The following is a 54,488-nucleotide window of genomic DNA, read 5'->3' as shown; positions in this document are numbered from 1 at the left end:
GCCGGCGTCATCAACGCGCGCAGTGCCGGTATCTTGTCGGCTGTCATCGCAAAGGTGTTGGTGCCGGTTCCGAGGATCGAGTGCAGCAGCATCACCAGGGGGGACTGCTGGGGGTAGTGCTGCACGCTGTATTCGAAGCAGAAGTACAGGTGGTCCAGGAACGAGCCGTCGGCGTGCTCCACGTCGAAGTCGCACTCGTTCACCAGAAATTCCATCAGCGCCGGGCTCACGGCAGGCAGCGGGTGCGCGGCCCGCGCCGCCGCGTATTCGGCCTGCACTTCCCGGGTGGCGGCGGCGTCCCAGCGGGCCTCCTTGCCCACCCGGGTGGTCATCACGAAGCGGGCGGCCTTGCCCTCGAGGGTCTTGAAGATGGTGCGATCGAGGTCGAAGTTCGGGATCGGCTCGACCCGCACCTTGCCGGTGTGCTCCAGGGCGGCACCACGGGCGATGGCGGCCTTGCGTTGGGTGGTGGGATCCGGGCGTTCGGCGGCGGACTGCTTCATGGACATCCTCGGCGAGTGCCCGGCTTTTATACACGACTGCCATGGGCGCGCGGCCCTCGGCTCGCCACAGGGATGGCGCATGCCGCGGGATGTGTCGCGCGCGCGCGATGCTGGCATCATGGGGCATGCCGCGCTTGACCCAGGCGATCCGCTTTTGCACGACTGCGGCGGGTCTGCGCCTCGCGTACGCCACGATGGGGGAAGGGCCTCCGCTGCTTCGCGCGGCGCACTTCCTCACGCACCTGGAGTTCGACCTTGACAGCCCGGTCTGGGCGCCGTGGCTGGGCGAACTCAGCCGCGCGCACAGGCTGGTGCGCTACGACGGCCGCGGCTGCGGCCTCTCCGACCGGACCGAGTCGGAACTCTCGCTGGAGGCCTGGGTGGCCGATCTCGAAGCAGTCGCCGACGCGGCCGGTCTCGATCGCTTTGCCCTGTTCGGTTGTTCACAGGGCTGCGCGGTGTCGATCGCGTATGCGGCTCGTCACCCGGAGCGGGTTTCCAGCCTCGTGATCCTGGGGGGTTATGCGCGCGGCGTGATGCGCCGCAATCCCAGCCCGGAGCAGGTCAAGGAAGCCCGCATGATGCTCGAGCTCGTCGAGCTTGGCTGGGGCCGCGACAATCCTGCGTTCCGGCAGGTCTACACCTCTCTGTTCATTCCCGAGGGCACGCAGGAACAGGTCCGATGGTTCAATGAACTGGAGCGCCTGTCCACCAGTCCGGAGCACGCCGCCCGGGTGTTCGCCGCGTTTGGGCAGATCGATGCCACGGACCTGGCTTGCAAGGTGCGCTGTCCGACGCTGGTGCTGCATGCCCGGGGCGACGCCCGCGTCCCCTTCGAGGAGGGGCGCTTGATCGCCGGGCTGATCCCCGGCGCCCGCTTCGTGCCCCTGGACAGCCGCAACCACGTGCTGTTGGCGCATGAACCGGCTTTCGCGCATTGCTTCGACGCGATCCGGGCCTTCCTGGGGCAAGAAGAGCCACGAGGCAGCGGCCCGGGTGCTTTCCCGACCCTGACCTTGCGCGAACGCGAAGTGGTGGAACTGCTTGCGCACGGGCTCGACAACCTGCAGATCGCGGCCCATCTTGGCGTGAGCGAGAAGACCGTCCGCAACAAGGTGTCCGCGGTGTTCGACAAGCTGGACACGCCGACGCGGGCGCAGGCGATCGTTCGCGCCCGCGAAGCAGGTTTCGGCCGCACACCGCTGCCGCGCTAGGCGGCGCGCATCGGGACACGGGTCCCGGCCAACAGCGGCGCATTCCAGCCCAGGCGGGACATCTGCCTCCTGCGGCCGCGCGCCCGGCCCGGTTCAATGGACTGCATCGCCACCACGCATCGGGAGCAGTCCACCATGTTGCAAAAGATCCCAGCCGCGTTCTTCTTCCCCGGGGCGTCCCAGCCGCAAGACAGCCGCGGGCGTGTTGCAGGGCGCCTGGCCCGCTGGCTGGTGCGCTGCTGGCAAGCGCAGTGCCGCCGTGCGGAGCGCCCGCGCCGTTTCGTTCCCTACTACTGAAAGCGAGCCGCCGCGGCGGTGCCTCGGGTCGAGGTCATGACAGGCCGTGCGACCTCACGACTCAGCGTCCGGCCGGCACCCGTCCGAACACGGACTCCATCGCCATGCCGATGGAGACCAGTCGACGGTCGCTGCCGGCAGGGCCATCGAGTTCCAGGCCGACGGGCAAGCGGCTCGTCGCGCCGAGTCCCATCGGAATCTGCAGGCCGGGGATCCCTGCATTGCTCCCCGGGTCCGTGTTCTGGATGAACAGCAGGAAGTTCTCGAGGCTGCTCGCCTGCGGATTCGCGGCGGGAGCGATGTGTGGCACGGTCGGAAAGACCAGCGCATCCAGCCGGTTCGCCGCGAACGTGTCGGCGTACAGCTTGGCAAGGGCAGGGCGGTGCGTCTGCAGGGCCGCGCGGTAAACCGGTTCCGCATCCACGACCGTGTTGTTGGGACCGGGCAGCTTGCGCGGGATCACCAGGCCTTCGTAGGTGGCCTTCACGTCGGGGCTCGCGATCTGTCCGGCGAGCTGCTGGATGGTGATCCCCGTGCGGGAGCCGGCGAGGTAGGCGGAGACGTCGTCGAAGGCCTCGTAGAGCGCCAGCGGAAAGCCGACGCTCGCGTTCAATCCGGCGAGGTTCGGCATCTGCACGTCCACGATGGCGACGCCTGAGGCGCGCAGCTTCGCCAGCGCGGCGTCGAAAGCTGCACGCGTGTCCGCATCCAGGTTCGCGAGGAAGGGCTGCGCCACCCCAAGCCGCACGGAACGCAAGTCCGCTGCGCGCACGCTTGTGCCGCCTGCGATCACACGGTCCATCAGTTCGACGTCCGCCATCGCCACGGCCATCGGGCCGGCGGTATCGCGCGTATGCGATATCGGCAGGATGCCCGCGGCGGGATAGCGGCCGACGGTGGGCCGAAGCGAGGCGCAACCGTTGAGGGCGCAGGGAATGCGTACCGAGCCGCCCGTGTCGGTGCCGAGTCCGGCCAGGGCGATGCGCGCTCCAACGGCCGCTGCGGTGCCGGAGGACGACCCGCCCGCCATGCGCGTGGGGTCGTAGGCATTGCGCACGCCGGGTTCGGGCCCCGTGTTGTAGGCCGGGTTGTAGCCGGAGATGCCGAAGGCCAGCTCGTGGAGGTTGGTTTTTCCGAGCACCACCGCACCCGCATCGCGCAGGCGCCGCAGCACCGGCGCGTCCTCGCCCGGCATGAAGCCGCGCAGCGCCGGGGTGCCGCCGGTGGACGGCAGGCCTGCGGCCTGGATGTTGTCCTTCACCACGATCGGCACGCCCTGCAGCGGCAGGCAGGGCGCGCCCGAAGCGCGCCTCGCGTCGGCTTGCCGGGCCGCCGCCAGGGCACCGGTCTCGTCCAGCGTCACGAACGCGTTCAGGTTGGTGCGGGTGCGGGCGCGTTCGAGCGAAGCGCGTACCAGCGCCTCGCTGCTGGTGCGGCCGCTGCAGACGGCGCCTGCGGCTTCGCTGGCCGTCAGCTGCTCGAGAACCGGCGGTACCGACGGCGCCGGCGCTTGCGGCACCACGCCGCAGCCGGACAACAGCAGCGCCGCAACGGCAGCTGGCAGGGCGAGGAGGGTGTGGGACATGGGGCCTCCCTGATGCGGTAGCGAGGCATCATGCGGGCGGCGGTGGGTCGGGTCAAGCGCGCTTCCGGCGCATCACATGTCCGGAAGCGGCGTGCGTCGCAGCCGCGGAGTCCGGCATCATCCAGCCATGACCAACAGGCTGCCCCACGCCTTCCGCCTCCTGGCCGGGGCCAACCTGGGCGCCCAGTCGGCGGAGCAATTGAGCCTGGCCGCCGTGCCGCTGGTGGCCGTCCTCATGCTCGGCGCGGGTGCCGGCGAGATCGGGCTGCTGGGCGCCATGCAGACACTTCCGTTCCTGCTGCTGTCCATTCCGATGGGCTTGCTCACGGACCGCCTGCCGCGGCGCTGGGTGATGCTGGCGTCCGAAGCGGTGCGCGCCCTGTCCCTGCTGCTGCTGCTCGCCATGGTGGCCTCGGGCAGCATCAGTCTCGTCGGCCTGGCCGTGCTCGGATTCTTGGGTGCGCTGGGAACGGTCGGCTTTACCGTGGCGGCGCCCGCACTCGTTCCGGCGCTGGTGCCGCGCGAGCTCCACGCGCGCGCAAACGGGCGGCTGGAGCTCGCCCGCAGCGCCGCCTACGCCGGTGGGCCGGCGCTTGCCGGTGCCCTGGTGGCCTGGACGGGTGCGTCATCGGCTTTCGTGCTGGCGACGATGCTGTCGCTCGCCGCCGTGGCGCTCCTCTGGCGCGTGTCGGAACCGCCGCGCGCGCCCGCGCCTGCACGGGATGCGCTGGTCGAGATCCGCGAAGGCGCGCAGTTCGTATGGCGCCACGCCCTGCTGTGCCCCATCCTGCTTACCGGGATCGCCTGGAACATCTCGTGGTTCGCGCTGCAGGCCGCCTACGTGCCGTATGCCGTGCGCATGCTCGGACTGTCGCCGCAAGGGGTCGGCGCCACCATGGGGTGCTACGGCGCGGGCATGGTGGTGGGCGCCCTGTTCGCGCCGCGCGTGGTGGGTGCCATGCCGTTCGGGCGCGCCATCCAGCTGGGGCCGGCCGTGTCCGTTTTCGCCATCAGTGCGATGGTGGCCACCTTGTTCGTACCCGGCGCCTTCCTCGCCGGCCTGTCCTTCTTCCTCTTCGGCGCCGGCCCCATCATCTGGACCATCACCACGACCACGCTGCGCCAGGCGATCACCCCCGGCGCCATGCTGGGGCGCGTGGGCTCCGTATTCCTCACGGTCAACGCCGGTGCGCGTCCGGTGGGCGCGGGCATCGGTGCCATCGTCGGTGGCCTCTGGGGAGAGCCGGCGTGCCTGTGGCTGGCGCTGGCGGGTTTCGTGCTGCAGGCGGGCATCATCATGGCGTCGACCATGAATGGTCTGCACCGACTGCCGGCGGCTGCCGCGGCGCCGCCGGCTTAGCCCCAGCGCAGCGGTTTCCACGGCTCCGGGCCGCCGCATAACGAGCGTGCCGGTGTGGGCTCTTGCGCCGCTCTCGCATGTTCATCGCCGGCGCATCACAATTTCGCCGGCCACGTCCCGGCCTCCCACTTGGAAAGCTCCCATGTTCAAGCCGCTGCTCGTTGCCTTGGGCGTCCTGGTCACCACCCTGTCGTTGGCGCAGAGCCCGCCGCCCGCCGCGCCCAGCGTGCGCCTGCGCGGCACGATCGAGAAGATCGACACCACGACACTGACGATCAAGGAGCGCGGCGGCGAGGTCATCACCCTGGTCCGTCCGGCGGACATGGGCGTGACCGAGGTCGTGCCGATCACCCTGGCGGACATCAAGACGGGCAGCTATGTCGGCGCCGCGGCCATGCCGCAGCCGGACGGCACGCAGCTCGCGCTGGAGGTGCTGGTGTTTCCGGAGTCGGCGCGCGGCAGCGGCGAGGGGCACTACCCGTGGGACCTCCAGCCGCAAAGCACGATGACGAACGCCACGGTGGCCGACGTCGCTGCCGCGCCCGCCACCGCTCCCGGCGGACAGAAGCTCACGCTGCGCTACAAGGACGGGGAAAAGACCGTCATCGTTCCCGCCGGCGTGCCGGTGGTGACGTTCAAGCCCGGCAAGGAGGACGAGCAGGCGCTGCTCGTGCCCGGCGCGCGCGTCCTGGTGACCGCGCAGGAAAAGGACGCCCGGCCGACGGCCTTGCGCGTGCTCGTCGGCCGCAACGGGTTCGCACCGCCGATGTAAGCGGCCCCGGCCCTAGCGGGGCCGGCCGGTCTCGGCGTCGAGCACCACGAGGCGCAGCTCGCCGGCCGCGGTGAGCATCCTGATGCGCCAGACCAGCTTGTTGTCCACGTGCACGCCATGCTCCACCGCCAGCACGCGACCCGGAGCCGCCCGCTGAGCCAGGGACACTGCTTCGTCGCGGCTGATCTCCGCCCACGCGGAGGGCAGCAGGAATCCCAGCGCGAGAACAAGGGCGGCGCTGGTGCGGACGATGCGTGGCATGAGGGACTCCTTTCCGAGGTCACCTTCAGGATAGCGAGCCCCTCATGAACGATGGATGAACGGCCTTCCCATCGGTTGGCCCGTCATTCGTCGCTGACCTGTGCTGGCGGCGGCGCGTTCCTCGCGAGCACCAGGCATGTCACCCCGAACAGCACGTAGCCCAGCGACACGGTGGGTGACACGGCCCAGCCCAGCTGGGCGCCGTGGATCAGGCCGATGAAGGCGAGCACCGCCCCCGCGAAGGCCCAGGCGGCGGCCGTCTTCAGGCTGTTGTCGATGATGAACACCGCCATCGCGCCCAGCACCATGCCCGCCAGCACCGAGCCGCCGCCCACGGTCTCGAGTCCCTTGTAGAGCACGCCGGTGCCGGCCAGCTTGTCGAGCCCGACCTGCGCAACGGAGGTGCCCGCGGCCGCCAGCGCGCCATCGACCTGCGTCTTGGCCCACTCGGCGATGTTGGGGATCAGGGCCAGCACCACGGCCGGTGCATGGCGGGCGGGCGAGGCCTGGAAGGCCTGCGCGCCGATGACCAGTCCGATGTACAGGAGGATGGGCAGGATCGCCACCAGCGGGATCAGCGCGAGCAGCAGCGCGGTCAGTCCGAGGAAGCAGACCAGCCCCATCGCGATGCCCGTGGCCAGCGAATAGCCGATGCGCCCGCCCACGGCCTTCCAGCCCGGGTGGCCGATGTAGACGGCGGGAGGGAAGGGGCTGCCCAGCATGGAGCCCACCACGGCCCCGACGCCGTCGGCCAGCAGGATTTTGCGCAGGCTGTAGTTGTCGCCGGCCGCCGAAGCGCTCTCGACGTTGTTCATCCCCTCGGTGAAGTTGTAGATGCCCAGCGGGATGGCCGTGACCAGCAGCGGCGCCACCTGCGCCAGCCCCAGCCAGACGTCGTTCGAAAACACCGGCACGCGCAGCCCGAACTGCTGCAGCGACTGGCCCACGGCGGCCGGCTGCACGTAGTTGCTCCAGCCGGCCAGGGAGACGGCCCAGCCGATCGCGGCGCCCACGAGCACCGCGATCAGTCCGCCCGGCAGGCCGCCAGGCATGCGGATGTTGGCGGTCCACGAGACCAGCACGATCGCGAAGCACACGAGGCCGATCCAGGGCGTCTCCCACATCTGGAAGGCCGGGCGCATCGAGATGAAGGCGACCGAAATGCCGGCCAGCGTGCCGAGCATCGCCGCGCGCGGTGTCAGCGCGCGGATGAAGGGCCCGACGAAGGCGCCCAGCAGCACGATTACGCCGATGATGAAGCACCAGGCCAGGCCGGCCTGCCATGCGACGATGGGATTCTTCGTCGCCAGGTAGGTCGGCAGCATGATCAGGAAGACCACGATGAACATGTGCGGAACGCTGGGGCCGTATGGCATCGCCGTGACGTCGCTGCGTCCCTCGGCCTTCCCGAGCTGCCAGGCCAGGTAGGCATAGAAGAGATTGCCCAGCGGCAACGCGATGCCCAGCGCCGGCAGGATGCGTCCGAACACGGTGTCCGCCGGCAGCTGCACCACGCCGAGGCACAGCCCGGTGAGCACGATCACGTTGAGCAGGACATTGGTGAACAGGCCGAAGAAGCCGTTCCAGTCGCCGGCTACCCAGATGGGTGTGCTTCCGGTGGCCGCGGAGCCCGAGGAGGCCCTTGGCGGAAGGATGGGTGTGTCGTCGTGCTGGAGTTCCATGGCTTTTCTCCTGTCAATCCTCGATCCAGGTGCCGGCCCGCCCTTGCACGGCGCGCTCGATGCTTTCCGGGTTGGTGATCACGCCGCGGCTGCCGGGCCTGGCCTTCACGAACTTCAGCAGGGCCTCGATCTTCGGACCCATGCTGCCCGCCGCGAAGTGGCCCTCGGCGGCAAAGGCTTCCGCTTGCGCCACCGTGATCCGGTCCAGCCACTGCTGGTCGGGCTGGCCGAAGCGGATGGCCACGCGCTCGACGCCCGTGGAGATCATCAGCATCTCGGCCTTCATCTGCACCGCGAGCAGCGCCGAGGCGCGGTCCTTGTCGACCACGGCATCGACGCCGTGCAGTTCGCCGTTCGCAAGTTCCTCCACCGCGATGCCGCCGCCGCCGCAAGCGATCACGAGGACGCCTTCGCGGGCGAGCCGTTCGATGATGGCGGCTTCGACCACCTGGACCGGCTGCGGCGACGCGATCACGCGCCGCCAGCCGCGGTTCGAATCCGGCATCACGGTCCAGCCCAGCGTCGCGGCCAGGCGCTGGGCCTCCGCCTCCGTCATGAAGGAGCCGATCGGCTTGTCGGGCCGGGCGAAGGCCGGGTCGGCGCGGTCCACCAGCGTCTGCGTCACCAGGGTGACCACCGGCATGTCGATGCCGCGCCGGCGCAGCTCGTTGCCGAACGCGTTCTGGAACATGAAGCCGATCGCGCCCTGCGTGTCGCCGACGGCGTACTGCACGGCGACGGTCGGCACCTGCCCCTGCGCGATCTCGGAACGGCGCAGGATGAAGCCGACCTGCGGCCCGTTGCCGTGCGTCAGCACGAGGTTCCAGCCCGCTGCAACCAGGCTGCCCACGTGCGCCGCGGTGGTGCAGACGGCGTCGTACTGGTCGGCGAGCGCCGTGTGGTCGCCGTCGCGGACCAGCGCGTTGCCGCCCACCGCGACCACTGCCAGGGGTTTGCGGTTCATGCGGCCCTCGCTTTCTGCTCGATGTAGCGACGCCAGCCGCCGAAGCTGCTGATGTCGCGGCAGCCCTCGACCAGGGCGCTCTCGCCCAGCACCCCGAGCACCGTCGATCCGTCGGCCAGCTTCACCTTGCCGATGGCCAGGCCCGGGGGCTCGGCGAGCAGGATGCCGGCCAGCCCCGCGCGCGGCACCGACCACAACTCCAGTGCCACGGCGACGCCGGAGCCGTCGGTCACGCGGACCATCGCCGGGTGCTCGTCCTTGACCGTGTACAGACGGTAGGTGGGCTCGGTGCTCGCCTCCCGCACGAAGCTCGCACCTGCAGCCACCATGTTCGGGTTCAGCTTCAGCCCGCGCATCAGCGTGCCGTTGACCGCGAGCAGCGTCGGGCCGTCGTCGTTGGCGATGGGGCTCATTGCAGACCTCCGGCGAGCGCGGCGATCGCGTCGTTGAAGCATTCCATCGGGGCGGTCGTGATGCCCGCGCCGATCTGGCCGACGCCGGCCTGCCGGTGGGCGATGCCGGTGTTGATGATCGGCAGCACGCCGGAGTCGACCACCAGCCGCGCGTCGATGCCCGCCGGCGTGCCGCCGAAGTTCAGCGCCGGCAACGTGAACGCCGGGTTGCTGCCGAGGGTGATCGCCAGCATGCGCAGGCTGTTCGCCGTGGCGTCCGCCGGGGTGCCGCCGACGAACTGCACGATTGCCGGCGATGCCGCCATCGCGAAGCCGCCGAGCCCCGCGGTCTCGGTGATCGCCGAATCGCCGAGGTCGGCGGCCGCGTCGGCCACCGAGTAGCCGGGGAAGTAGAGGCCGTCGACCGGGTTGGCCGGCGCCTGGAACCACCGGTCGAAGGTGCCGCTGACGCGGATGCCGAAGTTCACGCCGTTGCGCGCCATCACCGTGACCATGCTGCTGTGCGGCACGCCATGCGCCGCGTCGAGCATCGCCTTGCAGGCGGCCATCGAGATGTTCAGGAAGAAGTGGTCGTTGCCGGCGACGAAGGCGAGGGCGCGCTGCACCGCACCGCGCGCGACGTCCGAGGCGAGCAGGGCGATCGCCAGCCGCTTGAACAGCAGGCTCGACGCCGCGGCGTTGCGGTTGTGGACCTCGTCGCCCATGTGCAGGGCCTGCGCGATCAGCGGCTTGAGGTCGGCGTCGCCGAGGGCGCGCACCGCGACCCGCATGGTCTGGAAGAACTCGCCGCCGAGCCAGCGCAGGCGCTCGATCACGTCCGGCCCGTTCGCGCCGAAGCGCAGCACCTTGCCCAGGCCCTCGTTCAGGTTGGAGTAGCTGCGGTTGCCGCGATCGGTGTTCTCCACGACCCACAGCGGCATCGAGGGGCTGATGATCCCGGCCATGGGCCCGACGGCGCCGTGCGCGTGGCATGGTTCGAGCGCGACCTCGCCGCTGGCGGCGAGCCGCTCGGCGCCCTCCAGCGATGCGGCCCAGCCCTCGTAGAGGATCGCGCCGGCGATCGCGCCCTTCTGGGGGCCGCACATGTCCGCCCAGGCGATCGGCGGGCCGGCGTGCAGGATGCGCCGCTCGCCCCTGGCGAGCGCCGGCAGCGTGTCGCAGGCAAGCGCCAGGTCCACCAGCCGCGGCTGCGCGGCGAGGTAGCGCTCGTAGGCGACCCGGTTGGCCTCCTCGATGCGGGGCTCGCCGACCAGGTTCGCGAGCTGCCAGCCGCGCTGGGCGTCGGCGCCGGCAGGCGGGGCCCACGCGAGCTGCGTGACCTTGCCACCCGCGGCGGCGATGTTGTCGGCAAAGCCCTGCAGGCCGACGTTGGCCACCCGCAGGTCCTCGGCGAAGAGCTTCTTCATCGCGCGGCCTCCCGGCGTTCGGTCAGCAGGATGGCGGACCAGGTGGCCGCTTCGGCGTTGGACGAGGCGACGAGCACGCCGGCGGACTTGAGGGCGGCGACGATGCCCGCGCGGTCCTGCGGGTCGTCGTCGGTGCCGCAGACGTGCGCGATGAAAGCCACGCTGCGTCCTTCGGCGCGGGCCCTGGCCTTGGCGTTGCCGATGGCGGCCAGGAGCCCGGCGGCCGGGTCGGCGGCCGAGCCGTAGCCCAGCACCACGTCGAACAGCACCACCGCGGTCGTCGGGTCGGCCACCTCCTGGCGCACCCGCGCGTCGCGCAGCGACGGGTCGATCATCGGGTGCGGGCGTCCCTGCGTGAACGCGTCGTCGCCCATGTCGATGATGGTGTGGCCCTCGCTGTGACCCGGGGACGCGAGCCTGGCGTAGCCGGCGGTCGGCGTGTTCGAGCAGCCGGTGAGGCCCGCGGCCGCGTGGACCAGCTGGGCCTCGAAGCAGAACGTGCCGCCGGAGTAGACGCCCCGCACGAAGCGCTGGCCGGACGCCATCGCCCGCGCCAGCTCGCGCAGGCGGTGGCGCGTTTCGGCCGGCACGGCGAGTTCCCCGGGTGCCGGCGCGCGGCCTTCGGCCAGTGCCACGGCGAAGCCGGCGGCCTGCGCGAGGTTTGCGGCGCCCCACACGCCCGGGCGGGTGATCGTCGCCGGATCGGCTCCGAGGAAGATGGCGACCACGGGCTTCGCGCTGGCCTGCGCCGCGGCGAGCACGGTCTTGGCCACCGCGGGCGCCGGCGGCTTGGAAACCAGCACGATGACCTTGGTCGCCGGATCCTCGGCCAGCGCCTCCAGCCCGTGCAGCATCGAGATCCCGCCGATGGCGGCGGACAGGTCGTGGCCGCCGGTGCCCAGCGCCTGCGACACGCCGCCGCCCAGGCGGTGGATGCGCACCGTGACCTCCTGCGTGCCGGTGCCCGACGCGCCGACGACGCCGATCGCTCCGCGCCGCACGACGTTGGCGAAACCCAGCGGCACGCCGTTGACGATGGCGGTGCCGCAGTCCGGGCCCATCACCATCAGGTCGTGGTCGCGCGCGTAAAGCTTGAGCGCCAGCTCGGCCTCCACCGGCACGTTGTCGCTGAAGACCATCACGTCCATGCCGAGGCGCAGCGCCTTCATGGCTTCGGCCGCCGCATAGTCCCCGGGCACCGAGACGAGCGCGAAGTTGAGGCGCGGGTCCTTGCTGACCGCCATCTGCAGGCTGGTGACGGGCTGCGGCGCCGGTGCACCGTCTTGCGCCGTGCCGCCGCCGGCCTTGGCCCGCAGCAACGCGTCGGCCTGGGCCAGCGCCTGGGCGCAGGCGGCATCGCTGCCGCGCACGGCGACGAGCAGGTCGTTGGGCCTGACCGCGAAGCTGCCGAGGCCGGCCTCGGCGAGGTTGGCGACGTTGGTGGCAGAGGCCATCACCACGGACGCCGCCTCGACCCCTTCCACGGCGAGGATGCGGGCCGAGACCGTCATCAGCGACACCGAATCCTTGTAGAGGTTGGGGTAGGTGCGCGACTGCAGGCTCATGCGCGGACCCTTTCACGCGCGATCAGGAGATGGCGGCAGCCGGCGACCAGGCCGAGGGCGGCGTCCGCTCCGGACGTCGCGCCGGCGGCCAGCACGCGGTGGGTCGCGCCGGCGAGCTGCGCTCCCGACAGCAGGGCCGCGACGAGTTCGTGCAGGGCGCGCCCCGGCAGGCCGAGCGCCGCCTCCTCGATCAGGTGCCGGCTCAGGCTCGTCGTCGTGGGCAGGGCAGGGGCGAGGGCCCGCGCCAGTCGCTCGCGCAAGGCGGTGCAGCGGATGCCAAGCGCCGTCAGCAAGCCCACGAGCACATCGTCGCCGCTGGGCGTGAGGCCGGGCCCGCGGCCGATGGCCCGTCGCGCGGCCTGGTCCAGCGCATCGTCGTCGGCCAGCGCGTGGCACAACTCCCGTGCCATGCCCGCCGATCCGGCCCAGGCCCGCGGCAGTGCGGCGGCTTCGAGCTGTCGCACCCGGGCCTGGAGACCCGGCGCCGGGGCCGGCCACGCGCCGGGGACCCAGCGCGTCGCGGCACGGCAGTCGACCACCGCGTCGCCGGCGATCAGGTGGCCGGCGCGGACTTCCACCGGATCGCCCGTGCGCACGGCCGGCAGCCCCGGGCTGTCCGCCGCGAGCCGGATGCCCGATGGCTGGTCGGGGCGGTCCTCGGCCAGCAGCGTCCACCAAGCCTCGCCGAGGCGCAGGTTCACCGCGCCGGCGAACACGCCCTGCACGACGCCGCGGCGCGGTGTCCAGACATCGATCCTGCAGCCAAGACAGCAGGCGCGGCGCACGGTCCGGGCCTCAGCGGTTGGTGGCGGCGAGGAAGCGTTCGGCGTCCGAGACCCAGCCGAAGATGGCTCCCTGCGCCTTGATCATGTCCAGCCCCACCCGCTGGAACTCCGGGAAGTACGAGGCGACGCAGTCCGACAGCACGACGCACTCGTAGCCGCGGTCGTTGGCCTCGCGCACCGTCGTGTGCACGCAGACCTCCAGGGTCACGCCGCAGACGATCAGCGTCCGGATGCCGCGGGCGATCAGGATCTGGTGCAGGTCGGTCGCGTGGAACGAGCCCTTGCCGGGCTTGTCGATCACCGGCTCGCCGGCCACCGGGTAGAGCTGGTGGATGATGTCGTGCCCGATCTCGCCGCGCACCAGGATGCGGCCCATCGGCCCCGGCTCGCCGATGAAGGTCTTGCCGCCGCGCGTCAGCTTGGCGGGGGGACAGTCGGACAGGTCGGGCCGGTGGCCCTCGCGCGTGTGGACCACGAACATGCCCATGCGCCGGGCCTGTTCGAGCACGCGGCGCGTGGGTTCGACCGCCGCGAGCAGCAGCGAGGTGTCGTTGCCCAGCTTCTCGCCGAAGCCCCCGGGCAGGACGAAGTCGCGCTGCATGTCGATGATCACGAGGGCCGTGCTGGCCGTGTCGAACGCCAGCTCGAAAGGTTCCGCCTGGATCCTGGTCTTCATCGGACGCTCCTCGGCCCGGGGCAGAGCGGATGAAACGACCGGGCCGGCGCATCCAACCACGCGGGCCCGCTGCATGTTGCGGGCCAGGGAACATGCACCCCCGATGCTCAGGAGGATGGCCCAGCCGCGCCAATGGGACCTTGGGCCAATAGGATCGACGCACCCTCAACCGGCATCTCGCGGCCGAGGGGTGGACTAAGCCGCCTTCCTCAGAGGCCCGGTTTCGCCTCGCTGGCTTTGGGGCACTGCGCCGCATTGCGCGACCTGGCGGTGTCGAGGTCGCCATCGCGGTAGTGGCATTCGTAATCCGTCCCGCCCGGCACGTGGCCGACGAGACGTTGGACGTGCCCGCCCACGAAATAGTAGGTGGCCAGCACCTGCATCGATGCAGGACGGGCCGTGTCGCCGTACCACACACGCTGGCAGCCGGAGCCGCCGGCCGGCGCGCCGGCAGGGAAGGTGGCGATGTTCAGCCCCTGGCGCACGCCGAAGACGGCGCCGGCAGGCACGGTCGCAACTTCACAGCTGGCGGATGCAGATGCAGAGGAGGGTGCAGGAGCGGGCGCGAGCACGCCGGCGCACCCGGCGAGCAGAGCGAGGAGGGTGGCCGGGAGCGCGACGGATACGTTGGGCATGGGTGGCATGGAGGTTGCAGTTCAGGCGGCGGGTGGCCGATGGAATGCAGGCTAGCACTTCCGCGTCCCGCTGGGTGTTCGGCACGCCCATGCACGAGTTCGACCCCGACGGGCTCAACCGCCTCCTGGGCTCACAGGAGCGCGCCCAGCACCCGCGCTCCCCACTCCTTGATGCGTGAACGTGATGGGTACCACCGCCAGCCTGCGAGGGAGATTTCGTCGGACGCGGCGATGTCCCGCGCATACGCCGCTTCCATGCGCGCCGCGAACTCGCGACCGATGACGACCGCATTGACTTCGTCGTTGTCGAGCGCGCTTCGCCAGTCCAGGTTGCTGGAGCCGATGCAGGACCAGACGCTGTCCACGACCGCCGCTTTCGCGTGCAAGGGTGGGCCGCGGCGCTCGTAGATCTTCACGCCGGCTTCCAGCAGTGTCTCGTAATGGGAGCGACCGGCATGGAACGCCGCCGGCGAGTCGGACTGGCTCGGCAGGATGAGCCTCACATCCACGCCACGCGCGGCCGCACCGACCAGCGCACTCACGAGCTGCGGGTCTGGAACGAAGTACGCGTTGGTGATGTACACGCGCCGCTCGGCGTCCGCGATGGCGGAAATCAGGGTGAGGTACATCAGGCTGTAGTCGTCGTCCGGCGTGCTGCCGATGGCACGCACGAGGTCCGCCCCCCGCGACGCGCTGCGCTGCGGCGCACGCACGCCCGATGTCGCCGCGCCAGTCTGCTTGGCCCAGGTTGTTTCGAAGAGAGCCTCGAAATCCGCCACGACCGGGCCTTCGACGCGAACGTCGGTGTCGCGCCAGCCCATGGCCGGCGACGCTGCCGCGGATCGCCCGTGCAGCGACGAGCCGCTCGAATAGACGTTGCTGATGTTGATCCCGCCGAGGAAGGCGACGTCACCGTCGATCAACATCAGCTTGCGGTGGTCGCGGTGGTTCGGCGCCCACGCCTTGTCTCCGGCCAGCGGGTTGACGGGATTGAATTCGACGACCTGCACACCCGCTGCCTTCAGCCTGTCGAAGAACGGCTTCCCGGTGCTGAAGGCACCGACGCTGTCGTAGATGATGCGAACTCGCACGCCGGCGGCCTGACGCTGCACGAGAAGGTCGGCAAACTGCTGGCCGATGTCTCCGTCTTCGAAGATGTAGGACTCGACATGGATGTGGTCCGTCGCCGACCGGATCGCCGAGAACATCGCGGCGAACGTCGCCGGGCCGTCCTCCAGCAGTGTCACCTTGTTGCCCAGCACCAGCGGCGAGCCGCCGATCTGCTGCTCCAGGATCGTTTGCCGATCCAGGATGTCCAGGTTGCCGCTGGCGCCCTGGAGGTGGGCGACGAGCGCCGCACTCTTCTTCTGCGACAGCGGCCCCCACGCCGTCTGGAAGTTCGCGGCCTGTTTTTCATAGCGCTCGGACAGGAAACGCGTGTCGGGGAGCGTGCCGCAGGCACTGACGCCAAGCGCGACGCAAGTGACGGCGGCCAGGCCGAGGCCGCGCGCCAGGATGTCGCGTAGCCGTGATTGCCGTGCCTTTGTGGATCTCATGTTCAGCGCAAAAGCGCCGACCATGCCTCATCAATCGCTTCCGGTCCGCCCGACACCGTACAGACGCAGCTCGGCGCTTTGGACTACAACTCAGCGGTGACGCGGGACTACAGACGAGCTACGGCAACAACATGTAATCTGGCTTCATTGCACCTCGGTCCGGCCAGTTCAGGCATCCCAGGTTTCTCTACCTGATAACGATGCCGAAGGCCCGAATGCGTTCACCGCTCCTGTCTCCAACAAGTCTCTCCTCTCCCCATCCCCTGGACCATGGAGCCTTCTGGCTTCGTTCAGCCTCCTGGGTGATCGCATCCATCGCGGGCGCCATGGTGGCCCTGGCAAATGTGCCGGTTGGCTCATGGTCATCCGAACTGCCCCCTTCCGCTGCGGAGACGTCCCCGCAATCTCCGGGCGACTTGCAAAGTGCACGCAAGACGGAAGCGCTCGCTGCGCGCGTCAAGTCCGGCTGCCAGTCCTGCGGTGTCGTCGAAAACATCCGCAGGGTGGCCGTGGCGGGTTCCACACCCGCGGTCTATGAATTCACCATCCGCCTGCGGGATGGATCGACGCGGGTCAGCAACGACGCGAGCGCCCCCATGTGGCGCGTTGGTGATTCGATCATGCTCATCGGCGGCGACAAGCCAGGTTCCGGAGCCCGCGTTTCCCTCTGAAAGATTTCAAGCCGTGCTGCTGCGGCTGATCAGCGGCCGCCGCGTGCTCTGACGAATGCCGGCGCCCAACTGCCTCGATCCCGTGTTCCCGAATGAGAAGAGACTCCCATGAAAACCATTGCCAAGACCCTGTTTGCTGTTTCCGCCCTGGCCTTCGCCGCCCAGGCGCTGGCGGAAATCACCTTCCACGAAAACGAATCCTTCCAGGGCCGCTCGTTCACCTCGCAAAAGCCCCTGGGCAACTTCGAGCGCGCCGGCTTCAACAACCGGGCTTCGTCGGTGGTGGTGGTGGACCAGCGCTGGCAGGTCTGCGGCAAAGCGCGCTTCGAGGGCGACTGCAAGGTGCTGCGCCCGGGCCAATATCCGTCGCTGGCGGCCACGGGGATGAACAACCGCATCTCCTCGGCGCGCCCGCTGCGGAGCAACGAGCACGTCGCCGAGGCCGCCTACGCGCCGCTGCCCGTGGTGGCGCAGGACTACCGCCGCCGCAGGGATGAGCGCCTTTATGACGCCCAGGTCACTTCCGTGCGTGGCGTGGCCGGAACGCCCGCCCAGCGCTGCTGGATCGAGCGCGAGCAGATTGCCCAGCAACCGCAAGTGCAGCAACAGCAGGCTGGCCTGAACCTGCCCGGCGCGGCCGTCGGGGCCGTCATCGGCGGCATCCTCGGCCACCAGGTGGGCGGCGGCAACGGGCAGAAGATCGCTACCGTGGGCGGCGCAGTGGGCGGTGCTGCCCTGGGCGCCCAGTACGGTCGCAACGACCAGCAGGTTCAAGTCGCCCCCATCACCCAGGACGTCCGCCGCTGCGACAGCAACGCCGTCCAGGCCACCCCTGCCTATTACGACGTGACCTACAAGCACGGGGGCGCGGAGCACCACGTGCAGATGGCAACGCCTCCTGGCAACACCATCACTGTCAATCGCCGCGGCGAGCCGCGCGCCTGAGTCCCCTTTCCCATAACCAGAAGACATCCATGAACATCAACAAAGCCTTCGCCGCCATTCTTGCCACTTCCGTCATCGCCATGTCCGGCTGTGCCGTCTCGCGCGGCCAGGAAACGGTGGGCAGCTACATCGACGACACCGCGATCACCACCTCCGTGAAAGCGCGCTTCGCCGAGAACAAGAGTGTCGATGCCAGCAGCATCCGCGTGGAAACTCTCAACGGCACCGTCATGCTGTCGGGCTTCGCCAAGAACGGCACCGAAAAAGGCACGGCCGAATCCATCGCCCGCGGTGTCGGTGGCGTCAAGTCGGTGCGCAACGAGATCGCCGTGCGCCCTTGAGCCTCGAGCGCGGCGCAGGGCGTCGCAATTGCAAAAAGGGAGCTACGGCTCCCTTTTTTTCGGGTCCCTCCTGCTCACCACGTCTCCCAAGAGGGGAGCCCTTCCTACAAGGCCCGGTCGCCGGACGTGGAACAGTGGGAGCCTGATGCCCCCTACGACTACGCCTGCGCTCGCTGCGGCACGTTTGCCGAGCTGCGGCGCATCGCCGACCGCGATCGCGCGACGGACTGCCCGAAGTGCGGTGACAGCGCCACGCGCGTCGTCGCGGCCAGCCCGCATGTCGGCGGCATGAGCTCGCTGCACGAGCGGGAGACCGGCGATGGGCGCTATGCCCGGATGCGGCACGCGGCGGGGTGTGGCTGCTGCGTGTGATCGGGCGCCGGGGTGAGAGGCACGTCGTCCGCCCCTCACCAGCCTCTCCGCCTCCAGGTCGAAGTTCAATTCGAGTTTCAGCCCCAGCATTGGCGGAAGCAACACCGCCCGCGAACTCGTCAGCCAGGGGTGGACCGTGTATGGGCTCGCGCGCCGGCCGATCACCGATCTCGAGGGCCTGCACCCGCTGACAGCGGACCTGCTGGATCCGGCCAGCCTGGCCACGGCACTTGCCAACGTTTCACCGACCCACGTCTTCATCACCACGTGGTTGCGGCAGGCCGCCGAAGCCGAGAACATCCGGGTCAATGCGGCGATGGTGCGCAACCTGCTCGATGCGCTGTCGCCGCGGAAGTCGGTTCGCCACGTCGCCCTCGTCACCGGGCTCAAGCACTACCTTGGCCCGTTCGAAGCCTACGCAAGCTCCGGCACGCTGCCGGACACGCCGCTGCGCGAGAGCTAGCCACGCCTGCCGCTGGAAAATTTCTACTATGCGCAGGAGGACGAGGTGTATGCAGCAGCCGAGCGCGACCGCTTTACGTGGACGGTGCACCGGCCGCATACGGTCATCGGCATGGCAGTCGGCAACGCCATGAACATGGGCACCACGCTGGCGGTGTATGCGAGCATCTGCAAGGAGACGGGACGCGCATTCCGCTTTCCGGGATCCGAAGCCCAATGGAAGGGCCTGTCCGATGTGACCGACGCCCGCATGCTCGCCAGGCAGCTGGTGTGGGCCGCCGACACCGATGCCGCCCGCAACTAGGCCTTCAACATCGTCAACGGCGACGTCTTCCGCTGGAGCTGGCTGTGGACGCGGATCGCGGACTGGTTCGGCGTCCAGGCGGCTGGCTTCAGCGGCACCATTCAGCCACTCGAACCGGTGATCGCGCAAGACGTTTCTCTCTGGCGCGAGATCGCCCTGCGCCACGGCCTGTCCGAGCCGGAGCTCGATCGCCTGGCCTCGGCCTGGCATACCGACCTCGATCTCGGCCGCCCGCTCGAAGTGATGACGGACATGGCAAGGAGCCGCAAGCTGGGCTTTTCCGCCTGGCAGGCCGCGGACGAATCGTTCTTCGACCTGTTCGCCCAGTTGCGGGAAGCTCGCCTCATTCCGTGAGGAGCTGCAAGCCGGTCGTCTGACGCGACGCCGATGAACGCAGCGCGTCGCGCTGCGGGTCATCGAGTTCCAGGCCAGCGACAATCGCGGCCATGTCTTCCGGTGTGCTTCAAGCGGCGCTCGCGTACGCGATGTGGGGCCTGTTCCCCTTGTATTTCAAGGCCGTGTCGGCCGTGGGTCCGCTGGACATCGTGCTTCATCGCGCCTTGTGGACGCTCGCATTCATACTGATGGTGCTGGCGGCGCTGCGGCGCTGGGCGTGGCTGCGCGAAGCAGTGCGCCGTCCCAGGATCTTGGCCACGTTTGCATGCAGCGCACTGCTGTTGTCGGCCAACTGGCTGGTGTACGTCTGGGCGGTGAACAACGGCCGCGTGGTCGATTCGAGCCTGGGCTACTTCATCACCCCGCTCGTGAACGTGCTGCTCGGCTACTTCGTGCTGAAGGAGCGTCCGCGCCGCGCGCAGTGGTACGCGCTCGCGATCGCGGCGGCCGGCGTGCTGTGGCTGACCCTCATGACAGGCGTGCTGCCGTGGCTCGGGTTGATCCTTGCCGCGACCTTCGGAATCTACGGATTGATGCGCAAGACCGCGCCCCTCGGGGCGCTCGAGGGGCTGGCGCTCGAGACGCTGTTGGCCGCACCGCTGGCTGTCGGCCTGCTCGCCTGGCGCACGTCGCATCATGGCAGCGCCGTGGGGGACGACGTGGTGCTGCTGGCGCTCCTGGCGCTGGGAGGGCCCCTGACCGCGCTGCCGCTGCTGCTCTTCGCGGCCGGCGCCCGCCGTATCCCGATGGCGACGCTCGGCGTACTGCAATACATCGGTCCGACCATCCAGTTCGCGCTGGGCGTCTGGTTGTTCCACGAGCCATTCGGCGGACCGCGCCTGGTCGGGTTCGCGTTGATCTGGCTCGCGCTCGTGATCTACACCGCGGAAGGCTGGGTGATGCTGCGACGACGCGCGTCGGCGAACCAGCAGCCCGTTCAGACGGCGCCAGGGTCGCGGTGAGAGGGTGTGGGCAGGCGGCAGCGAGAACGCCGCACTGGTGCGGCGTTTTGCTTTGGGGGATCAAGAGCACCAAACTGAGTGACGCCGAGTGGACCGGCCTCGCGGCCGGCAATTTGTAGTGGTTTGGTCGACACCTTCGCCTGACGCGTGGCCCTGGCCTTTCGAGCTGCTCTCGCTGGAGGTCGGCTGCCTTTGGTCGGAGCAGCCGTGCGGAGAGCGCCGGTCTGAATGCTCAGAACACGAAGCGGAAAAGGGCGTAGAGCAGCAGCGAAAGGACCACGGATACTGCAATGGAGCCCGCCCAACCGAGCTTGTTGGAAAAGAAGAAGAACATGCAAGCATGTTGACCCGGTGACAGCCTGTCGCTGTCGGCATGGGGGCGTGCTTTGCAGTAAGACGGAGCCTTTCGCTCACGACGGCGGCCTTGCCAACCCCGGCATTCGCTTGCTAACGCAGCTTCGATCACTGCCATCTCCGCAGCCTCCATACCCATTGGAGGCGAGCGCGGAGACAGCGGCAAACAGGGTTCTCGCTAACCCCGGGTCCTGCGGTATGACCGGTCCTGCAGGTAGATGTTCACGAGCAGGAACACGCCGCCGAGCGCAGCGCCGATGAAGCAGACGATCGCCAGGCCGGGGTAGCCGAGCACGCGGAAGTCGGTGTCGACGCGCATCAGCAGCGCCGCGCCGATGATCAGCGCCGCGAGGACGAGGCCGGTGGTGACGCGGTTGGCGATCTTCTGCATGCCTTCGATCATGCCGGTGGCATCCGTGGCGCGGACTTTGATCTCCAGCTCCTTGTCCGCCACGGCGTCCAGGATGCGGTTCACGCGACGGGGCAGGCCGGCGGCGAAGCTCTTGAACTCCATCGCCGCCGTGAGCAAGCTCCCCTCCGTGGCCTCGCGCTTCATGCGCGTGGACAGGAGTTTTCCCGCATGCCGGCGTACCGCCGCATTGGGGTCGAACTGCGGGTCCAGCACGCGGCCGATCTCGTCCAGCTGCAGCAGCGTCTTGGCCAGCAGCGCCAGCTCGCTGGGCACGAAGAAGCCGCAGTCCGCGGCGACGGTGCTGACGTCAAGCAGCGTCTGGCCGATGCTCACATCCTTCAGGCCGCGGCCCTGCTCGCGCGCGACCAGAAGCCCCAGGCGGCGGCGGAAGTCGGTGGCGTCGGCCTCGTCGTTCTTCTCGCTCACCTGGATCAGCGATTCGGCCGCCTGCTCACTGCGCCCATCGCTCACCGACAGCAGGATCTTGAGCAGCTGCTCCTGCATGCCCGGCGTCGTGCGCCCCACCATGCCCAAGTCGAGCAGTGCCAGGCGTCCGTCGTCGGTGATGAACACGTTGCCGGGGTGCGGGTCGGCATGGAACAGGCCGTCCACCAGCACCTGCTTCAGGTAGGCGTGGAACAGCTCGTCGAGCAGGGCGGTGCCGTCGACCTCCAGCCGCGTGTAGCCTGAGAGCTTGGTGATCTTGGTGCCGTGCACGCGCTCCATCGTCAGCACGCGCTTCGTGCAGTAGTCGGGGATCGGCTGCGGCACGGCCAGGCGCTCGAACTCGCGCAGGCTGCGGCCCACCGCGACCAGGTTCTCCGCCTCGCGCTCGTAGTCCAGCTCCTCGTGGATGGAGACGCGGAACTCTTCCAGCATGAGCCGCAGGCGGTGGCGGCGGCCGACGTCGGTGTGTGCGTCGAGGAATTGCGCGATCTGCGTCAGCACGTCGAACTCATCGGCCACCTGCTTCCCGACGCCGGGCCGCTGCACCTTCACGACCACGGGCGTGCCGTCGCGCAGCGTGGCGGAGTGCACTTGGCCCAACGAGGCGGCCGCGATGGGCTCCGGGTCGAATGACTGGAAGGCCTTGGAAATGCGAACGCCGAGCTCCTCTTCGACGATCGCACGCACCTCGTCGAATGCGAAGGGCTTCACGTCGTCCTGCAGGCGCGAGAGCGCCTTGACGTAGCCGGCGGGCAGCAGGTCGGGCCTGCTCGATAGCACTTGACCCAGCTTCACGTAGGCCGGCCCCATCGCCTCGAGGTCGTCGGCCAGCTGATCGGCGCGCCGCTGTGCAGCTTCGTCGGCCGGGCCATCGCCGGCGCGAACCGCACGCCCGTGCTTCCACATCAGGCGGGCGATCTGCCGCCACCGCTGCAAGTGATCGATTTTGGTTGTCATGCGGCCGGGAACTTCAATGGGAGAGCCCGAGTGTCCCTATGCCAGAGCCGCCCCCTTATCGTCCCGTTGCCCGTCCGTGTGTCGGAATGTGGCACGTCGGGCGGGCCTGGCTCATCCTGAAAGGCACTGGCTACCATGCCCTCCGTCCGTGAACCGGCAACTTTGGGAGTGGGCGCATGCGCAGCGGAAAAGTTCTTCTTGATTTGCATGACGGCGTCATGACCGCGACGCTTCACCGTCCCGAGAAGCTGAACGCGATCGACAACGAGCTGGCGCGTGAGTTGTTGGACGCGATTGCGGCCGCTGGCAGCAACGAGGAAGTGCGCGTTCTGCTGTTGCGAGGTGCGGGCCGCGCTTTCTGCGCTCGACACGACCGCCGCGCGCGTGTGCAAGCAACTCGCCGCGCTCGCTCCGCAGGTGGTGCGTCGCTACAAGAAAGTGCTGAACGAGATCGGCCTGGCGTCGTTCCGAAGTGCGGTGCAGGCGGAGACGCAGGCGCAAAGCGAGCTCCAGGCGTAACGCCGCGGCGCAAGCTCAGGCGTTCTTCGTCAGAGGCTCTGACCCCGCAGGTGCCTTGCCGTCAGCGACTGCATGGGCCGGGTGATGTCGCGCATCGCTTGCATGAACACCTCGGCGCTGGGCGCAAGCGTGCGGCTCCTCTCGCGAACCATGCCGACGGGAATCCCTGACGGCAGATCGATCGGGAGAACGCGCAAGGAAGCGGGCAACTTGCCGAAACGCAGGATCGAGCCGTACATCACGGTGAGGAATGATTGGTTGGCCACCAGCTCACTGCGGACCAGCATGGACATCGTCGTGACCGTCGGGCCCGGCAGGCTTACGCCCTGCTGGCGGAACTGCTCCTCCAGGTGCGCCGTGACGGACCCGCCTGCCGAGGGTAGCGCCCAGGGGTGGGAGGCAGTGTCTTCCAGCTTGACGGTCTTCTTGCTGGCCAAGGGATGCTGCGCTCCCGCGACAATGAAAAGGCGGTCATCGAACAGCGGCTCGAACACCAGGTCGCCGCCGCTGGCCCCAGGATGCTCGCGGCCGATGCCGAGATCAACGGATCGGCCGGCGACCTCACTCGCCAACTTGCCCGATTCCAGTTCGGCGACCTGGAAGCGGAATCCAGGGCGATCCGTCCGGATCGCACCAATGGCGTGTGGCAAGAGTCCGGCGCACACCGCCGGCGTGCCGCCTAGCCGCAGCTCGCCGCGTTCCGCACCGGCCAGGGACTGCAGTTCGTCCACCGCGTGACCAAGTTCTTCGAAAACACCCCGGGCGCGACGCAGCAGGATTTCGCCCTGCGGCGTCACGCTGACGCCGCGGTTGTTGCGATCGAAAAGCCGGACGCCGAACGTAGCCTCCAGCTCCCCGATGGACTTCGACAGGGCGGGCTGCGTCAGGCCGACCTCGCTCGCGGCCCCCAGGATGCTGCCCGATCGCGCCACCGCCAGCAGCAGCCGCAACTCGCGCAAGGTCACGCGCCTGAGGACCAGATCCAAAGTATTCATAGCTACAACCTGCCGGTGATACCAGGATCCGTAGATGCGATACCGCAAGCATAGCAACGTGCGTAAGGTAGGGCTCTTGGCCGACCGACCCGAAGGAAACGTGATGAACAAGTTGCTCACCCTGTGGGCCGTCCTGATGGCGCCCACCGTCGTGGGTGGCCAACCCCTCGCCGGTGCGAGCGGAGAGCGGTCCGGCATCACGGCGTTGGCGCGACACGTGTTCGACGACGCCACCATGCCGGGAAAGGAGTTCCGTGTCCTGCAAACCACCTACGCGCCCGGTGGCCAGAACCCGAAGCACTACCATCCCTCGCACGTCGTGTTTTACGTGCTCGAGGGATTGGGCGTGTGGCAGGAAGAAGGAAAGGATCCGGTGACGCTCAAACCCGGCGAAAGCCTGCATGTGCGCCCGGGGATGGTTCACGCGCACCGCAATGCCAGCGCAACGGAGAAGCTGGTGTTTCTGGAATTCGTCATCGTGGACAAGGCGCAGAGAAGCACCGTCCCGATGCGATAGGGAGCCTCTCCCGGACGAAGCTTGCTATCTGTCGAAGGCAGTCGTCGGCGGCTCTTGGCAGCACTCGGTGACGTCGTCGGCAGCAGGAGCGATGTAGGTCAATCCTTCCGGCTCGATGCGCGCGGGCGCGGCGAGCCCATGCGGGCTGTGATCCGCCGCACCCAGGATGTGGGTCACCCGCCAGCCGCAGAACACCATCACGTCCGCGATCAGCCTGCGGTGACACCGCCACCAGAGAAGCTCCGAGCACATGATCACGGTGCGCGATGCCTTTGCCACGTGCAGCAGCGAATGCAGTCCTTGGGCGAACTCCTCCGACTGCAGATGCTGGGCATAGGCCCGAAACGAGGGGTGTCGCCAGGCACTGCCTTCCTCGTTCACGAGATCCGGACGCCGGCGGCCGCCCAGCTCCGGGAACCAGTGGTATGCGAGGCCTTGGCTGGCCAGCGATGGGCCGAGCGCTTCAGCTCCAAACTGTGGATGGCGGCGGGAACCGGGAAACCGCCTGACGTCGGCCACCGTCTCGATCGCGTGATCTCGCAGGATGGCGAGGAACGCGGCGAAAGAATGCGTGGAATGCCCGATGGTCCAGACCGCACCTTCCGCGGTGGCTTCGTGCATGTCTGGCCCGGACGAATCTGGCATGCGGCCATGGTACGTGGCCGCGCTGTCACGGGGGCTCTCAGTCACGGGCGACCATGCCAAGGGGCTCGACCGCGGCCTTCATCTACTCGACGCCTGAGCCGGCCCCGATGATCAATGCATCGGGTGACCCAGCCGGCGGCTTGCCCTCGAAATGGCGTAGTTGACCAGGCAGTACAGCACCGCGACGGCAAGGTACACGGGAACGAGCGAGCGGTAGTTGGCGATGAGCACCCTGGCGTTCTGCATCAGTTCGCCGTAGGTGACGACGTAGCCGAAGGTGGTGTCCTTGACCACGATCACCAGTTGTGCGACCAGTGCCGGGACGATGTAGCGCAGGGCCTGGGGAAAGACGACGTGGGCGAAGACCTGCGCTTCGGTGAGGCCCAGGGCCCGGGCCGCTTCCGTCTGGCCGCGGCGCACGGCGAGCACGCCGGCGCGGTACACCTCGGCCACGACGGCTGCAGTGCTGAGTCCCACGGGCAAGGTCAACATCCAGTAGGCACTGAGCTTGATTCCGGCCGACGGAAGGACGAGGAAACAGACGTAGATGAGCAGCAGGGTCGGCACGCCGCGCAGGAATTCGATGACCGCCACGGCCGGCCAGCGGACGAGCCGCAGCCGCGACAGGCGGCCGACCAGCAGCACCAGCCCGAGGACCAGCGCGATGGCCGCCGCCGCTGCCGCCGAGGCCAGCGTGCCGAGCAGGCCCTTGCCCAGGAAGGCCCAGGTCGTCTGCCAGGCGAAGAACTCCCAGAGTCGCCCCTCGAACTGGCCCGCGTCATGGAAGCGATACACGATGCCTGCGACCAGGACGAGCAATGCCGCCGCGGCGGTCACGCTCACGGCCCGGGTGACGGCCTGCGCCTTGTGGTTCAGGTCGCCGAAGAGGACGTCTTCCAGGGCGCGGCTCATCGCAGGATCCGCACCTTCCTGTCCAGGGTGGCGCCGGCCCAGGCAATGAGCAGGGCCGAAGCCAGGTACAGCGCAGCGGCCGCAGCGAACGCCGCGATCCCCGCGGCGGAGTCGTTGGCGATCTTCGCCACCAGCGCCGTGAGCTCCCGGCCCGGCAGGGGCACCTGGGAGGCCAGCGAAGTCGACAGCATCAGCGCGATGAGCAGCGAGGTCAGCGGTTGCACCACCGATCGCAGCGCTTGTGGCAGCACGATCGCGGAGATGACGACCCTCGGGCTCATGCCCAGGCTTCGTGCAGCGTCGACCTGGCCGCCGGCGACGGTGTTGATGCCCGTGCGCAGGTAGTCCGACGTGAAGGCGGAGCAAACCAGGGCCAGCGTCAGGATCACGCTCGGCTCATAGTCGATCACGACCTGGAGATCCGGCAGCGCGAACACGATGAAGATCAGCAGCGCCACGCTCGGGATGTTGCGGAAGATCTCGACGTAGACCGTCAGCACGAAACGCAGCGGCCGCAGCGGCAGGAGCCGGGCCACCGTCACGACGACGCCCAGCGCGAAGCCGGCCAGGAACGACAGGGCCGTGAGCTTCCAGGTAAGCAAAAGGGCCTGCCCGAAGGCGGCCCCATAGTCGGCCAGGAGCCGGGAGGCACCGCCCATCGGTCAGGGAAGCGGAGGCGGCGTCGGAACGTTCGTGCTGCCGGTGCGCTGCCCGATGGTCACCGTCCAGAGCTTGGCCCAGGTGCCGTCCGCCTCGATCTTCTTCAGGAAGGCATTGACGAAGGCCACGCCGTCCGAGCCCTTGGGCAGTCCGATGCCGTACGGGTCCTGCGGACCGAAGGGAGCACCCGCCAGATGCGCGTCGCCGGTGCCGAGGCTCAGGACGTTGAGCAGCAGGGTGTAGTCGGTCACGTAGGCGTCGACGCGTCCCTGGCGCAGGGCGTCGAGCGCTTCCTGGTGGGTCTGGAACTCCTGCACCACCGCCTTGGGCGCGAATTGCGCCAGGATCGCAGGCCCCGTCGAGCCCGCCTGGGTGGCGGTCTTCTTGCCCGCGAGATCGTTGTAGGACTGGATCGCCTTGTTGTTCGACTTGACCAGCACCCCCGCCTGCGAGGCGTAGTAAGGCCCGGCGAAGGAGATCTTCTCCGCGCGGGCCGGGGTGATGGAATACGTCGCCAGCACCATGTCCACCTGGTCGTTGATGAGGACCTGCTCGCGGGTGGACGACGTGACCTGCGTGAACTTGTACTTCGACCCGTCGCCGAGGATGTAGCGAGTCAGGAGCTGCGCCAGGCCCGCATCGAAACCGCGGATCTTGCCGTCCTTCTCGTTGAGCATCGAGAACAGGTTCGACGTCTGGGTGCCGCCCAGGCGCAGCGTGCCAGCCTGCTTGATCTTGCTGGCCCATTTGTTCGCCGCAATGGTCGCGGCATCGGCTACGGGGCCCTGGGCGACCAGCGCGTCGAAGGCTGCCGCGTCGACGGGTGTGCCTTGCGCGAAGAGGGGCGCACTGGCTGCCACCGCCAGTGCGGCCACGGTGGCTTTGAGGAGGGATTGAATCGACATGGAATTTCCCGATTGGTGTGGAGCGCCGACAAATGTATAGCAGTCCCGGGCGGGCTGTCGGGAGGGGATCGGACCGGCTGAGTCCGCAGCCAGGAGCAGACATCCCGCCTGCGTCCCCGTCCGATAATCCGCACCATGAATCCACCCTTCTCCGGCAGGTGCGCCTGCGGCTCGGTCAGCTACAGGTGCGCGAGCGAGCCCGTTGCGATGTTGAACTGCCACTGCAGCGATTGCCAGCGTGCGAGCGGGGCTCCTTTTGCCTCCGGCATCGTCGTCAAGACGGGGGATCTCGAGATCTCCGGCAGTCCGAAGGCCTACGCCGTCCGTGCGAGCAGCGGGAAGATGACGACGCGCGGGTTTTGCGGCGATTGCGGCACGCCCCTGTTCACGCAAAGCGAAGTCAACGCGCAGTTCACGTCGATCCGGTTCCCTACGCTGGACGATGCTTCCGCTTTCGCGCCGATGCTGGACATCTGGACGTCGAGTGCGCAGCCATGGGTGTGTCTCGACGAGAAGCTTCCACACTTCGCGGCGTCGCCGCAGGAGGCGGGGTGATTCCCGTGACCTGCTGAAGCGTCCGGCCAGGTGGTCGTTCAGCCGCCGTGGAAGCCCTCGAGGATGTCCTTCTCCGGCTTCTCCGGTTGGATCGTCGAATCGTTCGTGCGCGCAGGCGAATCGAGCTGGCGGCTTTCCTGCGCCGCTTTCTCCAGCTTGGCTTTCACTTCGTCGGGCGGTGTCGGATCGGCGTTGTTCAAGTCGGGCATGGCCTTCTCCGTGGTTGGACCTATCGTAGTTGCGGCCACGCCGCAGTGTTGTAGGTGATCGCCTCCGCCGCCGCGTCACTCCGCCTTCAGGCCGGCCTTGCGGACCAAGGCAGCATTGAGCGACACCTCGCGGATCACTTCCGCGGTGAACTCGTCCGGTGACATGGGCATCGGATCCACGCCAAGTGCGGCCAGCCTTTCGCGGACCTTCGGGACCTGGAGTGCCTTCAGCGTCTCGCGGCTGAGCCGTTCGACGACTTCGCGTGGCGTACCGGCCGGGGCAAAGAGCCCGAACCAGATCGGATACTCTGCGTCGGCGAAGCCGGCTTCGGCCGTGGTGGGCACATCGGGAAGCGTCGCCGAGCGCTTGGAGCCGTTGACAGCGAGCGCCACCAGCTTGCCGTCCCGGACCTGCGGAAGCACGAGGGCGACCGGACCGAAGAAGAAGTCCGCCCGACCGGCGAGGACCTCGGTCATGGCCTCGGCCCCTCCCTTCATCGGCACGTGGACGACCAGCACGCCGGCACTCGCCAGGAACCGCTCGGCGCTCAGGTGCGTCGCGGTGCCGACGCCGACGGAGGAGAAGTTCAGCGTATTCGGCTGCGCCTTGGCCGCAGCGACGAGATCCGCGGCCCGCCTCATGCCCTTCGCGGGCGACACCACCAGCACGCTCGGCGAGCTGCCGAGCGACACGATGGCGGTGAAATCGAGCACCGGGTCATAGGGAAGGTTCCTGTAGAGCGCGGGCGCGATGGTATGGGCAGCTCCGTGCGCAAGCAGCGTATAGCCATCCGGCTGCGCCTTCGCGACGACCGCCGTGCCGATGACGCCCCCGGCCCCCGCACGGTTCTCCAGGATGATGGGCTGTCCGAGCTGTTCGGAAACCTGTTCGAGCACGATCCGGTGGACGATGTCGGTCGAACTGCCCGCGCCAACCGGGACGATGGCGCGCAGGGGTTTCACCGGCCACCCCTGGGCCGAGACATTGAGTGCCGTGAGTGCGAGAAGAATCGGGATCAAGCGGTTCATGGGGAACTCCATCGGATTGCAGCGGATTCTGGGAGGGGAGCCCTGATAAATCCAATAGAGAGTTATTCTGGATATTGATGCCGGTTCGGCATGAGAGAGGCACGTCATGGACCTGCGTCATGTCCGGACCTTCGTTACCGTGGCCGAGCTGGGCACCGTCTCCAAGACGGCCGAGCGGCTCCATGTCGCCCAGCCGGCGCTTTCGCGGCAGATCGCCCTGCTCGAGGATGAACTAGGTCTGAAGTTGTTCGACCGGGTCGGCCGGCGGCTGCTGCTCACGAGCGCAGGCGAGCAGCTTCTCAACGACTGCCGTGGGCTGCTCAATTACGCGCGCGCACTGGGCGAACAGGCGCAGGTGCTTCAGCGCGGCGATGTCGGTGTGTTGCGCGTGTCAGCATCGCCCCATCTGATCGAGGGCATCTTCCCCGATTTCCTGCACCACTATGCGGCGCGCTATCCGAGCGTGCAGGTCAGGCTGGTGGATGCCGCGGCCGGGCCGGAGGCGTTTGCAATGCTGGACCGCGGCGAGGTCCAGCTGGTGCAGACCGTTGCCAGTGCCATCACGCCGAACGAGGAGCGTTTCGCGAGCCACGATCTCGCGCCCATGGAAATGCTGGCGGCCTGCCAGCCGAAACTGCGGCTCGGCAGCGATGGCAAGGTCGAAATCGCCAGCCTCGTGACTTACCCGCTGCTCCAGGCAACGCAGGACTTCGCGATGCGCAGGAACTTCGACGCCGCCTGCCGGCTTGCCGGCTTTACGCCCAACAACGTGCTGGAATGCCGCGCCCCTCACGCGCTGCTCGCCATGGCCGAAGCCGGACACGGCGTGGCCATCATCCCTTCGGCCCTGCGCATCCACCGGTACAAGATCCGTGTGCTGCGCGTGACCTATCGCGGCAAGGCGCTGAACGAGCCGCTGACGATGCTTTCGGACAAACGCCGACCGCTCCCGGTCTACGCCAAGGTGTTCTGCGAGATGCTCGCGGATCACGTCCGCAAGGGCTTCCCGCTGCCGCGCCGGTAGCGGGCATCTCGTCGACGACGCCAGCCGCACGGGGTCGGGCGAGGCGGCGCTACTTGCACCCCGCCGTCGCGATGACGTCCGAGCCCCGAACCGTTCGGCAGCTGCTGTCTTCGGGCCCTCGCACCATGAGTTGTGCGGAAGCGCCGGCGCGAGTGCTCGGGAGCGTGCGCGCGTCGCTTTGCCGGCGGCGCGTTTTGCTGAAGAATGCTGAACCCGTCCCCAGAGTCGCCGCCATGACAGCCTCGCACGTCAAGCGCATCTTGGTTCTCCTGGCCGTGAGCCTGGCGGGGTTGGTCGCTTACCTCCTTTTCTGGCCCGTGCCGGTGGAGCCCGTCGCCTGGCAGGCACCGGTGGCCCCTGGTTACGCGGGCGTGCATACAGTCAACTCGCGGCTGGCCAACCTCCGGACCATCGACATCGGCAAGGAGGTCGGCCCGGAACACCTGGCCTTCGGGCCCGACGGCAAGCTTTACGCGGCGATGGCCAGCGGCAGCATCGTGCGGATGAACGCGGATGGAAGCGGCCAGGAGACCTTCGCCAACACCGGCGGGCGCGTGCTTGGCTTCGATTTCGATGCGCACGGCCGGCTGATCGCTGCGGATGCCGTGAAGGGCCTGCTCGCCATTGGGCGCGACGGCAAGGTCACGGTGTTGGCCAACCAGGTCGGCCCCGGCGACCCGATCCGCTACGCCGATGCCGTGGTGGTGTCACCGGAGGGGCGGATCTACCTGACCGACGCCTCGACGCGCTTCGGCCCGGCGCAGTGGGGAGGTACGTTCGAAGCGAGCGTTCTCGACATCCTGGAGCAGTCTTCCACTGGCCGCGTGCTGGCGCACGACCCGCGCTCCGGAAGCACGGGCGTGGTGGCGCGCGGCCTCTCTTTCGCGAATGGCATCACGTTGTCGGCGGATGGCCGGAGCCTGTTCGTCAATGAAACCGGAAAATACCGCGTGTGGAAGATCGCCGCCGCGGCGCTGGACCTCGACGTGCGCCAGCCATCGTCGCAGGCACAGGTGTTGCTCGACAACCTGCCAGGCTACCCGGACAACCTGATGCGGGGCCTGGAGGGCAAGATCTGGCTGGGCTTCGCGAAGCCTCGCAATCCGGTCATTGACAACATGGCCGACAAGCCTTTCCTGCGCAAGGTCACCCTGCGGCTGCCGCGCGCACTGTGGCCAGTGCCCAGGACCTATGGGCACGTGATCGCGTTCACCGAGGACGGACGGGTCGTAGCCGACATGCAGGACCCGGCGGGCGCGTATCCGGAAACCACCGGGGTCACCGAGACACGGGAAAGGCTGTACGTGCAGAGCCTGCACGCGAAGGTGTTGGGGTGGCTGGCGCGGTGAGGGCGACCGGCAGCCGTCCCTTCGTGAAGCAATCCGTTCGATGATCAGCCCGCCGACGAGAGCCGGTGCGGCGGCAATCGCCGCAAAGAACGGGAACGCGAGCAAGCCGAACGGGCCCGGCCCTCCGTCCATGAAGACAAGCTGCCTGGCCGTCACCCCATGGTCTCCGTGCTAGGGACAGGATGCAAGCGCGTTCCCGTGGTCGCATGGCACCGCGCTCTCGAGGCGCGACAGCTCGTCGACCGCTTCGTCGGCGCACAACCGTTGCGTGCTCTGCTTGCCACGCGTGACTCTCACCCCTTGCATGAGCGCCGGCTTCTCTTCCTCTTCGTAATAGCTGAAGACCGAATGGATCACGGAGAACTGCCCCGAAGGAGAGGTCGGTTGCCAGGATGTGCGCTACGAGGGCAGGAACGTCAGGACGGGCAGCGCCATAGCGCTCAGTGGCCAGGCGGTGATGCGGCCGTGCGCGGACCGCGTCACTCCCTGCGGCCATGAGGGCTACAGGTTCAAGAGTGGGAAGGTGGAATACCGCGTGACGCCCGACGGGCGGCTGCTTGTGACCCAGGGCGCCACGGTCCTGGTGGACGAACGAGGGGAGTGGCAGGCGGCGCCGCCCCCGCAGCCTGGGCCGCCTGATGCCCTGGTACAGCGCCTCGGCCTGCAGCTGCGATCCGACTACGCGAGCGCCCGGGCCAAGCTGCTTCGCACGTCATGGAAGCCCGATGCGAACCGGGAACAGCCTGGTGCCGGCGGCGCGCGTGCGTACCCGCAATACCCCGAAATCGTGTGCGGCCAGGGCTACGACGCCGTCTGCAGCGGCCGCTTCGAGAAGGCGGGGGAAGCCATCGTCCTCTCCCTCGATCCGAGGACGAAAGCGTTGCGGGTCACGTCGATCGACCGGGACTGAAGGCGCGCGCGTCCGGTCCTGCCAGTCACTCCTGTTCGTCGTTGACGTGGCAGCTCAGGTGCGCGTACTGCCCGTCGGCCAAGGGCAATTCCTCGAGGCCGAATCCATCCCCGCGCAACTCCCCGGCGGCCCCGTACTTGCGCACTTTGCACTGGTTCTTCTTCGCGAAGTCTTCCAGCGCCCGCGTATCCCCCTGCAGTCGCAGCACGACGCCGGCGCCATCGTTCACACAGCAGCCGATGAACCGGATCTGGTACTCCTCTTCGAACAGGACGGCCTGGTGCCCCAGGATGGACAGCGGCTTGTGGACGACATAGAAGTCGCGGTAGTCGACGCGCCGCTGCGGCTTCGCGGAAATGATGCCGTTCTTCTTCAGCTCTCTGAGGGCAGCGCCCTCCTGCGCCACGCGTTTGAAGTCCGGGAGCGCGCGAAAGGACCTGAGAAGGGTTTGCTCCAGGTCCGCCGCGGCCACGGCCTGCGCCATGAGGGGCGGGGAGGCCGCTGTCATTGCAGCGGCAGTTGCGAGGAACAAGGCGAGTCGAAATTTCATGGTACCGCAGGCTTTGGAAGAGACCGGCGCCGATCCTAAGTGGTGGTTGTTGATATGCATACGATTGCTCGACGAGAAGGGCCGCATGTGCTGCGTGGTCGCAACTGCTGGCAGCTCTCTCCGCGAGGCCAGCGACGCTGGGAAGCGGAGGGGATCGTTCAGCGCGAGGTCGATGCGGAGGTCCCGCCGCGGGTGGAGCACCGCCTGAGCGATTGGGGTGAGCAGCTTTGCCCGGAGCTGGAGGGACTGCTCGGGTGGTTGCAGAAAAGACCGGAGACTTGAAGGGGAGAGGAGCAGCCGTGTTGCGACGCTCAGTGATCCGGGACCGGCCTGCCGTTCTCCAAGCGTTCACCGGGATATAGAACGACGATGGCTCGTTCGGCATGTCCTGCGCGAGACATCCACTCCCGGACAAACCTCTCGACCTCAGCGCGGCCGTCACGCATTCCGAGATCACGGTTGCGGGGCTCGTTTCCGCGGGAGACCAGTGCCGGGCCCAACGACCGATTCAGTTCTTCGAGCTTTTCTGCCTTGTCGAACCGGGCCCAGCCACTCTGGGACTTTCGCTCGGTCTCCTCCTGGTAGAGGGCGACTGGTTCGGCGAGTTCGACAGGACCTGTGCGGACGACGCACCGGAGTTCCGTGCACTCCATGGGCCAGCGCTTTTCCATGCGGATCTGGTACTGGTACTTCGCGGCAGTCCTGATTTCCGACACCGTGGCGCCAAAGGGAAGAGGGATCTTCACTGCACCGCCGGCGGGGAGTCGTAACTCCGTTTCGGAGGGGTTCCGCTTCTCGAAGCTTTCGTAACCCTTGACCCATGCAATCGTCAGCACCCCTCCGTTGGTCGCAATGAACTCGGGTACCTTTCGACTGCCTGTCCGTATCGCATCCACGCCATCGGAGGAAGGCCGGTGGGGGTAGTACACGTTCCAGGCGGCCAGCGCCAAAACTGCTGTGGTGAGAACAGCCCCTGCGCCGATGTGAAGGTTGAACTGCAAGACCTCTCCACGCTGTATACCGGCTGGGAACTGTACCTTCAACGGCCAGCTTGTCGCGCGTCCGCTTGGCGCCTTCTGTGCTGCGAATGTCGCTTCGGCTCGAAAGCAGACGTTCTTCTGTGGGCGCCGTACGTCCGCTTCCGGCCCCCGAAAGCGGACCTCAGACTACTCCCTGCCGAAGCGCCGCTCGGGAAGTCCCGCGACGTCCACGTCGATGGCCAGCAGCGAACCCGACCAGGGCTCGTCGCGCTGCTGCTGGCGTGTGAGGAAGCGCCGCGCTGTCGTGATGTACAGCGTGCGCAGGTCGGGGCCGCCGAAGCACACGCAGGTGGGATTGCTCACAGGCAGCCGGATGACGCGATCGATGCGCCCATCCGGCGCGTAACGCACGACGCGCTTGCCCGCAAAGATCGCGTTCCACACGTAACCTTCGGAGTCCACGCAGGCGCCATCCGGCCGGTCGCGCACCGCGGTGTGGTCGACGAACACTTCGCGTTGACCCAGCGTGCCGGACACCGGGTCGAGGCCGAAGCGCCAGGTCGTGTACCGCCGCGTGTCGGAGAAGTACAGCGTGTCCTCGCCCGGCGACAGCGCGATGGTGTTGGCGACGATGACGTCGCCGAACTGGCGGTGCACGCTGCCGTCCGGATCGACGCGGTACACGCTGCCGTTGCCGCGGTGCAGCTGGTTGTCCATCGTGCCGACCCAGAAGCGGCCGCGGCTGTCGCAGCGGCCGTCGTTCAGGCGGTTGTCGGCGCTCCCGTTCGGCTCCACCTGGCACACCAGTTCGCGCCGGCCCGTGCCCAGGTCGAAGGTAACCAGCGCCAGGTCCAGGCCGAGCAGCACCCGGCCCGGGCTTCGCAGCAGCGCCAGCGAACCGACGTAGCGCTCATCGAACTGGAAGACGTCGTGGCGCCCGCTGGCTGGGTGGAAGCGCTGCAGCCGCGCCTCCTCGATGTCCAGCCACAGCACGGACTGGGTCTGCTCGCACCACAAGGGCGTCTCGCCCAGCACGTCGTTCCCCGGCACCACGCAGCGCAGGCCTTCAGGCATCTCCATCGCTTACCTCTTCGAAAGGGGCCCCACTGTGCCACCAAACGGGCGCTTTCCGGCAGGAACGAAGCGGGCTTTTTGCTGACTAGAATTCGCCCAGCGCCGAGCAGTCGCGCGGCCGCAAGAGAACATCCAAGGAGCGCTCGTGACCTTCCGCAAACTCGCCACCCTCGCGGTGCTCGCCGCCGCCTGTGCCGCGGCATCCGCCCAGGACATCCAGGAACGCGTGATCCGCTTCGGCCACGTGAACCCGCTGGGCCACCATCTCTCGCTCGGCGTCCAGAAGTTCGCGGAGATCGTCGCGGCCCGCAGCGGCGGCAAGCTGAAGGTGCAGGAGTTCCACAGCAGCAGCCTCGGTGGCGAGCAGCAGCAGTTCAGCGCTGTGCAGGGCGGGGCGCAGGACATGGTGGTGCTGTCGGCCACGGTCACGGGCGGCGCCGTCAAGGAGTTCACCTTGCTGGACATCCCGTTCTCGTTCACGCGCGGCGAGCAGGTGGATGCGCTGGTGCAAGGGCCGTTCGGCAAGGCGCTGCTGCAGCGGCTGCCGGAAAAGGGCCTGGTGGGCCTCGGCTTCTGGGAGGCGGGCTTCCGCCAGTTCACCAACAGCCGCCGTCCGATCCAGACCGTGGAGGACCTCAAAGGCCTGAAGTTGCGCGTGATCCCCAACCCCATGTTCGTGGAGAGCTTCGCGGCCCTCGGCACGAACCCGGTGCCGATGGCGTTCCCCGAGCTCTATGGCGCGCTCGAGTCCAAGGCCATGGACGCACAGGAGAACCCGTTCGCGATCATCCTGAACAGCAAGTTCTACGAGGTGCAGAAGTACCTCAGCGTGACGAACCACGTGTACACCGCGAGCCCGGTCCTCGTCAGCAAGAAGCTGTGGGATCGCCTGGGCGCCGCGGAGCGGCAGATCCTGCAGGACGCCGCGGTGGAGGCGGGCGTCTACCAGCGCCGCCTGAGCCGCGAATCGGCGGTCGCGGCCCGCAAGGAGCTCGAAGGCAAGATACAGATCAACGACGTGCCGCCCGCGACCCTGGCCCGCATGCGCGAACTCACCGCGCCGGTGGCCGAGAAGTTCGCCGCGACCTACGACCCGGCCGCCGTGAAGCTGTACCGGGCGGAACTGGAAAAGGTGCGCGCGACGGTGCGGTGAAGGCTCCCGGAGTCGCCGCAGGCTTCGGCAAGCCGCGCGGCGTACATGCGTGTCTGTTATTTTTTTTTGTACTGCGTCGACCAGATGCCTAAGCAATAGGCAACAGCCGCAGAGCGAGCACCGGCGCGGCTGTCGTGAGGTCTCCACAACGTTGTCCACAACGTTCTCCACGCATCTGATGGACAGCAGCGTGAGGCAGGTGTGCTAGGCGTTCTCGCAGGTCCGCTGACGCCAAAAGCCGCCATGTCAGTCGCCTTCGGCTGCATCGCAATGGGTAGTTGCCCGCCGACAGCCGTTGCAGGTCATCCTGCATCGCTCCATCTCTTTACGCGGGTCCGTTCACGCGCTCGCGCCGCTCGCACGGAAACAATACTGGACGTCGCGCCACGCTCGTGCACAATTCCGTCGCGTGACCTGGACCACCACCACCGCCCACGTGCTGTTCGTCCTGCTGCTTTCAGCCTGGGCACCGCACTCTGCTGCGGCGGAGCTGCAGCTCGACGGCATGACGTGGCCGGAAGTGCGCGACGCGCTGCGCGGCGGCAGCACGACCATCCTCATTCCCGTCGGCGGCACGGAACAGAATGGTCCGCACATGGCCCTGGGCAAACACAACGTCCGGGCCAACCGGCTGGCCGAACGCATCGCCACGCAACTGGGGCACACCCTGGTCGCTCCGGTGGTGGCATACGTTCCCGAGTCCGCCGGGCACATGCGTTTTCCCGGCACGATCTCGGTGTCCGGCGAGGCCTTCACCGGCATCGTCACGGGAGCGGCGCGCAGCCTGCGACAGGCCGGCTTCCGCAACATCGTGCTGCTGGGCGACTCGGGCGACTACCAGCCGCTGCTGCGGCAGGTGAGCGAACGACTGAACCGTGAATGGGCCGGCAGCGGCGCGCGCGTGCACTACATCGCCGCCTACTACCAGGCGGCCACGACCGGCTACGCCCAGCTGCTGCAGGAGGCCGGCTTCACGCCCGCGCAGATCGGCCCGCATGCCGGGCTTGCCGACACCTCGCTGATGCTGGCCGTCGACGCGTCGCTGGTGCGCAGTGATCGCCTGGCCGAGGCCTCGCCGCAGACCGGCGTCACTGGTGATCCGTCGCGCGCTTCCGCCGCACTGGGGCAGAAGGGCGTCGACCTCATCGTCGAGAAAACCGTCACCGCGATCCGCCAGGCCCTGGCGGGGACCCGGTGAGCACGCAAGGAACCCTGCACGTGAAGCAACTCCGCGCTCTTTGTGCCGCCGTCGCCCTTGCGGCGGTACTCGGCCCCGCGTACGGGCAAACTGCCGCGCCCGCGCCCGCGCCGGCTGCGGCCGTGACCACCGTGCCGGGCATGCCCGGCGTGCCCGACCCGAACAACCTCTACAGCGAGACGAATGCCGGCAAGTTGTCGCCCGCGGTGGCCGGACACCTGGAACGCATCTACGTTCCCAACCATGCGGACAACACGGTGTGGGTGATCGACCCCGCGACGCTGCGGGTGGTGGACCGGTTCCGCGTCGGCGTGAATCCGCAGCACATCGTGCCCTCGTGGAACCTGCAGGTGCTCTGGGTGGCGAACAACGCCGAGGGCCGCACCGACGGCAGTCTCACGCCCATCGATCCGCGCACCGGCAAGCCGGGGCCGTCCGTGTCGGTCGACGACCCTTACAACATGTACTGGTCGCCCGATGGCCGCTACGCGATCGTGGTGGCGGAGGCCTACAAGCGGCTGGACTTCCGCGACCCCGCCACGATGCGCCTGGCGTACTCGATAGCGACGCCGGATTGCGGCGGTATCAACCACGCGGATTTCTCCATCGACGGCACCCATGCCCTGTTCACGTGCGAGTTCGATGGCGGCCTCACCAAGGTGGACCTCGTCAACCGCCGCGTCGTCGCCACCATCAAGCTGTCGCGCTATTTCGATCGGCCCGACGTCCTGGCGATGTTGCAGCGGCCCGGCCGCAAGCCGCGCCGGATGATGGATCCCGCGGTGCCGCGCTCCCTGATCGTCACGGGCACGCCGATGCCGCAGGACATCCGGGCTTCGCCCGACGGCCGCCGCTTCTACGTCGCCGACATGGTCTCGGATGGCGTGCACATCGTGGACTTCGCCACGTTCCGGCAGGTCGGCTTCATTCCGACGGGCGTCGGTACACATGGCCTGTATCCAAGCCGCGACGGCACGAAGCTGTATGTGGCCAACCGCGGCAGCAACCATGTGCATGGACACCGACGCGGCAAGGGCAGCGTCTCGGTGATCGAGTTCGCGAGCGAGAAGATCCTGGCCCAGTGGGTGATCCCCGGCGGTGGCAGCCCGGACATGGGCAATGTGAGCGCGGACGGGCGTTATCTCTGGCTCTCCGGTCGCTATGACGACGAGGTCTACCGCTTCGACACCTCCGACGGCAGCGTCGTGCGCGTGAAGGTCGGGCGCGAGCCGCACGGGCTGACCGTCTGGCCGCAGCCGGGGCGCTACAGCCTGGGGCACACCGGCAATCTCCGTTGAGGATGCTGGCCGAGTGCGCTGGCGTCGGGAGGCGCTTGCTACATGACCGACTGTGACTGCGGGCCGCTTGGGGCTGACTGCGGATGATCAGCGCCGGCGCCGCCTGTGAACGCGCAGGCCTGGGATGCGAACTGCTCGAATGCGGTGACGACTGTGTCCATCTGCTCGTACGCCGGGGCGAGCTCCAGGTCCGCGCACAGCCTGGCGAGGCGGGTGCCGCCCAGCGTCGCCGCTGACCCGCGCATCCGGTGCATGAGGCGCGCCATGCGTTCGCCGCCATCGCGGCCACCGTCCCGCAGCTGCGCCAGCGACTCGCGGGACTGGCGCAGGAAAAGGTTCAGGCCTTCCAGGAACACTTGCTCTTCGCCGGCGAAGTAGCGGCCGATGACGCTCCGGTCGAACACCTCCGGCGCCGCGCTCGCTGTCTGCAAGGAGGAAGCGTCCGGCTCCGCATCGCCGGTCAGCCACCGCCGCAGCTTCTCGGCCAGCACCGCTTTTTCGATCGGCTTCGTCAGGTAGTCGTTCATGCCGGCGGCGAGGCACCGGTCGCGGTCGCCGAGGGTTGCCGTCGCGGTGAAGGCCAGGATGGGAATCGTCACGCCCAGTCTGCGCAGCTCGCGCGCGGCGTCCCAGCCATCGAGGACTGGCATCTGGCAATCCATCAAGACCAGATGGAACGCCCCGTCACGGCAGGCGTGGACCGCCTCCTGTCCGTTCGCGACCACCGTCACGTGCGCGAAGCCCAGGGAGGCCAGCATGCGTTGCGCGACCAGCTGGTTCACTTCGTTGTCTTCGGCCAGCAGGATGCGCGCGTCCGTGCGGGTGAGGCGCGCATCGGGCTTCACCTGCACCACGGGCGGGGAAACGGTGCGCAACGGGATCTCCAGCGTGAAGCTCGAGCCGAGCCCTTCCTGGCTGACCAGCGTGACGTCACCTCCCATGAGTTGGGCGAGCTGGCGGGAGATCGCCAGGCCCAGCCCGGTGCCGGCTTCGCGTGACGGGCCTGCCGCCTGCGTGAAACGGGTGAAGAGGCGCGCTTGTGCTTGCGCCGGGATGCCCTGGCCGGTGTCCGTGACGGCAAGGCAAAGCAGCCGTCCGGCTTCGCTCTCCCTGGTGGTCACCCGCAGCCCGAAGCTGCCGATGTCGGTGAACTTCAGCGCGTTGCCCAGCAGGTTCAGGAGCACCTGCCGCAACCGTCCCGGATCCGCGGCGATCCAGCGCGGCACGCCCGGCTGCAGGTACAGGTCGAAACGGATTCCCTTTTCGCCGGCGCGCACCGTGAAGAGGTCGGCCAGTTCGTGCGCCATCTGCGGAAGATCGGTCGGAACCTCCTCCAGCGTCAGGCGCCCGGCCTCGATCTTCGAGAAGTCCAGGATGTTATCCACGAGGCTCAGGAGCGACTTCGCGCAACTGTCGATCATCGCCACCGAATCGGCTTCCATCGGCGGCAGGTCCGCTTCGCGCAGGAGTTGCGACAGGCCGATCACCCCGTTGAGCGGCGTGCGGATCTCGTGGCTCATCGTCGCGAGGAAGTCGGACTTGGCGACGTTCGCCTGGTCCGCGGCCTGCAAGGCCGCGCGCAGTTCCGCGTCGGCGCGCACGCGCGCGGTGATGTCCTTCGAGGTGCCGACCACGCGGCGGGCGCGGCCGGCGGCATCGCGTTCCACCACCTGTGCCCCGCTCAGCACCCAGGTCACATTGCCGTTGGCCATGATCATCTGGTGCTCCAGCGAGACTCGCTCCACCTCGCCTTTGAGCAGCCGGCGCCGGGCTTCCCGGATGGCCGGCAGCGCCTGTTGCGGAAAGAACGAAAGGCTTGCGTTGTGCTGCACCTGCCAGTCCTGGCCGGGCAGACCCAGCAGCTGCGTCCAGCCCGCCGACAGGTAGACCTGGCCGGCCCTGAGGTCGTACTCCCACAGGCCCAGGTTCGAAGCCTCCAGGGCGCGCGCGAGCAAGCGGTTCTGCCGGTTCAACTCCTGCTGCAGGCGCAGGGTCTCGGTGGTGTCCGACAGCACGCCCACGAACGCGACGCGGCTTCCGGAGCCCTCGACCGGCTTGCAACGGAAGCGCATCCACCGCGGCGCCTCGTCGCGCAGCGGCCGGCAACGGAAGGTGCCTTCGAAGCTGCGGCGCTCCCGCACGGCGTCGTCCCAGCCGGCACATAGTTCGCTGCGGTCTTCCGGATGAACGCACTCCATCCATCCAGCGCCCTCCAGCGCGGCCAGCGATTCGCCGCCCAGCATCTTCACCCACTGGCCGTTGCCGTGCAGTACCTGGCCGCTTTCGTCCGCCGAGAACATCCCGACCGGAGCGAGCTCCGACATCCGCACCGCCTCCGCCGTGCGGCGCTCCTCCTTCAACCGCAGTTCATCCTCGCGCAGCAGGAGGACGTCGACGATGCCGCGCGCCAACTCGGACAGCAGCTGTCGCTGCTGCCCGGTGAGCCGTCCGGGGCGCTGCGATACCACGCACAGGGCGCCCACCGCTTCGCCCGTGGGCATGAGCAGCGGCATGCCTGCGTAATGGACGACGTGCGGGTCTTCCAGCACCATCGGGCTGTCGTGGAAGCGCGGGTCGCTGCGGGCGTCTTCCACCTCGAACAGCTGCGGCTGCATGATGGCGTACGAGCAGAAGGAGATGTCGCGCGGAGTGCCGGGGCCCTGCGGAACACCGATGGCCGACATGTGCCACTGCCGGTCCGAGTCGATCAGCGAGATCAAGGCGATCGGCATCCCGGTGATGCTGGCCGCGATGCGCGTGAAGGCGTCCAGCGCGGCTTCCGAAGGCGCGCCGAGCGCGCGCAACTGCCGCAGGCGCAGCAGGCGGGCGACTTCGTTGTCCGGCCGCGGGGCCGGCTTCACGACGGGCGCGTCGCTGTGGGCAGCGGCGCGTCAAGGGTCAGCGGGGCCATCGCGTGCAGCGGGCGCGGTTCGGCGGCTCCGAGGCACGCCGCAGGCGCGACGTCCAATCGTTCGCCGAGAGTGCGCGGTCGGGTGATGCCCGGGAGGAAGTGCACGGCAGGGTGACGATTTGTGAACAGGGCACGATCAGACCATGAGAGCGCGTCGCTTGCGATAGGGTGTCTCTACGGGGCACCTACTTGTTTTTCCGTAACCATCACGGGCTATGGAAGCCTCACCTCCTCAGCCGAACGGCGCAACCCATGGCCGCCCTTGAAATGATGCGCGACGAGCGTCTCCGCGGCCCGGAGCGCTGCAATCGCCCCAATGAGGCAATCCACGTACCATCGACCAATGAGCGAGAAATACCGAGCGCTGATTGCGGAGTGGCGCAAGGCTTCGGATGAGACGCGCGCTATGCAGCAACGCATCAAAGCACGATTTGATGCTCACTTGGCCGGCACGGGCGCGCCACCTTCTGATGCCGACCTGGACAGGTTGCATGAGCTGCGTCAGGTGGAGCAGCACAGGCTGGAGGAAGCGATGCGGTACATCAAGGACACTGCGTTGGGGCCGCCAACGGGATTCAGAAGCCCTTGAACGTCGATCGTCCCTGCTGCAGCGTCCTGCCTCTCGGCCCCGATCCCGGCCGAGAAGATGGCTGCCATGTTCGAGCCGCTGCATGCCGGGGTGGTCGCTGGACCGCGAACCCTATGACCTCGAGACCAGCATTCCGGCGTGTTCGCCGTCGACGACGTCAATCGGCCGTGATCTTGCGCGTCTCGATCAGCTGCTTCCAGCGCGCGTACTCGCGCGCCTGAAACTGGGTGAATTCGGCCGGCGTGTTGGCCACGACCTCCATGCCCTGGTCGGTGAACTGCTTGGCGACCGCCGGGTCCTTCGAGGCGGCGATCGCCGCGGCGGCAATCTTCTCGCGCAAGGCGGGCGGCAGTCCCTTCGGTGCGGCCATGCCCTGCCACGAGTAGACCTCGGCCCCGTGAACGCCGGACTCGGCGAGCGTCGGCACGTCGGGCAGCACCGGCGAGCGCTTGGTGCCCGTCACCGCGATCGCATGCAGCTTGCCTGCGCGGATGTGCTGCAGGACGGCGTTCACGTTCGGGAAGGAGTAGTCGACCTGGCCGCCCAGCAGGTCGTTGACCGCGGGGGCGCCGCCCTTGTAGGGGATGTGGAGGCCCTCGGTGCCGGTCTGCTGCCAGAAGATCTCGGCCGAGAGGTGGTCCGAAGCGCCGTTGCCCGCACTGGAGAAGCTCACCTTGCCGGGGTTCGCCTTCAGTTCGGCGATGACTTCGGCCACGGTGCGCGCCTTCTTGTGCGGCGCCGCCACCAGCACGTTCGGCGCCTGCACCGGGATCGTGATGTAGTCGAAGTCCTTGGTCGTGTCGTAGGGCAGGTTCTTCACCAGGTGCGGCGCGATCACGAAGGTGCCGAGCGACGACACCAGGAGCGTGTAGCCGTCGGGTGCCGCGCGCTTGACCTGGGCCGCGCCGATGGTGCCGGTCGCTCCCGGGCGGTTGTCCACCACGAAGTTCTGCCCCAGCTTGGTCGCCATCTGCTGCGCGACCGCGCGCGCGACGGTGTCGGTGGAGCCACCGGCCGGGAACGGCACGACGATGGTCACGGGCTTCTCGGGCCAGTTCTGGGCGTGGACGGCGCAGGCCGCAAGCAGCGCCACCGCGACGAGGACTCTTTTCATCTCATGTCTCCTGAAAAACAACTACAAGCGTCAGCGCGGGGTGCCGCTGGTACGCACCTTTGCGTCCGCCCGCTCGTGCAGCCCCGGCTGCAACCGGGTGCCGATCCCTGCCGTCGTCGGCGCCAGCACCATGCCGCCGCGGATCACCGGGAGCTCGGTCACGAGGTCGCGGTACCACGTGCTGAGCGTCGCGCGCACGACCTCCTGGAACACGGCGGTAGGCGCGTGCATCGCCAGTTGCAGGCCAGCCATCAGGGTGACCGGCCCGGTGCAGTCGTGCGGCGCCAGCGGGCGGTTGTAGACCTCGGCCAGCGCGGCGATCTTGCGGCCTTCCGTCAGGCCGCCGCACCACGCGAGGTCCAGCATCACCATGTCGATGGCATCGGCGGCCAGCAGGTCGCGGAACGGCTTGGCGCCGGCCAGCGTCTCGCTGCCGCAGATCGGCGTGCGGGTCTGGCGGCGCAGGTCGGCGAGTGCCTGCGCGTCGTCCATCTTGTTGAGCGGGTCCTCGGCCCAGAACACGCCATGGTCCTCGAGCGCCCGGCAGATCCGCACGGCGGCATGGCTGGACCACAGGCTGTGCAGCTCGCACATCACCTCGATGCGGTCGCCGACGGCCTGCCGGATCTTCGCGAACGGCTCCAGGCCCTTCTTGAGGTCGGGCAGCGTGATCAGGTGGCCGCCGGTGGCGGGCGCGTAGACGTCGAAGGGCCAGATCTTCATCGCGGCGTAGCCCTCGTCCAGGAGGCTTTCGGCCAGCTTGCCGGCATCGCGCATGAACGCGACCTGGTCGTCGTAGGGGCCGGTCGCGTGGTCGCCGCTGCCGATGTCGCGCCGCGCTGCGCCCGAGGTGTTGTAGGCGTAGCCGGCGCACGTGTTGTACGCCTTGATGCTCTCGCGCACGCCGCCGCCCAGCGCGATGTACGCGGGCACGCCCTGGCGCTGCCCCGCCAGGTCCCAAAGGGCGATGTCGACCGCGCTTGCAGCCCGCACCTCCGCCCCGCTGCTGTGGAAGCCGAGGTACGGGGTGAGCAGCTGGCGCGAGACCGCTTCGATGTGGCGCGCATCGCGCCCGATCAGCCAGGGTGCCACCGATTCGTGCAGGACCGCTTCCACCGCTTCGGCGCCACGGAAGGACTCGCCGAGGCCCGTGAAGCCGTCGCTGGTTTCGAGCTCCACCCAGATCAGGTTGGGTCGTTCGGCGATGCGGAGGGTGCGCAGGGCGGTGACGGTGGACATGGATGCGTTCGCTTCGGAGAGCTGCGCATCATCCGGGCGCGCCTTCGAACCTGTCAAAGCCGCGGCCAACTTGTCTGACAAGTGCGCTTAGGATCGCGGCATGGCCACCTCCCTCACCGACGCGACCCGCGCGCGCATCCTGGCGCTGATCGACGACGATTCCCTGGCCGCGGGCGAGCGGCTGCCCGGCGAGCACGCCCTCGCGGCTGCTTTTGGCGTGTCGCGGCCGGTGGTGCGGCAGGCGCTCGCGCGCTTGCGCGCGGAGGGGCGCGTGGTGGCACGTCAGGGCGCCGGCAACTTCGTCGGCGAGGCCCCGGCACTGCGGCCCGTGGACTTCGGGCCGCTGCAGGGCATCGAGGACCTGCGTTGCTTTCTCGAATTCCGCTGCAGCCTCGAGGGCGAATGCGCGGCGCTCGCGGCGCACTGCCGCGACGCGAAGCTGCGCGCCGCGATCGCCACGCGCCGCAAGCAGCTGGAAGCGGCGTGGTCGCGCGGCGAGTCCGGCATCGACGAGGACGTCGACTTCCACGCCGCGATCGCGCAGGCGGCGGGCAATCGCTTCTTCATCCTCACGCTCGCGGCCCTGAACGAACAGAAGCGCATCGGCATCCGCCTCACCCGCGAGCTCTCGCCGCAACCGCTGAAGACCCGCTGGGACGACATCCGGGCGGAGCACAGGGCGATCGACGAAGCGATCGCCAGGCGGGATGCGGCGGCTGCGAGGGAGGCGATGACGCGGCACTTGAGGCGGGGGATTGCGCGGTTGTTCAAGAGGCAGTGAAGCAACCGGACTCGACAGAAAGACGGCCTCCGGGCTGGTTCTCTACGCACCGCAATCCTCGTCCCCGGCACCAGGATTGCTTGGCTGTCCCGCATCGCTCACCCGCCCAGGATCTCGTAAGGGCCGCCACGTTCCAGCGCCTGGCGGTACGCGGGCCGCGCGTGCACGCGCTCCAGCCATGCCATCAGCCGCGGCCGCCTCTCGTCGAGCCCGCCGCGCGCCTGCGCCGCCTCCAGCGGGAAACTCATTTGCACGTCCGCCGCGGAGAACGTGGCTCCGGCGAACCAGTCGCGGCCTGCCAGTTCCTGCTCCAGGAAGTCCAGGTGCGTGCGGATGTTCGGAAGCACGACGGCCTTGCGCACCTTGTCCGCGATGCCGCGCGCCACCGGCCTCACGAAGAACGGCATCGGCGACGATTCCACCCGGTCGAAGATCAGCTTGAGCAACAGCGGGGGCATGAGCGAGCCCTCGGCGTAGTGCATCCAGTAGCTGTAGCGGATGCGCTCCGGCGTCCCCGGCGGCGGGGCCAGGCGACCGGGCCCGTAGCGGTCCGCCAGGTACTCCAGGATCGCGCCGGATTCGGCCAGCGTCAGGCCGTCGTCGGTGATCACGGGTGACTTGCCGAGGGGGTGCACCGCGCGCAGTTCCGGGGGTGCCAGCATCGTCTGCGGATCGCGCTCGTAGCGGCGGATCTCGTAGGGCAACTGCAGCTCCTCGAGCAGCCAGAGCACGCGTTGCGAGCGCGAGTTGTTCAGGTGGTGCACGACGATCATGGGCTTCCCCGGCAAAAGTGCATGGTACGCGTGCGACTCCGTGTCGCAACGGCCCATTTCCGTTCGGAAGCCCCCGCCGGCCCGCCCGACCGACGCGCCAGGATCAGGCCGCCGTTCGGGCTCGCGGGGCAGGGCGCATGTCGCGCCGCAGCCGGTCGGCAGCGGCTTCACCGAAGGTGTCGAACGCCTGCAGTTCGGAAATCGCCCACTGGGAGTCGCGCTCGACCTCCGGTGCGGGCAGCTGCGACGAGGCATGCACCCAGATCCCGCCGAAATCGCTCACATCCCCGAGCCAGCTCGCCGCGACGGCCTTGCGCATCCGGGCCTCCAGTGCCGGCAGGCTGACCAGCAGGCGCATGCCGGTGCTGCGCTCCCACCGGATCACGCGGATCTTGATGTTGTAGACGGTGCGCCCCGCCTTCGATGTGGCGCCCACGTCCAGGTCGATGCAATGCTTGGGAATGCCCATCTCGTGGAGCTGCGTCGCGGCCAGCGCACGGTACTCGGCATGAAGCCGCTTCGCTGCTCCGTTCGTTGGCGCCGAGGGGGGGCGAGCGTCCTTGCGCCCGGAGAAGGGAGGCCACTTGAACATGGGGATCGACTGCATGGTGAGGACCGGGGCGCGGGACGCGGCTCCGCTGCTGTCGAGTGTCACCGAAAGGCACACTGCACGGCAAGAGCGCGCGGGACTTTCGGCGGGTGTGCGTGCATCGGCGCCACGGGCACCTTGGAGCCATTGACGCGCATGCCCCGGCCGGCCGAGGGTCCTGCGCGTCAACTTGGCTGGAATTCACCGATATTCGTCCCGTCGGCGCATTGCGGCCGTCGCGCCGCCGCGCCCACAATCGGCGCCATGGACGTCTCGCAGCCAACCCGCCCCGGCAACTCGATGGCCACCCAGTGGCTCCTGAACATCGGCCACGCCATCGACCACATGTTCCTGCTGATCTTCGCCACGGCGGTGACCAGCATCGCCACGGACTTCGGCATCGCGCGATGGGAAGACCTCATGCCCTACAGCGTGGCGGCGTTCTTCTGCTTCGGCATCGGCTCCCTGCCTTCGGGCCGGCTGGGAGACCACTGGGGCCGCCGCAAGATGATGATCGTGTTCTTCTTCGGCATGGGCGCCGCCGCGCTGCTGGTGAGCGCGACGCAGACCCCACTGCAGATGGCGCTGGCCCTGGCGCTGCTGGGGGCCTTCGCCTCCATCTACCACCCCGTTGGCATTCCCATGCTCGTGCAAGGCGCGGCCCGGCCCGGGCTGACCATCGGCATCAACGGCCTGGTCGGCAACCTGGGAGTCGCCGTGGCGGCCGTGGCCACCGGCTTCCTCGTGAAATATCTGGGCTGGCGCATGGCGTTCGCCGTGCCCGGCGCCCTCTGTCTCTTGTTCGGTTGCGCCTTCGCCGCCCTCGCGACCCGCGAGCAGGCCGCGCCCGCGAAGAGGAAGGCAACTGCTGCGGCAGGCGCGCCTGGCGTGTCCATGGCCAGGCTGCTGCTGGTGATGACCGTTGCGGCGACCACGGGGAGCCTCCTGTTCAACTTCTCGACGAACAGCAACTACGAACTGCTCACCGAGCGCCTGCGCAGCATCCTGAACGACCCCGCGCGCATCGGTGCGCTCCTCGCCGGCGTCTACACGGTCGCTTCGCTCGCGCAGGTCATCGTCGGCCATCTCATCGATCGCATGCCCCTCAAGCGGCTGTATCTCGCGATCGTCGGCGCGCAGGCGCTGGTGCTCGCCCTGGCGGCCGTGGCGGAGGGCTGGATCTTCTACGGCTTGCAGTTCCTGTTCATGGCGGCCATCTTCGGTGCGATCCCGTTCACCGACGCGATGATCGTGCGGTTCGTCGACGACAGCATGCGCTCCCGCGTGTCGGGGATGCGCCTGGCCGTGTCGCTCGGGGCGAGCTCGATGGCCGTCTGGCTGATCGGACCCCTGGTCAAGCAGGCGGGCTTTGGCACCTTGCTCGGCGTGATGACCGCGACCGCAGTGACTTCCCTGGTGATCCTGACGCAGCTTCCCGCGACGCCGGCGCCCAAGCGCAGGGATGTTGCTGGCGTTGCCAAGCCTGCTTAGCCTCCCGATCAACTGGACGCCCGGCGTCCTCGCTGCGAGCAACTGGAATCGGTTCGGCCGGCGGAAGTAGCGCTGGCAGAAGCGGACTACCCGGCGGCGACGGTGCGCGCAATCAATGCAAGCGTGCCCAGGAACAAGAGGACGAGCACGAACGCAATGAGGATCAGGACGAGGGGATTGCCTCGTTCGGGGACGTCCGCCATGTCCTGTCGCCTGCCCAGGCCCACGAAACTCCACAGCACGGTCTTGATCTGTCGCAGCAGCTTCATTGCAAGGGCTCCTTGGCGCGGCGAAGCAGGCGGCGATCTCCGCAGGCAGGCAGCACGCAGGGGCGCAGGAAGGCGAGGGGCGGTCTTCTCATTGCAGTTCCGTACTGTGTCCGCAGCGTATACATGACCGAAGGCTCGGATGGGGCTAAAAACGACCGTATCAGAGCTGCGCTGAAGCGGAAATCCGCAGGGGAGACTGGGGAAGCAGCACGGAAGTGGAAAATCTCCCGAACGCATATCAGGGCACTCCTGGCCAGGAGCATCGGTCCTGCGCCAGGCCAGCTCTTTTCGGCGGACGGCCGCCTCCGGCACCACGTGCGACTGAATGACGGGCATCCGCAGCCCGATCGACTGGAGCCGGCGCTCAAGACCATAGGCAGGCTCGCCGCGCGGCTGGCGAGCGCGCGCTGATCGCCGCCGGCGAGGTCACCTGCTCCCGGCCGGTGTAGTCCTACGCATTGCTTCCGCCGTGTCGGGGGAGTAGCGTGGGCCCGCCGGTCCTGGACGGAGCCAATGACGCTATACGAAAACCTCGCCAATCAGCTCGAAGAAGCGATCCGTTCGGGGGCCCTGCAGCCCGGGGACAAACTCCCCTCCGTGCGCCGCACCAGCAGCCGTCGCGGGGTGAGCCCGGCCACGGTGTTCCAGGCCTACTACCTGCTGGAAGCGCGCGGCCTCATACGGGCACGCGAGCGCTCCGGCTATTTCGTCGCGCGGGGGAACGGCGAGGTGCCCCAGCCTCAAACGCCTTCGGCGCCGAGCGAGGAAAGCGTCGAGCTCGACGTCGCCGAGCGGGTGTTCACGCTGCTCGACTCGGTCATGAAGCGCAACATCATCCCTTTCGGCTCGCCGATTCCGTCGCCGGCCCTGTTTCCCCTGCAAAGCCTTGGCAAGAGCATGGCGACCGCGGCCCGCACGCTCAGTCCCTGGGCCACCGTCGACGAGATGTCGCCAGGCAAGCAGGTCCTGCGCAAGCTGATCGCCGCCCGCTACGCCGTGGACGGCATCACGGTGCGCGTCGACGAGATCGTGATCACCTGCGGCGCCCTGGAGGCGCTGAACCTGTCGCTGGCCGCGATCACGCGTCCTGGCGACGCGGTGGTCGTCGAGTCCCCCACCTTCTACGCAGCGCTGCAGGCCATCCAGCGGCTTGGCCTGCGCGCAGTGGAGGTCTCCACGCATCCGCACGATGGTCTCGACCTCGCCGCGCTGGAGCAGGCGATCTCGCGGCACCGGCCCAAGGCCTGCTGGCTCATGCCCACGTTCCAGAACCCGCTGGGCTGCACGATGTCGGAGGACAGGAAAAGGGAGCTGGTCGCCTTGCTCGCCCTGCATCGCGTGCCCTTGATCGAGGACGACGTCTACGGCGAGCTGTACTTCGGCGCGCGCCGTCCGCTGCCCGCCAAGGCCTTCGACCGCGAGGGCCTGGTCCTGCATTGTTCGTCTTACTCCAAGACGCTCGCGCCGGGCTACCGCATCGGCTGGACGGCCGCCGGCCTTCATGCGGATGCGGTCACGCGCCTGAAACTGAGCACGACCCTGGCCACCTCCGCTCCGTGCCAGCTAGGCCTCGCGCGCTACCTGGCCGGCGGCGGCTATGACCGCCATCTGCGCAAGATGCGCGAACAGCTCGCACACCAGTACGCCGCGGCGGCGCAAGCGGTCGCGCGTCATTTCCCGGCCGGGACGCAAGCCACGCGCCCGGACGGTGGCTACATGTTCTGGGTCGTGCTGCCCGAAGGCACCGACGCGGTGGAACTGCACCGCCAGGCGCTCGCGCAGCGCGTGAGCGTGGCGCCCGGTCCCATGTTCTCCGCTTCCGGCCAGTTCGCGAACTGCATCCGCATCAATTTCGGCCACCCGCTGGACGCGCGGGCCGAGCGCGCGCTGGAGCAGCTGGGCAAGCTCGCGGCTCAGCTCGTGCCGTCCTGAGCGGGACCGCAGCGGCGCGCCGCCCGGCCATCAAGCACCCGCTCGCTGGGGCGCTGCAGCCCGCGCGCTGCCCCGCTCCACTGGCGCGGCCACCATGGGGCCGTGCTCCGGCGCGTGTCCGCTCACGTACGCGTCCCCCAGTCCGTCCCACGTGCTTGCACCGCGCACGTGGATGCCATGGCCGTAGTCCCGGCCCTTGTCCAGCAGGCGCCGCCGTGCCGTGGCCACGTAGTTCGGATCAAAGATGTAGGTGTCGGTCCCGGCCCAGCGCTCGCCGGTCCAGGCTTCCACTATTGGGCGCTCCAGACGCCACAACGAGACGTCGAAACCTTGGACGATGCCTGCGCGCAGGCTGACGGAGCGCGTCCGCGCGGGCACCCCGAGCAGGCGCAGCATGGCCACGAACAGCGTCGCCTTCTCGGTGGCATCGCCTCCGCCCGCGCGCAAGACCTCGGTCGCGGTGCGGTGGCGACGCACCACGCGCATGCGCAGCTTGAGCCGCTGGACGTAGGCATGGACGGCCAGCACCTTGGCGCGACGCGTGGTCTTCAATTGCGTCAGGCTCTGGACACGCAGGCGCAGGGCTGGATCCTCGAGGTCCATCATGGGTGTCGAGCACAGCCATTCCATGTGCTCCAGGGGCGGCTGCTGCATCAGCATGCGCCGTGGCCAGCCAGGGGCCGCGCGACTGTGGCAGTTGCATTGCGGGCTTCATGGTCCATTGCGAAATTTCCCGACGGTCTTGCGAAGAATGCCCAAGGTTAGGCGGGCGCATGCACCGCCGGAAGGAGCAGTTCGCGGCGAAATGACCGGTGCAGGGCACGAGGGAAATGACCGTCGGGATACCGGTCACGGTCCAATTCGGCGTCGCCTGAGGAGGGGAACGCCGGATGAGCCTTTTGGGTTAAACGCAAGGCCTGTGCGCACCTAGGCCGGCGGCCAGGCGGCGAGGTGCATACGCCCCCGGTTACGCTTTGACCAGCCCGCGCCGCACCGCGTAGCGCGTCAGGCTCGCCACGTCACGCAGGTCGAGCCGTTCCATGATGCGGGCGCGGTGCACGTCGATCGTCTTCGGACTGAGCTTGAGCTGGAAGGCGATCTCCTTGGAGGAGAGCCCGGATGCGAGGAGCGACAGCACTTCCTTCTGGCGATCCGTGAGACCGTCGTCCCCCAGCGCCTCGACCCGATGCATCAGCAGCCGGGCGACGGTGGCATTGAAGTAGCTGCCGGTCGTCAGCATCACGCCGACTGCATGCTGCAACTCCTGCGGCGCCGCACTCTTGGTCAGGTACCCATTGGCGCCTCCCGTCACGGCCCGCTGGACCATTTCCGCGCTGTCGAACATGGAGAGAACCAGGATCGGCAGCGAAGGATGGCGCGCCCGGATCCTCCTGACCGCTTCCACGCCGTCGACCCCGGGCATGCCGATGTCGGTCACCACCAGGTCCGGCCGCACGTCCTCGAGAAGGGCAAGCAGTTCCTCGCCGGAGCGTGCTTGCGCGATTACCTCGACGTCCGGCAGCAACTCGATCAAGCCCTGGATGCCGGCGCGAACGAGGTCGTGATCGTCCGCCAGCACGACGCCTTTGGCGGAATGCGCCATGGCCCCTTGCGGCATGCCGGCTGGTCGTGCGGTGGAAAAAGGAGTGGGTGCGATCATCGTCTTGGATCCATGTCTGGACCCCATCGTACGTGCGCGACCGCAAATTCCCGGCTTGGGCGCACATGCCGCCGGGGCGCGGGCAAGGGCGCGTGACAAATTGCCTTCGCGCTCACCTCCGCGTGTGAAGCGCTGCGACACGTTCTCCTCACGGCAACGTGAACCAGAAGGCTGCTCCTGTCCCCGGCTGACCCTTTGCCCATACCCGCCCGCCGTGCCTCGCGACGATGCGATGGACGTTCGCCAGGCCGATACCGGTGCCTGGAAATTCCGCCTGCGTATGCAGCCGCTGGAAGGCGCCGAACAGCTTGTCCGCGTACTCCATGTCGAATCCCGCGCCGTTGTCGGCGACGCAGAACGTGGTGGATCCGTCTGCCTCGCGCTCGCCGCTGAAGCGGATCTGCGCGTCTTCGCGGTGTTGCGTGAACTTCCACGCGTTCTCCAGCAGGTTCTGGAGCACCATGCGCAGGAGCGTCGGGTCGGCCACGGCACTGAGTTCCGGCTGGATCTCCAGGGTCACGGCGCGGTCCGGGTCGCGCACACGCAGGTCGTCCAGGATGGCTTCGGCTGTGGCACTCAGGTCGACGTGCACCGGCCGAAGGGAAACCTGGGACAGCCGTGCGTGCGAAAGGAGGGCCTCCACGTAATCATCGAGTTGCTGTGCGGCCTGCCGGATGCGGGTTGCGTAGTGCCGGTCCTTTTCCGGGGCGGCCTGCATGCGTTCTTCCAGGACATGCGCCAGCGCGCGGATCGCGGCGATGGGCGCGCGCAGGTCATGCGCGAGCGAGTGCGCGAATGCCCGCAGTTCCGCGTTGGCCGCCTCCATTTCCGCCGTTCTTTCGCGGACCTTCCCGGCCAAACCCTCGTTCAGGGCGAGGATCTCCGCCTCGTGCCTGAGGCGCTCGCTCACGTCGCGGATCGCCACGCTGGCATACGTCACGCCGTCGCTGCCCGTGAAGAGCGCGCTCGAGAGTTCCGCCTGGAACCGGGTCCCGTCGCCGCGAACGAGAGTCATGTGGCCTCGCGCCCTGCCGGCCTCGTCCCCTTCGGCAACCAGCTCCTGCAGCCCGGCCTCGTTCGGTGCGATGAGCGCGCCCGTGCCGCGCTCGCAAATCTGCGCCTGCGACAGCGCGAACAGCTCGCAGGCCGCCGGATTGGCAGCCAGGATCCTCCCGGATCGGCGCTCGAGCTGCAGCAGCGCGTCCAGGCTGACCTCGAACAGCAGCCGATGGCGTTCCTCGCTGGCGCGCAGCGCGTCTTGCGCCAGCTTGCGCTCCGTGATGTCCTGGAAGTACACCGCCAGGCCCTGGGCCGACGGATATGCGTGCACCTCCCCCCACACGCCCAGCGCTTCCAGGAACACCTGGAAATGCGCGGGTTCACCGGCTGCAATCGCGCGCTCGTACTCCCGGTGCAGGTGGCTGCCGACGAACCATGGAAACAACTCGATGAGCGAGCGCCCCAGGAGCTCGCTGCGGGGCAGCTGGGCGACTCTTTCCGTCTCGTGGTTCGCGTATGTGAACCGCCAGTCGCGATCCAGCATGTAGAAGCCGCTGGTGATGCTTTCGAAGGTCGTCAGCAGCTGCTGGTCGAGTTCGCGCAGCCGGTGAGCGGCCACCTTGATCTCCGTCACGTCCTTGACCGCGCCCATGACGCGGCGACGGGGTCCCGTGAAGGAAAGTTCCGGCTCACCGATGATTTCCAGCCATCTCTGCTGTCCATCCTGCGCCGACAGGCGGGCTTCCATCCTGAACGCCTGGTCTTGCGCGACGCACGCGGCGATCCGGTCGCGGAGTTCGTCGCGATACGGCTCTTCCAGCGCTGCGAAGGCCTCCTCCCAACCAATGGGTCCATCGCTCGCGCCGCCCAGCAGCCGTGCGCCTTCCGGCGTCCACTCGACTTCCATGCCGGGGACGCGAAGCGTCCAACCTCCGATGCGGGCGAGTCGCGACGCCTGCTGCAGAAGGAGCCGGGCGTGCCGCGCTTCTTCTTCCGCCCGCACCCGACGCGTGATGTCGTGCGCAATCCCCCGGTAGCCGCGAAATTGGCCCGCCGGATCGAACACCGGGTCTCCGCTGACCGAGAAGCACGCCGCGTCAGGCCCATCGCCGATGCGGTACTCGAACTCGCGAAAGGGCCGCCGCGAGTGAAGCATCGCGATGTGGTCCTCCCAGGACGAGGTGAGCGGCACCGCATGCGCAAGCTCCCAGCGAGCGCGCCCCAAGGCCATCTCCAGGGCGGGTATGCGCCTCTGCTCGCCACCTTCCATGAGAGTGAAGCGGTAATCCGCGTCCTGCTCCCAAAGCCATGCGAAGGCGCGATCCGCACGAGAGGAGCCGTAGTGCGCCCCGCGCGCCTCCG

55 protein-coding genes and 2 pseudogenes (2 of these 57 cut by a window edge) are annotated in these 54,488 nt (G+C 68.3%); 24 read left to right on the top strand and 33 right to left on the bottom strand.

Translation table 11 applies throughout. From position 1 onward, the window contains the following. Positions 1-503, bottom strand: partial view of a hypothetical protein gene (locus AC3EGR_RS19815; protein WP_488548239.1) — the 5' portion only. Its footprint begins 487 nt before the window's first position; 503 of the gene's 990 nt are visible here — the first part of the coding sequence; it begins with the start codon at positions 501-503; the stop codon falls past the left edge of the window. Positions 504-628: 125 nt separating this feature from the next. On the opposite strand from AC3EGR_RS19815, the gene AC3EGR_RS19810 reads away from it, so the two are divergent. Continuing rightward, on the top strand, positions 629-1,717 hold the full coding sequence (locus AC3EGR_RS19810) for an alpha/beta fold hydrolase (RefSeq protein ID WP_488548238.1): 1,089 nt from the start codon (positions 629-631) through the stop codon (positions 1,715-1,717). 358 nt (positions 1,718-2,075) lie between these two features. Here AC3EGR_RS19810 and iaaH read toward each other — a convergent pair whose 3' ends face one another. Then, positions 2,076-3,599 carry an indoleacetamide hydrolase gene (iaaH, locus tag AC3EGR_RS19805; RefSeq protein ID WP_488548237.1) on the bottom strand — a complete coding sequence of 508 codons (1,524 nt, stop codon included), beginning with the start codon at positions 3,597-3,599 and terminating at the stop codon, positions 2,076-2,078. A gap of 127 nt (positions 3,600-3,726) precedes the next feature. On the opposite strand from iaaH, the gene AC3EGR_RS19800 reads away from it, so the two are divergent. Both AC3EGR_RS19800 and AC3EGR_RS19795 read left to right on the top strand, forming a co-directional pair. Next, positions 3,727-4,959 (top strand): MFS transporter, encoded by a 1,233-nt coding sequence (locus AC3EGR_RS19800; RefSeq protein WP_488548236.1) that lies wholly within the window; start codon positions 3,727-3,729, stop codon positions 4,957-4,959. A 142-nt stretch (positions 4,960-5,101) separates the two neighbouring features. Beyond that, positions 5,102-5,731: a hypothetical protein gene (locus AC3EGR_RS19795; RefSeq protein ID WP_488548235.1), complete on the top strand. Its 630-nt coding sequence runs from the start codon at positions 5,102-5,104 to the stop codon at positions 5,729-5,731. Between the two features lie 12 nt (positions 5,732-5,743). Here AC3EGR_RS19795 and AC3EGR_RS19790 read toward each other — a convergent pair whose 3' ends face one another. From AC3EGR_RS19790 to AC3EGR_RS19745, 10 genes are all read right to left on the bottom strand, one after another. After that, positions 5,744-5,992: a PepSY domain-containing protein gene (locus AC3EGR_RS19790; RefSeq protein ID WP_488548234.1), complete on the bottom strand. Its 249-nt coding sequence runs from the start codon at positions 5,990-5,992 to the stop codon at positions 5,744-5,746. Positions 5,993-6,075: 83 nt separating this feature from the next. After that, entirely contained in the window at positions 6,076-7,674 is a 1,599-nt protein-coding gene (locus tag AC3EGR_RS19785; RefSeq protein WP_488548233.1) for a hypothetical protein, read from the bottom strand. Between the two features lie 13 nt (positions 7,675-7,687). Further along, on the bottom strand, positions 7,688-8,638 hold the full coding sequence (locus AC3EGR_RS19780; protein WP_488548232.1) for a carbamate kinase: 951 nt from the start codon (positions 8,636-8,638) through the stop codon (positions 7,688-7,690). Then, positions 8,635-9,051, bottom strand: coding sequence for an allophanate hydrolase-related protein (locus AC3EGR_RS19775; RefSeq protein ID WP_488548231.1), 417 nt, complete (start codon positions 9,049-9,051; stop codon positions 8,635-8,637). Before AC3EGR_RS19775 ends, AC3EGR_RS19780 begins: the two co-directional genes overlap by 4 nt. Next, on the bottom strand, positions 9,048-10,457 hold the full coding sequence (locus AC3EGR_RS19770) for a YlbE family protein (protein ID WP_488548230.1): 1,410 nt from the start codon (positions 10,455-10,457) through the stop codon (positions 9,048-9,050). The genes AC3EGR_RS19775 and AC3EGR_RS19770 overlap by 4 nt, the downstream gene beginning before the upstream one ends. Further along, positions 10,454-12,022: an acyl-CoA synthetase FdrA gene (fdrA, locus tag AC3EGR_RS19765; protein WP_488548229.1), complete on the bottom strand. Its 1,569-nt coding sequence runs from the start codon at positions 12,020-12,022 to the stop codon at positions 10,454-10,456. Before fdrA ends, AC3EGR_RS19770 begins: the two co-directional genes overlap by 4 nt. Next, entirely contained in the window at positions 12,019-12,747 is a 729-nt protein-coding gene (locus AC3EGR_RS19760; RefSeq protein WP_488548228.1) for an oxamate carbamoyltransferase subunit AllH family protein, read from the bottom strand. The genes fdrA and AC3EGR_RS19760 overlap by 4 nt, the downstream gene beginning before the upstream one ends. A gap of 70 nt (positions 12,748-12,817) precedes the next feature. Beyond that, positions 12,818-13,483: a cysteine hydrolase family protein gene (locus tag AC3EGR_RS19755; RefSeq protein WP_488548227.1), complete on the bottom strand. Its 666-nt coding sequence runs from the start codon at positions 13,481-13,483 to the stop codon at positions 12,818-12,820. A gap of 209 nt (positions 13,484-13,692) precedes the next feature. Continuing rightward, positions 13,693-14,118 (bottom strand): hypothetical protein, encoded by a 426-nt coding sequence (locus AC3EGR_RS19750; RefSeq protein WP_488548226.1) that lies wholly within the window; start codon positions 14,116-14,118, stop codon positions 13,693-13,695. A 131-nt stretch (positions 14,119-14,249) separates the two neighbouring features. Then, positions 14,250-15,698, bottom strand: coding sequence for a phospholipase D-like domain-containing protein (locus tag AC3EGR_RS19745; protein ID WP_488548225.1), 1,449 nt, complete (start codon positions 15,696-15,698; stop codon positions 14,250-14,252). Between the two features lie 278 nt (positions 15,699-15,976). Between AC3EGR_RS19745 and AC3EGR_RS19740 the strand changes: the two genes are divergently transcribed. The 6 genes and pseudogenes from AC3EGR_RS19740 (at position 15,977) to rarD (ending at position 20,127) form a co-directional block, all read left to right on the top strand. After that, positions 15,977-16,345 (top strand): hypothetical protein, encoded by a 369-nt coding sequence (locus AC3EGR_RS19740; protein ID WP_488548224.1) that lies wholly within the window; start codon positions 15,977-15,979, stop codon positions 16,343-16,345. Positions 16,346-16,453: 108 nt separating this feature from the next. Further along, a complete protein-coding gene (locus AC3EGR_RS19735; protein ID WP_488548223.1) occupies positions 16,454-17,290 on the top strand; it encodes a beta/gamma crystallin-related protein in 837 nt (278 codons plus the stop codon). Positions 17,291-17,319: 29 nt separating this feature from the next. Continuing rightward, positions 17,320-17,631 (top strand): BON domain-containing protein, encoded by a 312-nt coding sequence (locus tag AC3EGR_RS19730; protein ID WP_488548222.1) that lies wholly within the window; start codon positions 17,320-17,322, stop codon positions 17,629-17,631. A gap of 126 nt (positions 17,632-17,757) precedes the next feature. Further along, entirely contained in the window at positions 17,758-18,003 is a 246-nt protein-coding gene (locus AC3EGR_RS19725) for an FmdB family zinc ribbon protein (RefSeq protein ID WP_488548221.1), read from the top strand. Between the two features lie 88 nt (positions 18,004-18,091). Continuing rightward, positions 18,092-19,123, top strand: a pseudogene (locus AC3EGR_RS19720) (SDR family oxidoreductase). Positions 19,124-19,215: 92 nt separating this feature from the next. After that, positions 19,216-20,127 (top strand): EamA family transporter RarD, encoded by a 912-nt coding sequence (rarD, locus tag AC3EGR_RS19715; protein ID WP_488548220.1) that lies wholly within the window; start codon positions 19,216-19,218, stop codon positions 20,125-20,127. A gap of 232 nt (positions 20,128-20,359) precedes the next feature. Here the strand turns inward: rarD and AC3EGR_RS19710 are convergent, their stop codons facing one another. Beyond that, the gene (locus AC3EGR_RS19710) at positions 20,360-20,599 is read right to left on the bottom strand and encodes a hypothetical protein (protein WP_488548219.1); all 240 of its coding nucleotides are present in this window, start codon (positions 20,597-20,599) and stop codon (positions 20,360-20,362) included. A gap of 60 nt (positions 20,600-20,659) precedes the next feature. After that, the gene (locus tag AC3EGR_RS19705) at positions 20,660-22,297 is read right to left on the bottom strand and encodes an ABC1 kinase family protein (RefSeq protein WP_488548218.1); all 1,638 of its coding nucleotides are present in this window, start codon (positions 22,295-22,297) and stop codon (positions 20,660-20,662) included. 176 nt (positions 22,298-22,473) lie between these two features. Between AC3EGR_RS19705 and AC3EGR_RS19700 the strand changes: the two are divergent. Then, positions 22,474-22,647 (top strand): annotated as a pseudogene (locus tag AC3EGR_RS19700) (enoyl-CoA hydratase/isomerase family protein); the annotation flags it as partial. A 34-nt stretch (positions 22,648-22,681) separates the two neighbouring features. Next, positions 22,682-22,816, top strand: a complete 135-nt coding sequence (locus AC3EGR_RS19695; protein WP_488548251.1) for a hypothetical protein — start codon at positions 22,682-22,684, stop codon at positions 22,814-22,816. Between the two features lie 29 nt (positions 22,817-22,845). Here AC3EGR_RS19695 and AC3EGR_RS19690 read toward each other — a convergent pair whose 3' ends face one another. After that, positions 22,846-23,811, bottom strand: a complete 966-nt coding sequence (locus AC3EGR_RS19690; RefSeq protein ID WP_488548217.1) for a LysR family transcriptional regulator — start codon at positions 23,809-23,811, stop codon at positions 22,846-22,848. Between the two features lie 103 nt (positions 23,812-23,914). Between AC3EGR_RS19690 and AC3EGR_RS19685 the strand changes: the two genes are divergently transcribed. Continuing rightward, positions 23,915-24,328 (top strand): cupin domain-containing protein, encoded by a 414-nt coding sequence (locus AC3EGR_RS19685; protein WP_488548216.1) that lies wholly within the window; start codon positions 23,915-23,917, stop codon positions 24,326-24,328. A 24-nt stretch (positions 24,329-24,352) separates the two neighbouring features. On the opposite strand, the gene AC3EGR_RS19680 is transcribed toward AC3EGR_RS19685, so the two are convergent. The 4 genes from AC3EGR_RS19680 to AC3EGR_RS19665 all read right to left on the bottom strand — a co-directional run bounded on the left by AC3EGR_RS19680 (position 24,353) and on the right by AC3EGR_RS19665 (position 27,450). Next, complete coding sequence (locus tag AC3EGR_RS19680; RefSeq protein WP_488548215.1) at positions 24,353-24,949, bottom strand: DUF488 domain-containing protein; 597 nt, start codon at positions 24,947-24,949, stop codon at positions 24,353-24,355. A 135-nt stretch (positions 24,950-25,084) separates the two neighbouring features. Next, positions 25,085-25,885 carry an amino acid ABC transporter permease gene (locus AC3EGR_RS19675; protein ID WP_488548214.1) on the bottom strand — a complete coding sequence of 267 codons (801 nt, stop codon included), beginning with the start codon at positions 25,883-25,885 and terminating at the stop codon, positions 25,085-25,087. Next, positions 25,882-26,544: an amino acid ABC transporter permease gene (locus AC3EGR_RS19670; RefSeq protein WP_488548213.1), complete on the bottom strand. Its 663-nt coding sequence runs from the start codon at positions 26,542-26,544 to the stop codon at positions 25,882-25,884. Before AC3EGR_RS19670 ends, AC3EGR_RS19675 begins: the two co-directional genes overlap by 4 nt. 3 nt (positions 26,545-26,547) lie before the next feature. Continuing rightward, entirely contained in the window at positions 26,548-27,450 is a 903-nt protein-coding gene (locus AC3EGR_RS19665) for a glutamate ABC transporter substrate-binding protein (RefSeq protein ID WP_488548212.1), read from the bottom strand. A 135-nt stretch (positions 27,451-27,585) separates the two neighbouring features. Here AC3EGR_RS19665 and AC3EGR_RS19660 point away from each other — a divergent pair, with 135 nt between their 5' ends. Then, positions 27,586-28,005, top strand: coding sequence for a GFA family protein (locus AC3EGR_RS19660; RefSeq protein ID WP_488548211.1), 420 nt, complete (start codon positions 27,586-27,588; stop codon positions 28,003-28,005). A gap of 38 nt (positions 28,006-28,043) precedes the next feature. Here AC3EGR_RS19660 and AC3EGR_RS19655 read toward each other — a convergent pair whose 3' ends face one another. Both AC3EGR_RS19655 and AC3EGR_RS19650 read right to left on the bottom strand, forming a co-directional pair. Next, the gene (locus tag AC3EGR_RS19655; protein WP_488548210.1) at positions 28,044-28,214 is read right to left on the bottom strand and encodes a hypothetical protein; all 171 of its coding nucleotides are present in this window, start codon (positions 28,212-28,214) and stop codon (positions 28,044-28,046) included. A 75-nt stretch (positions 28,215-28,289) separates the two neighbouring features. After that, positions 28,290-29,243 carry a Bug family tripartite tricarboxylate transporter substrate binding protein gene (locus tag AC3EGR_RS19650; protein WP_488548209.1) on the bottom strand — a complete coding sequence of 318 codons (954 nt, stop codon included), beginning with the start codon at positions 29,241-29,243 and terminating at the stop codon, positions 28,290-28,292. A gap of 106 nt (positions 29,244-29,349) precedes the next feature. Between AC3EGR_RS19650 and AC3EGR_RS19645 the strand changes: the two genes are divergently transcribed. From AC3EGR_RS19645 to AC3EGR_RS19635, 3 genes are all read left to right on the top strand, one after another. After that, positions 29,350-30,267: a LysR family transcriptional regulator gene (locus AC3EGR_RS19645; protein WP_488548208.1), complete on the top strand. Its 918-nt coding sequence runs from the start codon at positions 29,350-29,352 to the stop codon at positions 30,265-30,267. 233 nt (positions 30,268-30,500) lie between these two features. Continuing rightward, positions 30,501-31,616, top strand: a complete 1,116-nt coding sequence (locus AC3EGR_RS19640) for an SMP-30/gluconolactonase/LRE family protein (protein ID WP_488548207.1) — start codon at positions 30,501-30,503, stop codon at positions 31,614-31,616. Positions 31,617-32,139: 523 nt separating this feature from the next. Continuing rightward, a complete protein-coding gene (locus AC3EGR_RS19635) occupies positions 32,140-32,526 on the top strand; it encodes a hypothetical protein (RefSeq protein WP_488548206.1) in 387 nt (128 codons plus the stop codon). Between the two features lie 25 nt (positions 32,527-32,551). On the opposite strand, the gene AC3EGR_RS19630 is transcribed toward AC3EGR_RS19635, so the two are convergent. Continuing rightward, positions 32,552-33,136 carry a hypothetical protein gene (locus AC3EGR_RS19630; protein ID WP_488548205.1) on the bottom strand — a complete coding sequence of 195 codons (585 nt, stop codon included), beginning with the start codon at positions 33,134-33,136 and terminating at the stop codon, positions 32,552-32,554. On the opposite strand from AC3EGR_RS19630, the gene AC3EGR_RS19625 reads away from it, so the two are divergent. After that, positions 33,131-33,358, top strand: a complete 228-nt coding sequence (locus AC3EGR_RS19625; protein ID WP_488548204.1) for a winged helix-turn-helix transcriptional regulator — start codon at positions 33,131-33,133, stop codon at positions 33,356-33,358. The genes AC3EGR_RS19630 and AC3EGR_RS19625 overlap by 6 nt on opposite strands. Positions 33,359-33,387: 29 nt before the next feature. On the opposite strand, the gene AC3EGR_RS19620 is transcribed toward AC3EGR_RS19625, so the two are convergent. Then, the gene (locus AC3EGR_RS19620; RefSeq protein ID WP_488548203.1) at positions 33,388-34,119 is read right to left on the bottom strand and encodes a hypothetical protein; all 732 of its coding nucleotides are present in this window, start codon (positions 34,117-34,119) and stop codon (positions 33,388-33,390) included. A 123-nt stretch (positions 34,120-34,242) separates the two neighbouring features. Further along, a complete protein-coding gene (locus AC3EGR_RS19615) occupies positions 34,243-35,136 on the bottom strand; it encodes an SMP-30/gluconolactonase/LRE family protein (RefSeq protein ID WP_488548202.1) in 894 nt (297 codons plus the stop codon). Between the two features lie 139 nt (positions 35,137-35,275). Between AC3EGR_RS19615 and AC3EGR_RS19610 the strand changes: the two genes are divergently transcribed. The 3 genes from AC3EGR_RS19610 (at position 35,276) to AC3EGR_RS19600 (ending at position 38,779) form a co-directional block, all read left to right on the top strand. Continuing rightward, positions 35,276-36,283, top strand: a complete 1,008-nt coding sequence (locus tag AC3EGR_RS19610) for a TRAP transporter substrate-binding protein (protein WP_488548201.1) — start codon at positions 35,276-35,278, stop codon at positions 36,281-36,283. A 409-nt stretch (positions 36,284-36,692) separates the two neighbouring features. Further along, positions 36,693-37,481, top strand: a complete 789-nt coding sequence (locus AC3EGR_RS19605; RefSeq protein ID WP_488548200.1) for a creatininase family protein — start codon at positions 36,693-36,695, stop codon at positions 37,479-37,481. A gap of 14 nt (positions 37,482-37,495) precedes the next feature. Then, on the top strand, positions 37,496-38,779 hold the full coding sequence (locus tag AC3EGR_RS19600; RefSeq protein WP_488548250.1) for a YncE family protein: 1,284 nt from the start codon (positions 37,496-37,498) through the stop codon (positions 38,777-38,779). 38 nt (positions 38,780-38,817) lie between these two features. Here the strand turns inward: AC3EGR_RS19600 and AC3EGR_RS19595 are convergent, their stop codons facing one another. Beyond that, positions 38,818-41,640 (bottom strand): ATP-binding protein, encoded by a 2,823-nt coding sequence (locus tag AC3EGR_RS19595; RefSeq protein ID WP_488548199.1) that lies wholly within the window; start codon positions 41,638-41,640, stop codon positions 38,818-38,820. A gap of 393 nt (positions 41,641-42,033) precedes the next feature. On the opposite strand from AC3EGR_RS19595, the gene AC3EGR_RS19590 reads away from it, so the two are divergent. After that, positions 42,034-42,279, top strand: coding sequence for a hypothetical protein (locus tag AC3EGR_RS19590; RefSeq protein WP_488548198.1), 246 nt, complete (start codon positions 42,034-42,036; stop codon positions 42,277-42,279). 157 nt (positions 42,280-42,436) lie between these two features. Here the strand turns inward: AC3EGR_RS19590 and AC3EGR_RS19585 are convergent, their stop codons facing one another. Together AC3EGR_RS19585 and AC3EGR_RS19580 are read right to left on the bottom strand one after the other, a co-directional pair. After that, positions 42,437-43,393 carry a Bug family tripartite tricarboxylate transporter substrate binding protein gene (locus tag AC3EGR_RS19585; protein WP_488548197.1) on the bottom strand — a complete coding sequence of 319 codons (957 nt, stop codon included), beginning with the start codon at positions 43,391-43,393 and terminating at the stop codon, positions 42,437-42,439. Between the two features lie 30 nt (positions 43,394-43,423). Beyond that, positions 43,424-44,632 carry a mandelate racemase/muconate lactonizing enzyme family protein gene (locus tag AC3EGR_RS19580; RefSeq protein ID WP_488548196.1) on the bottom strand — a complete coding sequence of 403 codons (1,209 nt, stop codon included), beginning with the start codon at positions 44,630-44,632 and terminating at the stop codon, positions 43,424-43,426. A 100-nt stretch (positions 44,633-44,732) separates the two neighbouring features. Between AC3EGR_RS19580 and AC3EGR_RS19575 the strand changes: the two genes are divergently transcribed. Then, positions 44,733-45,413: a FadR/GntR family transcriptional regulator gene (locus AC3EGR_RS19575; protein ID WP_488548195.1), complete on the top strand. Its 681-nt coding sequence runs from the start codon at positions 44,733-44,735 to the stop codon at positions 45,411-45,413. A gap of 98 nt (positions 45,414-45,511) precedes the next feature. Here the strand turns inward: AC3EGR_RS19575 and AC3EGR_RS19570 are convergent, their stop codons facing one another. After that, the gene (locus tag AC3EGR_RS19570; RefSeq protein ID WP_488548194.1) at positions 45,512-46,186 is read right to left on the bottom strand and encodes a glutathione S-transferase family protein; all 675 of its coding nucleotides are present in this window, start codon (positions 46,184-46,186) and stop codon (positions 45,512-45,514) included. 103 nt (positions 46,187-46,289) lie between these two features. After that, positions 46,290-46,793 carry a hypothetical protein gene (locus AC3EGR_RS19565; protein ID WP_488548193.1) on the bottom strand — a complete coding sequence of 168 codons (504 nt, stop codon included), beginning with the start codon at positions 46,791-46,793 and terminating at the stop codon, positions 46,290-46,292. Between the two features lie 246 nt (positions 46,794-47,039). Here AC3EGR_RS19565 and AC3EGR_RS19560 point away from each other — a divergent pair, with 246 nt between their 5' ends. Continuing rightward, the gene (locus AC3EGR_RS19560; RefSeq protein WP_488548192.1) at positions 47,040-48,266 is read left to right on the top strand and encodes an MFS transporter; all 1,227 of its coding nucleotides are present in this window, start codon (positions 47,040-47,042) and stop codon (positions 48,264-48,266) included. An 86-nt stretch (positions 48,267-48,352) separates the two neighbouring features. Here the strand turns inward: AC3EGR_RS19560 and AC3EGR_RS19555 are convergent, their stop codons facing one another. Continuing rightward, a complete protein-coding gene (locus AC3EGR_RS19555) occupies positions 48,353-48,535 on the bottom strand; it encodes a DUF2970 domain-containing protein (RefSeq protein ID WP_488548191.1) in 183 nt (60 codons plus the stop codon). 513 nt (positions 48,536-49,048) lie between these two features. On the opposite strand from AC3EGR_RS19555, the gene AC3EGR_RS19550 reads away from it, so the two are divergent. Continuing rightward, positions 49,049-50,467, top strand: a complete 1,419-nt coding sequence (locus AC3EGR_RS19550) for an aminotransferase-like domain-containing protein (protein WP_488548190.1) — start codon at positions 49,049-49,051, stop codon at positions 50,465-50,467. Positions 50,468-50,497: 30 nt separating this feature from the next. Here the strand turns inward: AC3EGR_RS19550 and AC3EGR_RS19545 are convergent, their stop codons facing one another. The 3 genes from AC3EGR_RS19545 to AC3EGR_RS19535 form a co-directional block, all read right to left on the bottom strand. Further along, entirely contained in the window at positions 50,498-51,127 is a 630-nt protein-coding gene (locus AC3EGR_RS19545; protein ID WP_488548189.1) for a transglutaminase domain-containing protein, read from the bottom strand. A 307-nt stretch (positions 51,128-51,434) separates the two neighbouring features. Then, positions 51,435-52,127 (bottom strand): response regulator, encoded by a 693-nt coding sequence (locus AC3EGR_RS19540; protein WP_488548188.1) that lies wholly within the window; start codon positions 52,125-52,127, stop codon positions 51,435-51,437. Between the two features lie 148 nt (positions 52,128-52,275). Continuing rightward, positions 52,276-54,488, bottom strand: partial view of a PAS domain S-box protein gene (locus AC3EGR_RS19535; protein ID WP_488548187.1) — the 3' portion only. The gene runs 418 nt beyond the window's last position; 2,213 of the gene's 2,631 nt are visible here — the last part of the coding sequence; its start codon lies off the right edge, out of view; the stop codon is at positions 52,276-52,278.

The sequence above is a fragment of the Ramlibacter sp. G4-7 genome (assembly GCF_057784995.1).
This window is presented reverse-complemented; position numbering and strand designations above follow the sequence as displayed.

What these genes read in the sequence shown, in the direction of transcription:
- AC3EGR_RS19745 (WP_488548225.1), bottom strand. Translation starts at nt 15,698, where the DNA reads ATGGTCGGCGCTTTTGCGCTGAACATGAGATCCACAAAGGCACGGCAA.
- AC3EGR_RS19770 (WP_488548230.1), bottom strand. Translation starts at nt 10,457, where the DNA reads ATGAAGAAGCTCTTCGCCGAGGACCTGCGGGTGGCCAACGTCGGCCTG.
- AC3EGR_RS19640 (WP_488548207.1), top strand. Translation starts at nt 30,501, where the DNA reads ATGACAGCCTCGCACGTCAAGCGCATCTTGGTTCTCCTGGCCGTGAGC.
- AC3EGR_RS19615 (WP_488548202.1), bottom strand. Translation starts at nt 35,136, where the DNA reads ATGGAGATGCCTGAAGGCCTGCGCTGCGTGGTGCCGGGGAACGACGTG.
- AC3EGR_RS19655 (WP_488548210.1), bottom strand. Translation starts at nt 28,214, where the DNA reads ATGCCCGACTTGAACAACGCCGATCCGACACCGCCCGACGAAGTGAAA.
- AC3EGR_RS19625 (WP_488548204.1), top strand. Translation starts at nt 33,131, where the DNA reads ATGCATACGATTGCTCGACGAGAAGGGCCGCATGTGCTGCGTGGTCGC.
- AC3EGR_RS19705 (WP_488548218.1), bottom strand. Translation starts at nt 22,297, where the DNA reads ATGACAACCAAAATCGATCACTTGCAGCGGTGGCGGCAGATCGCCCGC.
- AC3EGR_RS19790 (WP_488548234.1), bottom strand. Translation starts at nt 5,992, where the DNA reads ATGCCACGCATCGTCCGCACCAGCGCCGCCCTTGTTCTCGCGCTGGGA.
- AC3EGR_RS19540 (WP_488548188.1), bottom strand. Translation starts at nt 52,127, where the DNA reads ATGATCGCACCCACTCCTTTTTCCACCGCACGACCAGCCGGCATGCCG.
- AC3EGR_RS19785 (WP_488548233.1), bottom strand. Translation starts at nt 7,674, where the DNA reads ATGGAACTCCAGCACGACGACACACCCATCCTTCCGCCAAGGGCCTCC.
- AC3EGR_RS19565 (WP_488548193.1), bottom strand. Translation starts at nt 46,793, where the DNA reads ATGCAGTCGATCCCCATGTTCAAGTGGCCTCCCTTCTCCGGGCGCAAG.
- AC3EGR_RS19665 (WP_488548212.1), bottom strand. Translation starts at nt 27,450, where the DNA reads ATGTCGATTCAATCCCTCCTCAAAGCCACCGTGGCCGCACTGGCGGTG.
- iaaH (WP_488548237.1), bottom strand. Translation starts at nt 3,599, where the DNA reads ATGTCCCACACCCTCCTCGCCCTGCCAGCTGCCGTTGCGGCGCTGCTG.
- AC3EGR_RS19680 (WP_488548215.1), bottom strand. Translation starts at nt 24,949, where the DNA reads ATGCACGAAGCCACCGCGGAAGGTGCGGTCTGGACCATCGGGCATTCC.
- AC3EGR_RS19795 (WP_488548235.1), top strand. Translation starts at nt 5,102, where the DNA reads ATGTTCAAGCCGCTGCTCGTTGCCTTGGGCGTCCTGGTCACCACCCTG.
- AC3EGR_RS19675 (WP_488548214.1), bottom strand. Translation starts at nt 25,885, where the DNA reads ATGAGCCGCGCCCTGGAAGACGTCCTCTTCGGCGACCTGAACCACAAG.
- AC3EGR_RS19545 (WP_488548189.1), bottom strand. Translation starts at nt 51,127, where the DNA reads ATGCTGATGCAGCAGCCGCCCCTGGAGCACATGGAATGGCTGTGCTCG.
- AC3EGR_RS19645 (WP_488548208.1), top strand. Translation starts at nt 29,350, where the DNA reads ATGGACCTGCGTCATGTCCGGACCTTCGTTACCGTGGCCGAGCTGGGC.
- AC3EGR_RS19730 (WP_488548222.1), top strand. Translation starts at nt 17,320, where the DNA reads ATGAACATCAACAAAGCCTTCGCCGCCATTCTTGCCACTTCCGTCATC.
- AC3EGR_RS19750 (WP_488548226.1), bottom strand. Translation starts at nt 14,118, where the DNA reads ATGCCCAACGTATCCGTCGCGCTCCCGGCCACCCTCCTCGCTCTGCTC.
- AC3EGR_RS19580 (WP_488548196.1), bottom strand. Translation starts at nt 44,632, where the DNA reads ATGTCCACCGTCACCGCCCTGCGCACCCTCCGCATCGCCGAACGACCC.
- AC3EGR_RS19585 (WP_488548197.1), bottom strand. Translation starts at nt 43,393, where the DNA reads ATGAAAAGAGTCCTCGTCGCGGTGGCGCTGCTTGCGGCCTGCGCCGTC.
- fdrA (WP_488548229.1), bottom strand. Translation starts at nt 12,022, where the DNA reads ATGAGCCTGCAGTCGCGCACCTACCCCAACCTCTACAAGGATTCGGTG.
- AC3EGR_RS19570 (WP_488548194.1), bottom strand. Translation starts at nt 46,186, where the DNA reads ATGATCGTCGTGCACCACCTGAACAACTCGCGCTCGCAACGCGTGCTC.
- AC3EGR_RS19690 (WP_488548217.1), bottom strand. Translation starts at nt 23,811, where the DNA reads ATGAATACTTTGGATCTGGTCCTCAGGCGCGTGACCTTGCGCGAGTTG.
- AC3EGR_RS19560 (WP_488548192.1), top strand. Translation starts at nt 47,040, where the DNA reads ATGGACGTCTCGCAGCCAACCCGCCCCGGCAACTCGATGGCCACCCAG.
- AC3EGR_RS19670 (WP_488548213.1), bottom strand. Translation starts at nt 26,544, where the DNA reads ATGGGCGGTGCCTCCCGGCTCCTGGCCGACTATGGGGCCGCCTTCGGG.
- AC3EGR_RS19755 (WP_488548227.1), bottom strand. Translation starts at nt 13,483, where the DNA reads ATGAAGACCAGGATCCAGGCGGAACCTTTCGAGCTGGCGTTCGACACG.
- AC3EGR_RS19775 (WP_488548231.1), bottom strand. Translation starts at nt 9,051, where the DNA reads ATGAGCCCCATCGCCAACGACGACGGCCCGACGCTGCTCGCGGTCAAC.
- AC3EGR_RS19685 (WP_488548216.1), top strand. Translation starts at nt 23,915, where the DNA reads ATGAACAAGTTGCTCACCCTGTGGGCCGTCCTGATGGCGCCCACCGTC.
- AC3EGR_RS19780 (WP_488548232.1), bottom strand. Translation starts at nt 8,638, where the DNA reads ATGAACCGCAAACCCCTGGCAGTGGTCGCGGTGGGCGGCAACGCGCTG.
- AC3EGR_RS19810 (WP_488548238.1), top strand. Translation starts at nt 629, where the DNA reads ATGCCGCGCTTGACCCAGGCGATCCGCTTTTGCACGACTGCGGCGGGT.
- AC3EGR_RS19590 (WP_488548198.1), top strand. Translation starts at nt 42,034, where the DNA reads ATGAGCGAGAAATACCGAGCGCTGATTGCGGAGTGGCGCAAGGCTTCG.
- AC3EGR_RS19630 (WP_488548205.1), bottom strand. Translation starts at nt 33,136, where the DNA reads ATGCATATCAACAACCACCACTTAGGATCGGCGCCGGTCTCTTCCAAA.
- AC3EGR_RS19710 (WP_488548219.1), bottom strand. Translation starts at nt 20,599, where the DNA reads ATGGCAGTGATCGAAGCTGCGTTAGCAAGCGAATGCCGGGGTTGGCAA.
- AC3EGR_RS19650 (WP_488548209.1), bottom strand. Translation starts at nt 29,243, where the DNA reads ATGAACCGCTTGATCCCGATTCTTCTCGCACTCACGGCACTCAATGTC.
- AC3EGR_RS19575 (WP_488548195.1), top strand. Translation starts at nt 44,733, where the DNA reads ATGGCCACCTCCCTCACCGACGCGACCCGCGCGCGCATCCTGGCGCTG.
- AC3EGR_RS19735 (WP_488548223.1), top strand. Translation starts at nt 16,454, where the DNA reads ATGAAAACCATTGCCAAGACCCTGTTTGCTGTTTCCGCCCTGGCCTTC.
- AC3EGR_RS19555 (WP_488548191.1), bottom strand. Translation starts at nt 48,535, where the DNA reads ATGAAGCTGCTGCGACAGATCAAGACCGTGCTGTGGAGTTTCGTGGGC.
- AC3EGR_RS19660 (WP_488548211.1), top strand. Translation starts at nt 27,586, where the DNA reads ATGAATCCACCCTTCTCCGGCAGGTGCGCCTGCGGCTCGGTCAGCTAC.
- AC3EGR_RS19550 (WP_488548190.1), top strand. Translation starts at nt 49,049, where the DNA reads ATGACGCTATACGAAAACCTCGCCAATCAGCTCGAAGAAGCGATCCGT.
- AC3EGR_RS19800 (WP_488548236.1), top strand. Translation starts at nt 3,727, where the DNA reads ATGACCAACAGGCTGCCCCACGCCTTCCGCCTCCTGGCCGGGGCCAAC.
- rarD (WP_488548220.1), top strand. Translation starts at nt 19,216, where the DNA reads ATGTCTTCCGGTGTGCTTCAAGCGGCGCTCGCGTACGCGATGTGGGGC.